Source organism: Ruegeria sp. HKCCD9138 (assembly GCF_057220975.1).
On record NZ_JBWVAZ010000005.1, the window covers coordinates 281254 to 338924 of the forward strand.

The following is a 57671-nucleotide window of genomic DNA, read 5'->3' on the forward strand; positions in this document are numbered from 1 at the left end:
TGACCGCCGGTTCCACGATGCTTTGACCCAACAAAACCCCGAAATCGGCTATAAGGATGACACCCAAATCCTTGCCCTGTTGCATGATTGTGGCCTGGACCTTGTCGAACTCACCGATATGCCTGCCAATAATTTGGCATTCGTCGCAAAAAAACCGGACATCTGATCAAGATCAAAGTCCGGCTACGCCTCATAATACATATGCAGTTTATCATATATTTACTGAGGAAAACACAATGGCCTGGCAGGAAAAACTATCGGACACGCGCAAAGGGCTACGCAATCTCAATGCTGCCATCCCGGATACGGCCCGTGCTTTTGGAGCACTGGGAAAAGCAGTCAAGGAAGGCGGGACACTGGATTACAAGACCAAAGAGTTCATCGCCTTGGGAATGTCGATCGCTGTCCGTTGTGAGCCCTGCATATCGTTGCACACCGAAGCGCTGATCAAGGCTGGTGCGACCCGGGGCGAAGTATCGGACGTTCTGGCCATGGCCATCCAGATGGGTGGCGGACCGTCCATGATGTATGCAGCCAAGGCGCTGGAGTGTTTTGACGAGCTAAGCGGATAAGAAGGCTCTCGTAATATGGATCAATCCATGGCGGCAACAGGTTGCCGCCTTTTTTGCGTCAGCCTACTTAAGAAAGGCCTGGTTTCGGCCCTCTTTCGTGACTTTTTCAGAGAGTTTTGCTAGGGTATCTGAAGGAGTGTAGCCGCAATGAAAGCTATACCAGCTATACTGATATCCTTGCTGCCCACGCAATCTCTGTCTCAGGATGATCCGATCAGGGGTCGATTCCACTGCGACGTACTGGACAACCGATTTGTCCCGTCGGAAACGGACCAATCGAACCCGAAGGTCGAGTTTCCTCGGGGTCATGCGCCCGGCACCACCTTGATTGTTGACTACACGCTTGACCCGGCAAGCGGTCTGACGATCTATCTGGGCGAACCGAACCGAATGAATGTCCTGATCGAGGAACCGTTTCCCGAAAGCAGCTTCAAGGGGATATCCAAGATTACCCATAAGGCGGAATACCGCTCGACCTTCAGCGAGGTTTCTCTTGGCAAGCATTCGGTAAACTACAAAGGCAACGATCAGCTCAACATCAAGAGATCCTGCGGCGCCGCATGGTCCGGCCACTACGTCCAGACCTATGTCAGCGGGCGTTTCACTCAGGTTGTCTCGCTGAATTGTCACCCGTTGGTAAACGCTACCGAAGACTTGCTCGACCGATTGAAACTGTACAACTAGGCCACTCCAATCTCTCGTGACTGGCACTGTTTTCGGCAAACGCAAATTGAAAGGCCCCGGATTTCTCCGGGGCCCTTGCTTGATCAACCGTCCTTGCGGATAGTTTCGTTTTTCGGATCGTAGGGGCTGTCGCAGGTGACGACCGCGTCCCACAGTTTGTCTTGGATTTTGACCTGCAGTTTAGTCCCCTCGACCGCCAACTCGGGCTTTACGTAACCCATGCCGATGGATTTCTCGAACGCCACCGAATAGCCGCCCGAGGTCAGACGACCCACTCGCTCACCTTCCGGTGTGTACAGCGCCTCGCGGCCCCACGGGTCTGCATCGTCCGGGCCGTCGATCAGCAGGGTGCAGCATTTGACGCGCACGCCGGTCTCTTCCAGCTTGGCCTTACCGTAGAAGTCTTTCGACAGGTCGACAAAGCGCGGCAGGTCGGCTTCCAGCGGGGTCGCGTCGCGGCCAAGTTCGGTACCAAACGCGCGATAGGATTTCTCCTGACGCAGCCAGTTCTGGGCGCGCGCACCAACCAGCTTCATTCCATGCTTCTCACCGGCTTTTTCCAGCAGGTCGAACAGGTAATTCTGCATCTCGATCGGGTGGTGCAGTTCCCAGCCCAGCTCACCGGTATAGGCCACACGGATCGCGTTGACCGGGCACATGCCCAGCTCGATCTGACGGGCCGACAGCCAGGGGAAGCGCTTGTTGGACAGCGCGGTTTCCGGATCGGCGTCTTTGATGACTTCTTTCAGAACGTCACGCGATTTGGGTCCGGCGATGGCGAAGACGCCCCACTGAGTGGTTACGTCCTGGATCTCGATGTAACCGAACTCCTCCATCTTGTCCTCGGCCGCCTTGCGCAGGTAGTCGGCGTCATACTCGCTCCAGGCACCGGCGGAGACGATGTAGTAGTTGTTCTCGCCATTGCGGACGATGGTGTATTCGGTGCGGGTGGTGCCGTGCGAGGTTAGCGCGTAGGTCAGGTTGATACGACCGACCTTGGGCAGCTTGTTGCAGGTGAACCAATCCAGGAATTGTGTGGCACCGGGGCCTTTGACGACATGCTTGGTGAAAGCCGATGCGTCGATCAGGCCAACGCCTTCGCGGATCGCTTTGGCTTCTTCGACGGCATATTGCCACCAGCCACCGCGGCGGAACGAGCGGCTTTCCTTGTCAAAGCTATCCGATGCATCCAGCGGGCCGAAGTAGTTCGGGCGTTCCCAACCGTTGACCCAGCCGAACTGTGCGCCACGCGCTTTCTGGCGTTCATAAGCCGGAACGGTCCGCAGCGGCCGGCAGGCTTCACGCTCTTCATCCGGGTGGTGCAGGATGTAGACGTGCTCGTAGCACTCTTCGTTCTTGCGGGCCGCGAACTCGGTAGTCATCCAGTTGCTGCTGTAACGCTTGGGGTCCAGCGAGGCCATGTCGATCTCGGCTTCGCCATCGACCATCATCTGCGCCAGATAATAGCCGGTACCGCCTGCAGCGGTGATGCCGAACGAGAACCCTTCAGCCAGCCACATGTTGCGCAGACCCGGAGCCGGACCAACCAGCGGGTTGCCGTCGGGGGTGTAGCAGATCGGGCCGTTGAAATCGTCTTTCAGGCCGGATTCAGCGCAAGAAGGAACGCGTTCGGCCATCGCCATGTACTGATCCGCGATCCGGTCCAGATCCAGCGGGAACAGATCCGCGCGGAAGCTGTCCGGCACGCCATGTTCGAACTGCGCGGGTGCGCCGTGCTCATAGATACCCAGAATCCAGCCGCCGCGTTCCTCGCGTGCATAGGATTCGTTGTCGGCATCGCGTACGACGGGGTGTTCCGGGTTGCCCGCTTCGCGCCATTTGACCAGCTCGGGGTCCTTGTCCATGACGATGAAGGTGTGCTCGACCGGAATGGCAGGCATCTTGATGCCCAGCATCTTGGCAGTCCGCTGCGCGTGGTTACCGGATGCGGTCACGACATGCTCGGCGGTGATCACCACCTGCTCATCCGATGGGACGAGGTTACCGCCCTTTTCGACCATCTTGGTGCAGGTGACTTCCCAGTGGGTGCCGTTCCAGTGGAAGGCGTCGGCCTGCATCTTGCGGACGATGTCGACGCCGCGCTGACGGGCGCCCTTGGCCATCGCCTGGGTCACATCGGCAGGGTTAATGTAGCCGTCCTCGGTGTGGTAGATTGCGCCCTTCAGGTCGGAGGTCTCGATCAGCGGCCAGCGTTCCTTGATCTGGTCCGGGGTCAACCACTCATAGGCAACATCGCAGGTTTCGGCGGTGGAGGCATAGAGCATGTATTCGTCCATACGCTCTTGCGTCTGCGCCATGCGCAGGTTGCCGACCACTGCGAAACCCGCGTTCAGGCCGGTCTCTTCCTCAAGCGTCTTGTAGAAGTCGACCGAGTATTTGTGGATGTGGGTCGTCGCATAGGACATGTTGAACAGCGGCAGCAAGCCCGCCGCGTGCCAGGTCGAGCCTGATGTCAGCTCGTCCCGTTCGATCAGCATCACATCGTCCCAGCCCGCCTTGGCCAGATGATAGGCAATCGAGGTCCCAACGGCGCCACCGCCAACGACCAATGCTTTGACTTGGGTTTTCATAACCGGGCGTCTCCCCTTGAAATCAGTTGACACCATATGGCGCATTTGAAGCCCCCGGCGCGACATTCATCCGACCAGTGATATAAAAAAAACGACCCGCAGGTCCTGCGGGTCGTCGTTCTGACTGAATGTGAGATCAGTTTCCGCCGACAGAACAGCGTTTGGCACTGCCCACTAGCGAACAAGCCTTGCTGCCGCCGCCTTTGCGCACAGTCACTGCTGCGGATTGTTCGGCATCCGAACCTTGCAGCATGGACGTCAACCCCCCAAGCAAACCACCCGAAGCCTCCTGCCCGCTTTCATCAGAGGAAGCATCGCCGCCTTTGGCTTTCGCAAACAAGCGACCTAAGAAGCCTTTTTCTTCGGTGCTTGCCCGTTCGGTTTCCGCAGCCGTCAGATTGAGCAATCCTTTGCGATACCCAATTTGCATCAGGTCGTTTGACGAGGAAATCTTGTTCGCCGTCAAATCGAATGCGTCGTTTGGCAGGCCGTATTGACCGGCCAGCGTGTTCGCCACCAGAGACAAGCCGTCCACGTTTTGAATTCGCATACGTGCCAATTCGCCTCTCAGCTTGACGAACTCGTTGCGCAAGTTCGCCATTTCAACGGCAAGTTCGGCCTCGGTCGCCTTGTCCACTTGCGTATCATTCCCAACGCCCGGCACAGGCAGGCTGAGCAGCGCGTTCAGGCCGTCATAATCCAGCTCCTCGAGAAAACTGTACACTTCATTGACCGGGGCATCGGAACGCGCAAGAACCCGAATTTCTTCGCCGAAACCGATCGTCCCCACAAAAGTATTGAAGCTGACATTGATGCCGGTCTCAGCCACCTGCTTTTTGACCATGGCCCAATCGCGGCGCGCGGATTTGGGCACGTCGTAGTATTCGTCCTGAATCGCCTGAAAAAACGCGGTGCCACCAATGACGCCCAGCGGGACATAATCCGTGTCCGAGAAATCCATCGCGGCAATCGACTGCGCAATGTTGCCCGCGAGCGTTTTGGTATTTGCCCGATTAACCAACGAAACCTGCACCCAGATGGTGTTGTCTCCGTTTTCATAGACCCAGCCGACGCGATCCAGCTTCCGGGCACGCGTTTTCGCCTCTTGCACGGCTACTTCCACGGCCAACGGACGCGCGGCCTCACTCGCCTTGGCCTGATCCTCGCCGAGACGTGCGTCCACAGTAAAGTCGTGGTCCGAAATCGCGCGACGCACCCATTGTTCGCTGGATTCCGGAAGATAGGGCTTTCCGCCGGCACGCCACCGTTTTTGCCGGTCACGTTCGACCTCTTCAGCGGCCTGTTCCTTCTGATACAGGCTGAAGCGGGCGTTAACGGTGTCGACATAGCCGTTAACAGACAGGGTGCCTTCGTGCTTTTTGTCCTGCTGGTAATAGTCGAGGCCTGCGACAACCATTATTGCAACCAACGCGAATCCAAAGAAACGCAAAAAATCCATTGAAAACCTCGGAATCAAATTGCTGCTCTGAGAGGTTTGATCACATGAAATTGAGGCTTCCTTGTGGCCGGAACACGCAGAACTCTGGAACAGAGTCAGGGCAATATCTTGCCGGGATTCATAATGTCATCAGGGTCCAGCGCCACTTTGATCGCTGACATAAACGCCGTCGCTGCGCCAAGCTCTTTCACCAGATAAGGCCGCTTGCCCTGACCGATTCCATGCTCTCCGGTGCAGGTTCCGTCCATCGAAATTGCCAGATCGTTCAGCCAGCCAACGAATTCCTCGGCTTTTGAGACCTCATCCAAATTCTCCATGTCGATCAGCAACAAGGTGTGAAAGTTGCCATCGCCGACATGCCCCACCACAGGGGCCAACAGGCCAAGTTTTGCCGCTTTTTCCTGCGTCTCTGTCACGCATTCGGCCAAGCGCGAGATCGGAACACATACGTCAGTTGATATACCGCGCGCACCGGGACGTAATTGCAGGCAAGCCCAGTACATATCGTGCCGAGCTTGCCACAGCTTGTTGCGCTCTTCGGTGGTCGACGTCGCGGCGAAATCGGCGCCACCAAACTCCTCGGCGATCTGGCCAAAGGTTTCGGCCTGCTCGGCTGCTCCGCTTTCCGATCCATGAAATTCAAGCAGCAATAATGGCGTTTCCGGCAGGTTTAACCCGGAATAGGCGTTTGCTGCCACTACCGACATCTCGTCCAGAAGCTCGATCCGCGCCACCGGGATGCCGTATTGGATCGTCATCATCACCGCCTGACAGGCCGCATCAACCGTCGGAAAGGAGCAGCGGGCCGAGGTAATCGCCTCGGGGATGCCCTGCAGGCGCAGCGTAAGTTCCGTGATAATACCCAGCGTACCTTCGGCCCCGACCAGAAGTCGGGTCAGATCATAACCGGCCGACGACTTTTTGGCCCGATGCCCGGTCCGAATGATCTGGCCATCCGGCATGACGGCTTCCAGGCTCAGGACATTGTCTTTCATCGTCCCGTAACGCACCGCGTTCGTGCCAGAAGCCCGCGTGGCCGCCATTCCCCCGAGCGAAGCGTTGGCACCAGGGTCAATGGGAAAAAACAGGCCCTGATCACGCAGATGGGTGTTCAGGTCCTCTCGCGTGACACCGGGTTGCACGACGCAATCCAGATCACCCGGATGAACGGCCAGCACCTTGTTCATCTGGCTCAGGTCGACCGAGATGCCGCCCGCGGGGGCATTCACATGCCCCTCGAGCGAAGTGCCGGTTCCAAAGGGTATGACAGGCACCTTGTGGGCGGCGCAGGTTCTGACAATTTCGGAAACTTCGTCCGTCGACTGGGGAAAGATGACCGCGTCGGGGTGTTGATTTTCAATCCATGTCGTGGTGTGGCCATGTTGTTCGCGTATCGCTGAACCGGTTTGCAGTCGGTCGCCAAATCGCTGTTTGAGGATTCCGATGGCCGATTCTATTCCCGCCTCGTTTCTCGGCAAAGTTGTCGCCTGCACCATGGCTTTCCTCCCCCAGCTTGACATCAATTGCGGCCATTCGATCCATGACTAAAAGGCCCGTCGTGTCGCGGCAATACCCACAATCCCTGAGGGCCTAGTCGCCAAGCGCAATCCCCTCGCGCCGGGGATCGGCGCCGCCTTTCAGAACGTCTCCGATCTCGATCGCATGCAGGCCCGAAGTCAGGTCGCGCGGGTTTACTTCAAACCCCATGGCGATCAATGCATCGCCATGTCCTTCTGCGGCGGTGTCGAGTTCCAGATCATATGTGCCGAAACGGTTGACCAGGTGCGGTACCATCAGAGCCTGTTGGACATTCATACCCCAATCCGCCCAGGCGATGATCGACTTGGCCACATAGCCAATAATGCGACTGCCGCCGGGCGATCCGATGGCCAAGACCGGAACGCCATCCTGCAGCACAATCGTCGGGCTCATCGACGAACGCGGGCGCTTGCCGGGCTCAAGCCTGTTCGCGATTGGCACCCCGTTGGAATGTGTTCTGAACGAGAAATCCGTCAGTTCATTGTTCAGCAGAAACCCGTTGGTCATCAGCCGCGAACCAAAGCCGTTTTCGATGGTGGTCGTCATCGACAGCACGTTTCCATAAGCATCCACGATGGAGATATGGGAGGTCGACGGCAGTTCGAGCGATTCATCATCCGCCCAGTTCAAAGCATGATCGAATTCGGGATTGCCAGGAACAACCTCTGTCAGCGCACCGTCTTCCGACAGCAATGCGCCACGCTCGGACAGATAATCCGGATCGACCAGGCCTTTGGTTGGCACCGGAACAAAGTCGCTGTCTGCCATGTACCGACCACGATCTGCAAATGCCAAACGCGAGGCATCGCCGATCAGCCGCCACGCTTCCACGTTGTCCGGTCCCATCGCGGCAAGGTCGTATCCCTGCAACATTCCCAGTATCTGCCCGACTGTCAGAGCCCCGGACGAGGGCGGCCCCATGCCACATACTTCATAATCGCGATAAGCCGCGCAGACCGGTTCCCGCTCGATCACTTGATAAAGCGCCAAATCGGTTCCTGACATAACCCCGGGATTACCGGGCGCATTGCGCACCGTATTGACGATACCGGCTGCGATGTCCCCGCCATAAAACCCCGCTGCACCTTCCATAGCGAGCGTTCTGAGCGTTTCAGCATATTGCGGGTTCGTCAGCCTTTGCCCCTGTGAAAGGGGCTGACCATTCGGCAAGAAGTAAGCGGCGGTCGCCGGAAAGCGCGACAGCCGCTCAGCGTCATTTTCAACAAGCCCGGCAAGGCGCGGTGAAACAAGGAACCCATCATCAGCCAGTCGGATTCCGTCTTCGAACAGCGATGGCCACGGGCTGCGGCCCCAACGTCTGTGCGCCTCTTCCAGCAGTGCCGGAGTCCCCGGCGTGCCCACGGACAGCCCGCCGACCACGGCATCGAAAAATTTCAGTGGCTCACCGTTTTCATCCTGAAACAGCGTCGGCGTTGCGGCCAGTGGCGCAGTTTCACGCCCATCCAAGGTGGTCAGAGTGCCACTTGCCGCGTCAAACCAAACCAGAAACGCTCCGCCGCCCAGGCCCGAGGATTGCGGCTCAACCAGTCCCAGCACGACCTGAACGGCCACCATTGCATCCGCTGCCGTACCGCCTGCCGCCAATATGCGGGCACCGGCTTCGACCGCCAGAGGGTTGGCCGCAGCTACCATCCAGTTCTCGGCCTCTACCGGTTTACCTGCGGCCTTGGCCTCCAACGCGGCGATGACCTGATCCGTCAGCGCCTCAAACTGCCCTTCCGTCGCGCCTTCCGGTGACACGGCATCGGCTGTCTCCTGCGCCAACCCGGGTACGGCAAACATGGCGCTGCTCAGCAAAACTCCTGAAATCCAATTGGCACGCATGTGCTCCTCCTGCTTCTGAAATAACACAATTCTGACATCCACACGTGCGCTTACAAGCGTCTTGTGAAACGCCGGCCATGGTCACGAAATATTGCCATCTGACCGAAAGCCAGAAACCGTCGAGGGCTTTACAGCATCGCCGGCACGACCTGATCGGGTGGGCGATGACCGTCTTCGAAAGTCTTGATGTTGATGATGACTTTCTCACCCATCTCGATCCGGCCTTCCAGCGTGGCCGACCCCATGTGGGGCAGCAAAACAACGTTGGGCATCTGCCGCAACCGCGGATTCACGTCGGTTCCGTGTTCATACACATCCAGACCGGCGCCCGCGATCTCACCAGCGCGGATCATGCGCGTCAGAGCGTTTTCGTCTATGACCTCCCCACGCGAGGTGTTCACGATCACGGCCGAAGGCTTCATCAACTTCAATCGCCGCGCATTCATCAGGTGAAACGTCGATGGGGTTGAAGGGCAATTGACCGAGATGACATCCATACGCGCAACCATCTGGTCCAGGCTTTCCCAATAGGTTGCCTCCAGTTCTTCTTCTACTTCGGGCCGCAGCCTGCGGCGATTGTGATAATGCACTTGCATCCCAAATGCACTGGCGCGTCGCGCAACCGCCTGACCGATCCGGCCCATACCCAGAATTCCAAGTCGGCGACCACCTACGCGCCCGCCCAACAAAGCTGTCGGCGCCCAGCCCGTCCAATCGCCCTTCTGCATGAGGCTCAAGCCTTCGGGGATACGCCGTGAAACCGCCAGGATCAGCGCCATGGTCATGTCCGCCGTGTCATCCGTCAGCACTCCGGGCGTGTTCGAAACCAAAATGCCGCGCTGTCGGGCCGTTTGGACATCGATATTATCAACGCCTGCCCCATAATTGGCGATCAGGCGCAGTTTCTCTCCGGCCTGACCCAATATCCCACCGTCGATCGTGTCGGTTATGGTGGGCACCAGCACATCGGCATCCTTGACGGCAGCCACAAGCTCGTCGCGGGACATTGGCGTATCATCGTCGCGCAGGCGTACATCGAAAAGCTCACTCAACCGGGTTTCAACGGCTTCTGGCAACCGTCGCGTAACGACAACACTCAGACGTTCTCTTGGCACCTCAGCCCTCCTACTGCTTTGCAAACAGTCGCGCGCCATGGCATCGTGGCGCAGGAACAGGCGGGGCACAAGAACCCCATGTGCATTGACGCAACCTTTTTTCGAAACACGATAAACAGGCATAAGAGCAGGCAGGCAGTGAGTGCTACTTTTTCGGTGAAACGCCGCGGTTTGGCGCTGATTTCCGCGTTTCTGGTCGCGTTTGGAGCCTTGACGGCGAATGCGCAGGAAAAGCGCGGGCCGGTAACGAACCTGCCCCTGCCACGATATGTCTCGATGAAAGCTGCCGAAGGCAACGTCCGTCGCGGACCGTCACTGACGCATCGAATCGACTGGGTCTTCAAGCGGCGCGGCATGCCGCTGCAAATCACCGCCGAATACGGCAACTGGCGCCGGGTTCAGGATCGCGACGGCGCCGGAGGATGGGTTCACTATGCGCTGCTTTCGGGTGTGCGCACGGTTCTGGTCGAGCCCGACTTGCTGCCGGTCTACGCAACTCCCGACCCCAGCTCGCAAGTCAACGCGCATTTCGAAACCGGCGTGGTTGCACGATTGGGGAGCTGCACGATGGAATGGTGCCGAATCTCAGCCGGCGGTTACCGTGGCTGGACCCAGAAAACCAATCTTTGGGGTGTCGACCCGTCGGAAATCCGCGAGTAAATATCCGCATCCTCTGATTAATGGTGCGGCGGCGGCGGCTGAAACGTCAAAACCCCACAAAACTTAGTGTTCGCACACCCGACCCGCAGGCCAGGGACATCCGATCTGAATCGCGCAAACCGGTCAAAACAATGTGGTCGAGATAATTTGCAAGTTCCCCTGATTTTTTGTCCAAAAAGCTCTTGAACCCGGAAAGCAACAGTCGTAGACAGCCGCTCACCGTTGGGGTGTAGCCAAGTGGTAAGGCAGCGGTTTTTGGTACCGTGTATCGTAGGTTCGAATCCTACCACCCCAGCCATAAATCCTTATGCCTTAACGTAGATGGATTATTATTGATCCCCTTGAAGCTATTCATGGTGATTTGAAACCTCAGATCCTCAGGCCATCAATTCACGGTTTGATATCCGCAATATTTGAAGACAGTCTTCGGCACTCGTAAGATGGCGGTTTTGCCAGGGGTGACGCTTGTGTTTCAATTTGGGAAAGCGCCATCGCAAAGTGGATAAACGACGGGTTGGCTTGCAGTGCTCGACCGCATAGATATTTGGTATTCCCGGTTCCCTCACCCCACCACAGGGCAAGGTTCGTTGAGAAAACCGGGCCGCGATCTGCAATGATCAGGGCTCGTTCAAATCAATCCTTGGATAAACGGAACTCTGGACAGGACAAGGCCGGTCAAGAAATCGGTCGTCGGAAGCGGTAGAAAGACAGGCCTGCCACAACACCATCCAGACCAGCAGATCGTGCATAGTTGTAGAGGTCACTGGTTGTGTTGATGAACCCTGCGCCTTGAAAGTTCAACGACGTGTTACACAGAACTCCGCAGCCAGATATCGCCTTGAATTCACGCAGCAAATTGTAAAGCATCGCATTTTGACTTTGCGTGACAGTCTGAACTCGCGCGGACCCGTCCAAGTGAGTCACCGCCTTCAATTTCGCGTCGGTCACTTTCGAAAAATGAAGCATGTAGGGCGATGGGCCTGACCAATCGAAGTGTTTGGACACGTCCTCTTCGAGGCATACTGGCGCAATCGGCGCATTCAAAGCGCGGCCCTTGATCCTGTTCAGCCTGTCGCGGGTTTTTGTGTTGAACGGAGCGGCAAGTATCGAGCGATTGCCAAGTGCCCTGGGGCCGAGCTCACAGTTCCCAATGGCCCAACCAATTATCATTCCGTCATTTAACGCGTCCGCTACCTCGCGCAAATTAAGTTCACTGGACGTTACATCCTCCATTTTGCAACGGTCGTCACAAAACGATTGTCCTGAGTACACGGTCCAATCCAGCTTGGCCTTACCGGTGAAATGGCGCATCGCATCGACCGCCGTTCCAATGGCGCTGCCAGAGTCGTTCGTGCAGGGAGGGACAAATACATCGCGAAAAAGCCCGCTTTCGCGCCAGCGTGTATTCCAGTCGCAGTTCAACCCACACCCGCCCGATATTAGCAGCGGGAAGCCTTCCGTCATATGGGCTTCGGCGAAGTCAAAAAACACCGAGAATATTGCCTGAGAGTATTTTGCGGCCAGGTTTCGGAACCTCTGTGTCTCAACGCCAATGTTGTGGAACGGTGACGTTTTGAGATCATCTTTCGATAACTGATCGACTGCCAAAGGTTTACTCAAAAGGTAATCGATCAGTTCCTGGGCTTCTCCGTCAGTTTCCGCGACATTGCCGAGCGCGCTGGCCGCCATCAACCTGCCTGCGTCGCCTTTTCTCGCCGCCCGACTGGAGGAAGAGAAGCTCGGGTCGGCAAGGGCATAGAGAAACGAGAATTTTTGGCCGGGGTTGGTCATCACTCGACCAAGGTGGCGAATCTTCAAATCACTGCCGATTTGATAAAAATCTCCCAAGGAGCCTTCCCAAACCAACACATAGCAGGGTTCGCTTTGTTCATGCGGAGACATCGCATAGGTGGCCCAGATGTGCGACCGCTCGTGCGTTGAAGAGTAGTAATCAATCGATTTTCCGAAGAACCTTTTGACCTCTACGACTTCGGAACCTTTTCCGACCCCAAAGTACCCGGCACCCGAGCGCTTTGTGTGGTCGACGCCCGTGTTTGACCATCCGCTTAACGCCAAGACATCCGGAATTTTGTCAAACCACGATGCTGCATTGATGAGTGTCTCTGGATTTACAGGTGCATTTCGGGGAAAACTGTCTTTCTCAGCTTCATAGGCGAACAGTAAATTCTGCCGGCTTGCATCAACACCGGCGGTAGAGCCGTCATGGCCAGAATTGATTGAAAAGATCCTCATTACTTTAAACCAGAGTTTCGCCCATTTCTTTGCATCGACCGTCCAATTGAGTTTTGCTGACCTTTCATTTCTTTCCACAACACCACTGAGCACCCCGGCATAGTGCTGCACTTTCCCAAATCCGCCCAGTTCAAACTTTCCCAACTCAACAAACAAAGAGTTTCGACGTCAACTTAGGGCACTCATTTCCTGTGTTGAAAATCACCAGCACATTCTAGTCCAACTCATATTTTTCTTCATAGTTTTCAGCCAGATCCGGATTTTGTTCTTCCTTGCGGAGAAAGGCATTACCGACCACCAAAACTTCGATCCCTGTTCCCATGAAACAGCGAAAAGCATCCTCTGGCGAGCAAACGATCGGTTCGCCGCGAACATTGAACGAAGTATTTACGATCACAGGACAACCCGTCAGCTCTCGAAACGCATCAATCAACGCGTGGTATTTGGGGTTCGTTTCTTCATGTACAGTCTGAACGCGAGCCGAATAATCCACATGGGTAATCGCTGGTATGTCAGAGCGTTTCACGTTCAATTTGTCGATCCCAAAAAGGCGGCTCTCTTCATCAGACATTTGCCGGCGGATATTCTCGTTCACGTCGGCCACAATCAACATGTACGGGCTATCGTAATCGAGGGCGAACCAGTCACTCACGTGTTCCCGCAACACAGAAGGCGCAAATGGACGGAAACTCTCGCGGTATTTCACCTTCAGATTCAAGACTTTCTGCATTGTGGGTGAGCGCGCGTCGCCAAGGATCGAACGTCCGCCCAATGCTCGCGGACCGAATTCCATGCGCCCCTGAAACCATCCGACCGCTTTTTCCTCTGCCAGGGCTTCGGCCGTTTTCGCAATCACCTCATCGTCGGTGAGGATTTCGAACCTTGCACCAACCTTTTGAAGCTGCGCAGCGATGTTCTTGTCGTCGAACGACGGCCCTAGATAGGCCCCCTTCATCGCGTCTTTGGGGCGAACGGTTCGCGGCATTTTCATTTCGCTGTGCCAAGCCCCCAGGGCTGCCCCCAATGCACCGCCCGCATCGCCGGCCGCGGGCTGAATCCAGATGTCCTGGAATGCGCCATCGCGCAGGATTTTACCGTTGGCGACACAGTTCAGTGCCACGCCCCCCGCCATGCACAGGTTTGGGCAATCGTATTCCTTGGCCAGCGCTCGGGTCATGCGCAAGACGACATCCTCGGTGGCGGCCTGCACCGACGCTGCAATATCCATGTGAAACTGCGTCAGGTCGTCGGTTTCGGGTTTCCGTACAGGCTGACCGAAGAGGTCCGCGAATGCCTGATTGGTCATCGTCAGACCGTGCGTGTAATTGAAATATGATTGATTGAGCTTGTAGGAACCGTCTTCTTTCACATCAATCAGGTTATCCAGGATCAGGTTTTTGTATTTTGGCTCACCATATGGCGCGAGGCCCATAACCTTGTATTCACCGGAATTTACCTTGAAGCCGGTGTAATAAGTGAAGGCGGAATAGAGAAGCCCAAGCGAGTGCGGGAAATGTATCTCCTTGTCGATTGCAAGGTCGTTTCCATTTCCCATCGCTACGGTGGTCGTCGCCCATTCGCCAACACCGTCAAGAGTCAGCACTACGGCCTGTTCGAAAGGCGATGGGTAAAAGGCACTGGCCGCATGGCTGAAATGGTGTTCGGAAAACATCAACCGATCACCGGAAAAGTCCTTTTCCAACCGACGAAACTCGCGCACCAAGAGATCCTTGAGAAACAATTTTTCGCGCAACCAGACCGGCATTGCCTTGCGAAACGAGTTGAACCCTTTGGGTGCTGTGGCGAGGTAGGTTTCAAGTAATCGTTCAAACTTGAGAAACGGTTTGTCGTAAAATACCACATTGTCAACGTCAGCGAGTGAAATTCCCGCTTCGGAAAGTACATACTGCACCGCGTTTTGCGGGAACCCTGGATCGTGCTTTTTTCTGCTGAAACGCTCTTCCTGCGCTGCGGCAATGATTTCACCGTCGTCAATGAGAGCTGCTGCGCTGTCGTGGTACAGGGCAGATACACCAAGTACGTAAGTCATGTGATTAGAACAATGTGTATATGAAAGGTGCGACTGCAGATCCCTGGCTCAGGACTATCAAAACTCCAAACAGAGCCAACACAAGCATCACCGGAAAAAGCCAGAACTTTTTGCGTATTCTCAAGAAAGCCCAAAGTTCAGATACAAAAGACATTTTTAGATTTCCCTAAAACTAGAACTGGTTGTTCATACTGCCTGGAAGGTCCGTGCGTTTGATCCAGTAGGATTCTGCGTCCGGGTCGAGTTTCTGACCCAGAAGATCTTTGCCAAAAAGCCGCAAGAGACCCCCAATCGTGACGAAAGTCGTTAGAAAAACGAGGGCCATTACAATCGGCGCAATGATCGCACCCAGCAGTAATCCGAACTTGAACCATAACAAATTAAGCCACTTCAATTTCGACGGCGCAACAAACGCCATACATAGGAATACCAAAGAAATTGCGGCAGCCCAAATCCGCACACCCCCGTCGCCCGTCAATGGCCACAGTGCGATAATGGCGAAAACAACGGCAAAAACCAGACCGAAGCTGCGTTCGGAACCTATTTCGACGTCCACTTTGGCTTCGTGATCAGACAAAACAACGATCTCCCGAATTCGACTAGAAATGGACTCTGAAAATTGACGAGCAATAACTCTGGTCAGCCGAGAAAACCCGCTCAGACGAGGCAACTACATGCAACTCCAGGCCATGAACTTGCCCTTTCTACCAGACTTGTTCACGTCGATGTTTTTAGGCCAGGTATTCAAGACCAACCATTGCAGCCAAAAACTCTTTCAGAAATTGGATACTCAAACCATCTTGAACAACTTTAACCCTATTTTTGTTGCCAGATCAAATTACAGAAATAATGGCACCCGAGTTTACGGACAGTTTTGTTTCCGCTTGGTATTTTGTTTCCTGGCGCGACGCTGGTTAGATTGAGCTGCCTGTATAACCGGTCTGCCAGCCCAATTCTGAACTGTCGAACAACTCCTCCTGGTCACGATGCACCTGGATTGCGGGGCACGAACGGCAAGGAAACAAAAGGCCACACGGCGCCCGTGACGATTTGAACTGGGGATCGATGGCGTTTCCATCGCCTTCCCAAGCATTGCATCCGCGCAACTTATGCAGAAACCAATTTGTCGGCAATCGCCCATAGGCTAATGTAGCATTGTCGGTAAATAGCATTCCCGAGCGCCGCATTGACTGCAACGACAGGTCTTACCGCGGTATGCATTCGGGACGTAGGGACAAAACAAATGATGGCAGCGTTGAGAATTTTCTTGATCAATGTGCTTGTTGTGGTGGGGCTCTACGGGATCATTGAAATTGCTGTCTCGACATATGTTTTCCTCTCAAACGGGCAAACGGTCTGGGTAGCAGAGGACGCGGGCAGGACCGTCCAATTTGATCCGGTCATGGGATACAAGCTGACAGAGACACCTTCGCGGTTTATCCGGATCAATGACGGTGTTCTGAACTATGTGGGTACGTTCGAAGGTAACGCTCAGGGGTTTCCTGACCGGGACGATTTCGATGCCCAACGAACAACGCCCGAACAGCGCGTCTATGCGGTTCTCGGCGATTCATTCACGGCTGGAAATTTTCTATCTCACAATTGGCCCGACAGAACCGAAGACCTTCTGAGGGCGCAGGACGAGGATGTCGTCTTACTGAACCTTTCAGGTGATGGTTGGGGGCTTGGAAACTGGGCGAGCATTATCGACGGAATGCTGCAGCATGATCCATATGAGATTGATGGCTTGATCTTTGCGGTTTGGACCTGGGACCTTGCGCGCTCGTTCCGGTATGCGGACTTCAGAAATCAGAAACGCCGCGCTGCATCGCATGTACCAGGATGGAAACTGGACGACCGCCCCAAAGACCTGGCAGCGGCAATGGAGACACTGAATGGCACGGGTCCTGAGCAATCATGGATCGTGTCCTCGGAAGAGTTCGATGAGGTGCTTCGCGGCAAACAATTGTCCGAACCCGGCTGGGGCCTGGTGATTTTCGACCGGGTCAAGTCACTGCTCAGGCCAACCGTTCAGCAGTTTCGCAGGGCACGGGATGGCGAGGGCTGGGCAGAGCGAAAAGGCTGCGTGGGGGAAAACGACCCAGACCGGATTGCAATTTTCGATTCCATCAAGGCCTATGCGCAGGACCGCGATCTGCCCATCCTTGTTGTCTATATCTGGAGCCGTGAGGGGTTGATCGACGGGGCGGTCAATACTGACATGTGCCGGAGAGAGAACGCGCGCGAGTTTGCCGAACTTATTGGCGCTGAATTCGTTGACGGCGGCGATGCTTTTGCCGGCATTCCTAAAGACCAGCTCAAGCAGCTTTGGCTTCCCAATGACGGCCATTGGGGTCAGGGCGGCTCGGATGTTTTTGCGGGTTTCATGGCTGGAATTCTAGCCCACAACTGGCCGTGAAACGCGACAAACAAGTGTAAGTGTCTCAGAATTGGGAGCGCCCCCCGTTCCATTGAGCTCATCAAAGGCAAGTTAACGTGTAACACTGTGCCAGTTGGGCCAGGGCCCATTTGTCGGCTGTTTTCATCGCTGCAGCCGACATCAACTGGCTTTCAAATTGGTTTCTGAGCATACCCAATCAGGTTCCCGCTCGCGCCTGCTTGCTGATCCAATCAGAGAACAACTGCACCGCTTCATTTCTTTGTCCCGCCGGAGAAACGATGTAGTAAGCGCTGTTTGACGTGTTGTTCAATTGACCCACTTCCAAAAGCGCACCAGAAGCAAGTTCCGCCTCGATCAAGTAGGACGGCAGAATTGCGGCACCCAACCCGGTTACCGCACCGGCGATCAACATTGAGAATTGATCGAAGCGCAGACCGGGAAAGACTGCGCGGCTATCAACCCCCAATTGTGCGTGATAGGTCGACCAGAGATCTGGCCGGGACGTCAGATGCAAAAGCGGCAGGTCAAAGATCGACGCAGACGATTGCAACCCATCCCCGCCGAGCAATGTCGGCGAGGCCGTCACGATCAGGTTTTCCGGGAATAATCTGCGCAACTTTGCGCCCGGCCAGTCGTCGAGGCCAAAGTGAATGGCCAGGTCGATGCGGTGCTCTTCAAGGCTGAATGGCGTTGTATAGGATTGCAATTCCAACTCGATTCCGGGGTGCAGCGCTTTGAACTTCGGCAGGCGTGGCACCAGCCATCGTGTCGCGAAGGTGGGAAGCACAGCCGCACTCAGCAGGGATGCACCGTCGCCTGCAGCAATTGCCCGACTGATCGTTACATTGAGGCGTTCAAGATCGCCGGCAAGTTCGTCGCGCAGTGCAAGTCCTGCCTTTGACAGGCGTACAGCGCGGCCCACGCGGCGAAACAATGCCACGCCCAAGGCCGTTTCCAGTTCGCGGACCTGACGGCTGATGGCGCTTTGGGTTACGCCGAGTTCCTCAGCCGCCATGGTATAGCTTTCGAACCGCGCGGCGGCTTCGAAGCTACGCATTAATGCAAGGGACGGCAGGGCGTTGAATTTCGACATGGTCATTTATGAGTTTTTATCACTAATACGATACTCATTCGCACCTTTTTCTCAAGTTACTTTGTCGATAAAACCGGAAACCAGCTACCTGAGGAGTGTTCATGTCGTTCCAACGCGCCGCCCGTCTGGACGGGATCGAATTATCCGAAATCGTGCAGATTTCGGAAGCCGCCTCACGACTGCGCAGCGAAGGGCGCGATATTGTCGCTTTGTCGACCGGTGAACCAGACTTGCCGACCCCGCCATATGTGGTCGAGGCCGCGCATCGCGCCGCGAAAGAGGGCAAGACAAAATACCCGCCGACTGCCGGAGTGCCTGCATTACGGACCGAAATCGCCAAGCAGGCCGGGGCCGACGCGGCACAGGCAATTGTCTCGACCGGTGCAAAACAGGTGATCGCAAACGCCATGCTGGCAAGCCTGAATCCAGGAGACGAAGTCGTCATGCCAGCGCCCTATTGGACCAGTTATTCGGACATCGTGCGCATGGCGGGCGGAGTACCGATCGTCTTGTCCTGCCCGATGGAACAGGGTTTCAAACTGCTCCCTGAACAACTGGACGCCGCAATCACCCCACGGACCCGTTGGCTGATGCTGAACACGCCGTCAAACCCCTCGGGTGCGATCTACACAAAGGCCGAGATTACGGCTTTGGCCGCTGTACTGGCGCGCCATCCACATGTCTGGGTGCTGGCGGATGAAATCTATCGCCATCTCAGCTATGTGCCCTTCATCTCGGTTGCCGAGGCTGCGCCGGAACTGGCTGATCGTATGTTGATTGTCAACGGCGTTGCCAAGGCATGGTCCATGACGGGATGGCGCATCGGCTGGGGCATCGGGCCGGTTGCCCTGATAAAGGCCATGATTGCTGTGCAAGGGCAGGTCACTTCAGGGGCCTGCTCGATCTCGCAATGGGCCTCTCTCGCCGCAATCACCTGTGACCCAAATCTGCTGGATGACCGCCGGGCCCTGTTTGCCGCCCGCCGCAACCTTGTCGTTGCAAGGCTGAATGCCGTTCCCGGTCTGCACTGCGCGGCACCGGATGGAACTTTCTATACTTTCCCTTCCGCCACCGGTTTGCTGACAGCGCAGGGTGGGCCGTTCCGCACCGATGCAGAGTTCTGCAACTGGGTGCTGGAAGAGGCCGGCGTTGCACTGGTTCCCGGCCGTGCCTTTGGTCTGCCCGGGCATTTCCGTCTTTCTTTTGCGTATGCCGAGGATACGATTGCGGCGGGTCTGGATCGATTGAAGACCGCCGTCGAAAGGAAACTTGCATGATGCCAGAACCCTTTCCCGACCTTGGCCCGCTCACATGGGACGACCCGTTCCCGTTTGACGACCAGTTGGACAAAGACAAAAGCATGGTGCGTAAAACCGCTCATGCCCCGTTATTGACCCGAACGCCGGCGAGGCTTCGGACAGATGCATAAAAGAGGCTGACATGGATCGCGCCACCATCGTTCACGACAATTTCCTGCGCCGGGTCGCTGCAGGAGACTTGCCCTCGGGCGCCTCCCCGTCGGGTCCGCTGACCGGGCCGCAGGCTGTCGCACTCTATCGTGCACAATGCCTCAGCCGGGCACTGGACCGACAGAGCCGCGCCATGCAGAAAGCAGGGCAAGGTTTCTACACTATCGGATCCTCCGGGCACGAAGGCATGGCGGCAATCGCAGCCGCACTGCGTCCGACCGACCCGGCGTTCCTTCACTATCGCGATGCCGCGTTTCAGATAGCGCGCGCCGATCAGGTGCCGGGGCAGAGTCCGACCTGGGACATCCTGTTGTCCTTCGCCTCATCCTCCGAAGATCCGATCAGCGGCGGACGTCACAAGGTTCTGGGGTCCAAGACCCTGTGCATTCCGCCGCAGACGTCGACCATCGCCAGCCACCTGCCGAAGGCAGTCGGTGCTGCCTATGCCGTCTGTGCAGCACGTCGACACCGACCTGAACATGCAGACATGCCCGAAGACGCCATCGTCTATTGTTCGTTCGGCGATGCCTCGGCCAACCATTCCACCGCGCAGGGGGCGTTCAACACCGCGCAGTGGACATCTTATCAATCCGTCCCGCTGCCACTGTTGTTTTGCTGCGAGGATAACGGGATCGGAATATCCACCAAGACTCCAAAGGGGTGGATTGCATCGACGTTTTCGAACCGGCCGGGGCTAAAGTACTTCACTTGTGACGGGCTGGACATCTTCGAAACCTTCCGCGTCGCGCAAGAGGCTGCAGCTTATGTGCGCAACCGCAGAAAGCCCGCGTTCCTGCATGTCCGCACGGTACGCCTTTACGGTCATGCCGGGGCGGACATGCCAACGACTTACATGCCCAGGGCCGAGGTGGAAGCGGAAGAAGCAAACGATCCCCTGCTGCACTCCGTTCGCCTGCTTGAACAATCCGGGGCCATGTCGCCGCAAGAAGCATTGACTGTCTACAACGACACCTGCGCCCGGGTGGCGCGCGTGGCGGAACAAGCCGTAACCCGACCGCGTCTTCAAACCGCCAAGGACGTCATGGCCAGCCTGATTCCCCCGGCGCGCGCCTGCAAGCCAACCAACGGCCCCACGCCAGAGCAGCGAGCCGAAGCCTTTGGCAGTGACTTGAAGGCGCAGTCAGAACCCCAGATTATGTCGCGACTGATCAACTGGGCTCTGACAGACCTGATGCTGGAACATGGCGAGATCGTCATGATGGGCGAGGATGTCGGCCGAAAAGGTGGGGTCTATGGCGTAACGCAAAAGCTTCAGGCGCGTTTTGGCCCGGACCGGATGATCGACACGCTCCTTGACGAACAGTCGATCCTGGGGCTGGCCATAGGTATGGCGCAAAACGGTTTTACACCGATACCGGAAATCCAGTTCCTGGCCTATCTCCACAATGCCGAGGACCAATTGAGAGGTGAGGCCGCCACCCTGCCCTTCTTCTCGAACGGGCAATACACCAACCCGATGGTCGTGCGCATCGCAGGCCTGGGTTATCAAAAAGGGTTTGGCGGTCACTTCCACAATGACAACTCGGTCGCCGTTCTGCGAGACATTCCGGGTCTGATCCTGGCGTGCCCGTCAAATGGCGCTGACGCCGCGCGGATGCTGCGCGAATGCGTTCGGCTGGCGCGCGAAGAACAGCGGTTGGTGGTTTTCCTTGAGCCCATCGCGCTTTATCCGATGCGCGATCTTCACGAGGCTGGCGACAACGGCTGGATGATGACTTATCCGGACTCTTCCGAACGGATCGGGTTTGGTGAGGTTGGCGTGGATGGTGATGGCGATGACCTTGCCATCGTCACCTTTGGTAATGGCGTCTATCTCAGCCATCAGGCGCGACGAGCGCTGGAGGCCGACGGGATCAAGACGCGGATAGTAGATATGCGCTGGTTGTCACCTTTGCCCAAGGACACCCTGACTCGGGCCGTGGCCGGAGCCAGGCATATTCTGATCGTGGATGAAACCCGGCACCATGGCGGCGTCGCCGAAGCACTGATGGCGCATTTCCACGAAACAGTCGACGTACCGCTGGCCCGCATCACGGCCGAGGACAGCTTTATCGCAACGGGACCGGCCTATTCCGTGACGATGCCGTCGAAAGACAGCATCGCAGCCGCCGCGCGATCCTTGTTGGAGGCCGACACATGAGTTCCGCCAAACAAACGGCCGTCGTCATCTGCCCGGGCCGGGGCACCTACAATAAACCCGATCTTGGCACCTTGGGGCGGCATTTCACCGACAAGGCCCTTTTGGCCCATTTCGACGAAATGCGTCGCGCGCAGGGGCAGGACAGCCTGAGCGATCTGGATGGCGCGGCGCGCTACTCCATCGCCAGACATACCCGCGGCGACAATGCGTCGGCCCTGATCTACGCTGCCACGCTTGGAGATTTCCGCGCCATCGACCAAAGCCATATCGAAATCGTGGCTGTAACCGGAAACTCGATGGGATGGTATTCGGCCTTGGCTTGTGGTGGGGCTTTGTCGGCCGAAGCCGGGTTCGAAGTGGTCAACACCATGGGCACGCTGATGCAGCAAAGCCTGATCGGCGGGCAGTTGATCTACCCGTTTTCCGATGCCGATTGGCGACCGGACCCGAAGCGTAAGTCCGAACTGCTGGCTCTTGTCGATGACATAAACAACTCGCACGCAACCTTATCTCTGTCGATAGACCTCGGGGGGATGCTGGTGCTGGCCGGGGACGAAGCCGGACTGTCCGCTTTCGAAAAGGCTGTCCCTGTCGTGCAGGAACGGTTCCCGATGCGACTGGCCAATCATGCCGGGTTCCATTCGCACCTTCAGGCCCCTGTTGCGGCCATGGGTCGTGCGCGGCTGGCAGCAGACCTGTTCCGGCAACCGGACCTGCCCATGATCGATGGTCGCGGCCAGATCTGGTGGCCCGGTGCCTGCGATTTGGACGCGCTTTGGGATTACACTCTGGGCCATCAGGTGACCGAAACCTATGACTTTTCGCATGCCATCGCTCAGGCCGCCCGCGAATTTGCCCCGGATCTGTTCATCGTAACTGGCCCTGGCACCACATTGGGCGGAGCCGTGGCACAGAGCCTGATCCTGTGCGACTGGGATGCGCTGAAAGACAAATCGTCGTTTCAGGCGCGCCAGGCCAAAGACCCCATGCTGATTTCCATGGGGATGAAGGAGCAGCGCGTTCAAGTGGTTTAGCCTGCCGTCATCCCCTGTAGGTTTCGATTACGTCATCCAACCATCATGCAACAAAATGGTCTCGGATAGCTTCGGCCAGTACATCAACAGTGTCGGTGACGGGTACGGGCACCTCCAGCGTGGTCGCAATCAGCGAGAACTCGGAACACGCGACAATCAAATGCGCGGCACCAGCCGAAACCAGATCAGAAGCGGCACGGGAAAGAATGCCCACAGCCTTGTCGGTCGGTCCGCTGGCTTTGATGTCCTTGATTGCGGAAAGCAGCTCGTCTGGCCGCTCTGGCCAGATTGCCACCAGGTCATGTCCTTTCAGTGACGGATCAAACACCTCCGCCTTCTGAATTGCTGGCGAGGCCAGAAAGCCCACCCGGCTTCCCGCTGGCAGATTTTGCGATACACGCGCGACGGAAAGCTCCACCATGTCCAGAAACGGTACTGTCAATTGGTCCGTGATCTGAGGCAAATAGTGATGCGCCGTGTTGCAAGGCATCGCCAGCGTCGTGACCCCCGCCTGTTGCAGGCGCCGGGCCATGTCGATGAGAACGGGCGCAGGGGACGGGCCGGTCCCTTCGATCAGATGGGCAATCCGGGACGGAACCTGAGGGTTCATATCGATCAGAAGCGGCAGGTGATCCGAGTCGTCCTGTGCATCGATGATCTGCAAAACTCTTTGCTGTAAAAGAATTGTTGCCTCTGGCCCCATTCCGCCCAAAATTCCAACCACTTTCCGGGTCATGGTCGATCTCGCGTCACTGGCGACACCCCTCAGATTTCGACCCAACGATCAGTGTTATCGAAGGCAAAATCGTATCCGAACAGGCCAACCGAACCGCCGGTGTGCAAAAAGACCACTCGCTCTCCGGCAAACGTGCCCTTGCGCGCCAAATCGATCAACCCGGCTGCGCCTTTGGCGGAATAGACCGGATCCAGCAGGAGGCCTTCAAGCTCGGCAAACAGGCGGATCGCTTCGATACCGCTTTCTGTGGGCAGGCCATACCCCTCTCCGACATAGTTCGTGTTGGCCATCACATCCTCGCGCTTGACGACTCCCGCGCATCCCAGCTTCTCGGCCGATTTGCATGCCAGATCATAGACCATCTGTTCTTGCTTGGGCTGCGGTGCGCGGGTTCCGACGCCCAGCACAGGGATCTGCGCATTCATGGCACTCAACCCGGTGACAAGCCCGGCCTGGGTGCCTGACGAACCTGTCGCGTGAACAATGCGGTCGATGACCAATGCTTCGTCGTTGGCCTGACCCACCAGTTCCATCGCGCAATTCACGTATCCCAAAGCCCCGGTCGGGTTCGAACCGCCGCCCGGAATAACATAAACGTTGCGCCCCTTGGCTCGCATCGCCTCGGCGGCCCGGTCCATCTCGGCCACCATGTCATGACCACCGGGAAACTTCTCGGTCGTGGCTCCGTGGAGGTGATCCAGCAGAACATTACCGTTTCCGTTGTAATTGGCATTGTTATAGCCGGTGCGGTCTTCCAACAGGACGTGACATCCCAGACCCAGCTTGGCGGCAAAGGCCGCCGTCTGGCGCGCGTGGTTCGATTGCGTCGCGCCCTGCGTCATGACCATGTCCGCGCCTTGAGCCAGAGCCTCACCCATCAGGAATTCCAGCTTGCGGGTCTTGTTGCCACCCGTCGACATGCCGGTGCAGTCATCGCGTTTGATCCAAAGCTCGACGCCCAACTCTTCTGACAGGCGTTCCATCGGCTCAAGCGGTGTTGGCAAATGGGCAATATGTACGCGGGGGAAGCGGGAAAGGTGCATGCTGGATCCTGTTGGCCTGTTTCTTTGCGCAGCAGTATCCACTGTCTGCCATTTCAAACAAGGGCTTGCTTCCTGCATTCGCCCGGAAAATACACTGGCGCATCGGGGAACCGGGGAGACTTTGGCGTCTCAACCCTGCCTTCCGACCCGGCGTGCCTCGCTTGCGAGTTTCTACAGGCGTCAATCCGAACTAAGTCCGGACGGATTCAACCAGTGAAGGGACCGAGGAACGGGATCATCCAAACCGTTGTTGACGACCAGGGTCTTTGAACTCAGCACATCGGGCGGTTCACCAAACAGAAGGATTTGGTAATTCCACAGAACAGCGGCCGGGGACAGAAGCGGCCTGATTGCAAATCGGACCGGTTCTATCCCAATCTGCAACCTGTCCGTCAGACCGTTCCGCCCAGACTGCCTTCCAGTTCAACCATTTCCTGCCCACCGGCCATCAGATCCTGAAGCTCTTCGGGCGAGATCTGTCCCCGCTGTGCCGTGCCGAGCGTCTTGCCGCGGTTCAAAACAGTGAATCTGTCGCCAACTGCCAAGGCATGCCTGACGTTATGCGTGATAAACACCACGCCGATGCCTTGCTTGCGCACCTTGTCGATTGTCGCCAGAACATTTGCGGTTTGGCGCACACCCAGGGCCGAGGTCGGTTCGTCCAGAATCAGAACTTTGGCCCCGAAATGCACCGCCCTGGCAATTGCGACGGTTTGACGTTCACCGCCCGACAGGGTGCCTACCGCCTGATCCGGACCGCGCAAATTGATCCCCATTTTGCGCATTTCGTCCATTGTCACTTCGTTGGCATATTCATGGTCGAAAAACTTCAACGGACCAACCTTGCGCAAGGGCTCGTTGCCCATGAAGAAATTGCGGCTGACCGACATCAGGGGAATCATGGCCAGATGCTGGTGCACCGTGGCGATTCCCGCAGCAATCGCATCACGCGGGTCATCGAAATGCATTGGTTTGCCTTCGAACAGGATTTCCCCTTTGGTGGGTTGATGCACACCGGACATGGTCTTGATGAATGTCGATTTACCCGCACCGTTGTCGCCCAACAGGCAGTGGCATTCGCCCGGATTGACATTTACCGACACACCGGCCAGTGCGATGACGGCGCCAAAGTGTTTTTCGATGTCCCGCATCTCGATGATCGGGTCGCTAGCGGCCGGGTCACCATGGTGGAATTTGGTATCTTCGGTCATATCAACGTTCTCCGGTGATCATGCGGCGGATGTAGGTGTTCAGGACAACGGCAAAGAGCAGGATCAATCCCAGGAACACTCGGAACAACGAGCTTTCGACCCCGGCAAAAAACAAACCTTGCTGTACGACGCCAAAAATCAACGCTCCCAAGGCGGCGCCCAGCACCGAGCCGTATCCTCCGGTCAGCAAGGCCCCACCAATCACCACGGCGATGATGGCCTCGAACTCCTTGAGCAAGCCGCGATCCGCACCGGCCGAGCCGAACTCCATCACCTGACAAGTTGCGAAAATGCAGGCGCAAAAGGCGGTGAACATGAACATCTTGATCTTGACGCTGCTGACCGGCACACCCGAGTTGCGGGCAGCCTCGGCATCACCGCCCGAGGCGAAAATCCAGTTACCGAACTTGGTTTTGGTCAGAAGTATGTGACCAAAGATCACCAACCCGATCGCCCAGACGATCAACATCGGGATACCGTCAACAACGGGCTGCCCTTCGCGCGTTCCACGTTCGAATGTGTCGATGACGCCATTATCTCCCAACCACTGGAAAAACCCGGTCAGAATCTTGCCGCCGAAGATTGGGGCGAGCCAATCGCCTTGAGCGGCATCCTTGATACCGCCGATGATGGTTTTGCGCTCAATCGTTTGCGGCAGATAAATGGTAAAACCGCGCAGAATGAACAGAGAGGCCAGCGTCACGATAAAGCTCGGCAATCCGGTTTTGACCACGATGAAGCCATTGACGGCGCCGATTGCGACACACAGGGCAAAGGTAATAATAATCGCTATCCAGACGGGCCATCCCAAGGTGACCGAAAAGATCGCGATCATCATTCCCGCAAAACCGATCATTGACCCGACGGACAGGTCAAATTCGCCTGCGATCATCAGCAGACAGGCCCCTACAGCGATGATCATGAACTGTGCGGAAACCTGGCTCCAGTTCAGGATACCTTGCGCGTTGAACATGCCTGAATCCGATGCAAAGAGCAGGAACATGGCAAAAACAACGATAGTGCCGACGATACCCCCCAATTCGGGGCGGATCATGGCTTCGCGAAACCGGGAACGTTGTTTGATACGTTCATCCACTGCCGCGGTCTGTTGATTAGATCCGGACATGATCAGACCTCGTGATGTCTTGGAGTTGGGAAAAAAGGGCGGCCGGAAATCTACCGGCCGCCTTCGTTTCATTCGATCAGCGGTATTCGCCGGCGAATTGTTCAACCAGAGTCAGGCCATCGGCTGTAACGAAGCCCGGACCCGAGTTGATGTTGTTGCCCGGCAGAACGCCATAGCGGTGGTAGTTGGTCAGGATCACAACCGGCAGGTAGGCCTGCAGGAAGGGTTGCTGGTCGATGCCCCAGTTGATCACCCCACTTTTGATACCTTTGACGATCTCTTCGCCCAGGTCGAAAGTGCCAAAGTAAATGTCACCGGCCATTCCGTTTTCTTCCAGTGCCTGAATAGTGGGATCAGCCGACACCGGACCAAGGGTCAGAACCGCATCGGTATCCGGGTTGGCGGTCAGATATGCCAGCACCTTGTTCTTGACTTCCGCCGGGTCCGCACCGCTGTCCAGCATTGAATCGCCCAGATCGACACCCAATCCGTCCGCGAAGCCCTGGCAGCGATCAGCAAGGGTCGGCTGTTGGATCGAGTGGTTAACACACAGGAACGATCCCACGCCATCGCCCTTGGCACGCAGACCAGCCGCGTATCCGGCATCGTATTCCGGCTGACCGACATACATCAGGGCGCCGACCTCGCGCGCCTGATCACCGGTTCCGGTGTTCATGATGATGACATCGATACCAGAATCGACCGCATCCGAAATCGGTCCCTTCAGCACGTCGAAATCAGCCAAAGTCGTAATGATCCCGTCAGGACCCGAGGCCGCGGCCTGTTCGATGATCCGTGCCATGTCTGCAATGTCACCGGTTGGTGGGTTGCGGTATTCAACCTCAACGCCCATCTGCTCACCGGCCAGCGCGATGCCGTTCTTGATCGTGTTCCACCAGCTGTCGCTATCCGGTGCGTGGCTGACCAGAACGTATTTCTCACCTTCCGCGACAGCTGCGCTTGCAGCAATCAACGGAGCGGCGGCCACGGTCGCTGCCAGCGCCAGTTTCTTCATCAGTGATGTCATGATTTCCTCCCAGTTTCACCGTTTGTGGCGACGAGGCGGTTTCAAAACCGCTCCTCCGACTCAATTTAAAGCACATCTTGCCATTTCTTGCAACCGGTTGCAAAATGGATCAAGCCAATGAACACTGCAAAAGCGCGCGGAACGTTCTAAAAGGAGCCTGCAAGGCGACGAAAGTCGGAAAGGGAACAGAAGCAATGGCCGTCACTTTGAAAGAGGTTGCAGAACGCGCCGGGGTATCCCGGTCTGCTGTTTCGCGGACTTTTACCGATGGTGCCTCGGTTTCGGACAGGATGCGACGGAAGGTGGAAAAGGCCGCGCGCGAACTTGGCTACAGCCCAAACGCGCTTGCTTCTTCGCTGACGACCGGGCGGACGAAACTGATTGGGCTGATCTCGAACAACTTTCACAACCCGATCTTTCTGGAAGTCTTCGATCTGTTCACACGCGGACTTCAGGATCGCGGTTTGCGCCCCCTGCTGGTCAATCTGACGGATGAAGTAGACCCCGCGAATTCAGTGCGGATGTTGCGCCAGTATTCAGTGGACGGAGTTGTTGTGGCCTCATCGACATTGCCACCTGCATTTGCCAAGGCGTTCCGGGACGCGCAAATGCCGGTTGTTCATTCATTCGGTCGATCTTCCTCTGCGCCGCAGGTGCATGTGGTTGGAATTGACAACGTGGAATGCGGACGCATGGCAGCGAGAGAGCTGATACGCAGAGGCTATGAGCGGGTGGCCTTTTTGGGCGGCCCCGAAATGGCGACGTCTACGCAAGACCGCTTCAAGGGCTTTATGGCCGAACTCGAAAACCATCCCGAAATCCAGTCATCCTATTCGTTTGCCGATGCCTATTCATTCGATGCCGGGCGGAAAGAGATGTTGCGGCTGTTAAAGGACACGCCGGCCGAAGCCTATTTCTGCGGTGATGACGTTTTGTCGATCGGGGCGTTGTCCGCGATACAAGACAGCGGTTATTCCTGCCCCGGGGACATCGGGATTATCGGACTGAACGACATGGAAATGGCCGGGTGGGAGTACATCAACCTCACCACCATTCACCAGCCAATCAGGCAGATCGTGAACTCGTCCATCGAATTGACGGTGGCCATGCTGAACGAACCCGATCGCTATCCCGAAGCCCGCATCTTTCCATGCGCCGTCGTGGATCGGGGCACTTTGCGCCCCGTCCGAACTTAGCGGAACATTGGCGGGCGGGCATCCGTCCAAACCCCATTCCCTTTTGCGGATTCCACCGCCGCGTGAACAGCGGCCATAGAACGAACGCCGTCTTCTGCGCCGGGCAGCCCATCCCGATCCTCGCCCCGGATGGCATCCGCAAGATCGCAATAGATGTTTGCCACGGCCAGGGGGAACCCTTCGGGATGCGCAATTGCGACGCGGGACAGCCGCTGCGCTTCTTCGTGCAAACCGCCTTCGCCCTTCTCGATGACCTGAGTGCGGCCGCCCACAGGTGTATAGATCAGCTGGTTTGGTTGCTCGGACATCCACCGCAGGCCGCCGGTTTCCCCGAAGACCTGAATGTCAAACCCGTGCTGGCGACCGATCGCAACCGATGACGTCCACAGACGGCCAACTGTCCCACCCACCATTCGAAAATTGACCATCGCGTCATCCTCCAACTCGCGGCTGGGAATGGTCGACGCAAAATCCGAGGACAGGGATTTGACGTGATCATCACAAACAAAGCTGGCCATGTGCAGGGCGTGAATACCGCAATCGGCGAATTGCCCGGACACACCGGCCATTGCCGGGTCATAACGCCAGCGCACGCGCGGATTGTCCGCGTCCGTTGCATCTCCGTGATGGCCGTGACTGAAATTCGTGACAACCAGCCGAACCTTACCGATCTCACCTTCGCGCACCATCGCGCGGGCAAGACGCACCATCGGATAGGCGGAATAACAATAGTTCACCGCGCAGATCTTGCCCGAGGCTTCGGCGATACGCACGATCTCTTCGCCTTCCTCCACTGTCATGGTCATCGGCTTTTCGCACAGCACATTGAACCCGGCCTCTAGAAACGCCTTGGTGATTTCAAAGTGGGTCGAGTTTGGAGTAGCGACGGTCACCAGATCGATCCTGTCCGGGCGCGCTGCCTCGGCCATCAGCATTTCGCGCCAGTCACCATAGGCGCGGTCAGCGGCAATCCCCAGGCGTTGCGCGTATTCACGCCCCTGCTCCGGTCGGTGATCAAGAGCGGCTGCTGCGAATTCGAACAGGCCATCGGCCTGGGCTCCCAGGCGGTGCGCAGGACCAATCTGGCTGCCTTCACCACCGCCAATCATACCCCATTTCAGTTTTGCCATTGCCTGCTCTCCCTAGTTGAAGCCAATGGATTCAAGATATTCGCGATTGCTGCGTGCATCCCCAATCGGGTCAGGATCAAGTGTCGGGTCGCAATCCTGCTCGACCGTGCACCAGCCATGGAAGCCTGAATCCAGAAGCACCTGCCGGACAGCGGCAAAGTCTACATCGCCGTCCCCCAGATTGCAGAAGATACCCTGACCGCAGGCATCATAGAATCCGGTCCGGTTCTCGATGACATCGGCTTTGACCTTTGGGTCGATGTCCTTGAAATGCATATAGGAAATGCGGCTTGCATTCCGCCGCATGAAAGCCACGGGATCAAATCCGGCGTAAGAATGATGGCCGGTGTCAAAGCAGATCTTCAGGATCTTTTCGTCCACTTCGTCCAACAGACGCTCCAATTCGGGTTCAAAATCCATGAAACCTGCTGCATGCGCGTGAATGCCCACGGTCAGCCCATAATCTTCCGTTCCGATCCGGGCAGTTTCCGCGATGCGGTCACGGTATGCGGCCCACTCTGACTGATCCATCTGCTCGGCCTCAGATGCCCGACCCGCAGTCGGTGCGCGGCGTGGAGAGATCGAGTCAATCAGAACCAGGTGCCCGGCGCCATGCGCCTTCAGGGCCCGCGCTGTGCGATGGGTGGCATCCAACACATCCTCCCACGCGTCAGGATCGTGAAAGGCGCGAAAGACAACGCCGCCAATCAATTCCAGATCATGCTCGGCAAGTGCGTCCGAAAGGATAGCGGGGTCTTCCGGCATGTACCCAACCGGGCCAAGCTCAATCCCCTTATAGCCCGCTGCGGCACATTCCTGCAGCACCGTCTGCCACGCCGGGTTGCGGGGATCATCCGCGAACTCCACCCCCCACGAACAAGGCGCGTTGCCAATTCTCATTGTCATCTTGTTACATCTCCGATGCTCAGAAACTTTCGACATCTTTCCAAGTGCCGTCCTGCGCCGAAGCCAGCGCCGCAGAGACCACACAGTTAACCGCATGCCCGTCGCGGAAGGTCGGCCAGACCGGCCGTCCAGTCTCGATTGCCGTCAGGAAATCGCGGGCTTCGATAATAATCTGGTCCTGGTAGCCGGTCCCATGGCCGGGGCCTTGACAGAACGGCTCATAGTCCGGATGGGCGGGTCCAGTCAGAATCCTGACAAAACCGCGCGTCGCTTCGGGCCCTTCTGCCAGGTACAACCACAGGGCATTCTGGTCTTCCTGATCAAACCGGATCGACCCTTTGGTACCGGTGACCTCGTAGGCGTAGCCCATCTTGCGCCCCGTCGCGATGCGCGAGATGTACAGGTGGCCCATGACACCGTTTTCAAACCGGCACATCATCTGCCCGTGATCATCGTTTGTGACATCTCCGCCAGGGCGGGATTTTTGAACGGTTTCCACCTCGGCCGACACGCGCACGATCGGGCCAATCAAAGCCTTTGCCGCGTTGATTATGTGCGGCGCGAGGTCCCCCATCGCCCCGTTGGAAATACCTTTGGCACGCCATGTCGCAGGCGTTTGCGGGTCGGCATAGAAATCTTCAGTGTGTTCGCCGCGAAACCAGGTTATGTCGCCAATGGCACCATCCGCAATCAATTGGCGGGCATATTGGCTCGCCGGTGTGCGGATATAGTTGAAGCCAACCATGTTGACGGCACCCGATCGCTCGGCAGCGGCAACCATGGCCGCTCCATCTGAAACGGACGCACCCAAGGGTTTTTCGCACAGCACCGGCTTGCCCAGCGCAAACGCCGCCTCGGCAATGGCGCGGTGGGTCTCGGAAGGTGTGGCAATCACGATCGCTTCGACTTTCGGGTCGGCCACAAGCTCCTGCCAATCATCCGTTGAACGGAGAAACCCATAGGCCCCTCGGTACCTCTCAGCACTTTCAGCGCTTGAGGCGCAAACCATCTCGAGCCGCGGACGCAGGGCAGTGTTAAACACCGCGCCGACAGAAGACATGGCGACGGCATGAGCTTTCCCCATGTAGCCACCGCCGATGATGCCGATTCCGATCTGGGTCATCCTGCGGGCCTCCCTGTTTGGAAATTGATTTGCAACCGGTTGCAAAATTTGTATCTTGAGATTCGAAAACTCGCAAGCCGCTTTCGGCACAGCGTCAAAAATTCGCCGACACATCCCGGAGGGTTCGCAAGGACATGACGACATCAAATGATACGGTTCACCTGACCACCGCACAGGCGATAATTCGGTGGCTTTCCAACCAGTTCATTCAGATCGGCGGGCAAGAGATGCGCCTGTGCGGCGGCGGATTCGGTATCTTTGGGCATGGCAACGTGACCTGCCTGGGCGAAGCGCTGAACGGGGTCCGGGACGAACTTCCACTTTATCGTGGGCAAAACGAACAAAGCATGGGATTCGCGGCTGCTGGGTACGCCAAGCAGTGGTTGCGCCAGCGTTTCATGTTCTGCACCGCCAGCGCAGGTCCGGGAACGGCAAACCTGTTGACCGCGGCCGGGCTGGCCCATGCCAACCGTTTGCCGATGCTGATGCTGTGCGGGGACACGTTTATTACCCGCCTGCCCGATCCGGTTTTGCAGCAGATGGAGCATTTCAACGACCCGTCTTTTGGCGTCAACGATGCGTTCAAACCCGTGGTGCGCTACTGGGATCGCATCACCCACCCGGCGCAGGTGATCCAGTCCCTGCCCAACGCCATCGCAACCATGCTTGATCCGGCGGATTGCGGTCCAGCCTTCCTCGGGCTGCCGCAGGACGTTCAGGGCTGGACTTACGATTATCCGGTGAAGTTCTTCGAAAAGAAAGTGCACCGCATTCGCCGTCAGGCCCCGGATGTACGGGAAATCGCCGACGCCGCAGCGGCATTGGCGCAAGCCGAACGCCCGATGATCATTGCCGGGGGCGGTGTTCAGTATTCTCAGGCGGTGGAAGAATTGACGGCTTTTGCCGATGCACATCAGATACCGGTAGTCGAAACCATCGCCGGGCGCGCCAATATGCTGGCAACCCATCCGCTGAACATAGGCCCCATCGGTGTCACCGGTTCCGACTCGGCCAATGCGATCGCCGAAAAGGCTGATGTCATCGTCGCCATCGGCACGCGCCTTCAGGACTTCACGACTGGGTCGTGGACGGCCTTTGCCAAAGACGCGCAATTCATCTCGATCAATGCTGCGCGCCACGACGCAGGCAAGCATATGTCGTTGCCGGTTGTCGGGGACGCCAAGCTGTGCATTTCGGCGTTGGACGACGTGCTCGATTATCGTGCCTCAGACAGTTGGGTATCCACAGCACAAGCCGAGCGCAACAAGTGGGATGCATATGTTGCCGACAATGTCTCGTACGGCAATCGCCCGAATTCTTACGCACAGGCGATTGGCGTCGTAAACGAATTGTGCGACGCGCGTGACCGCGTTGTCGCAGCGGCTGGCGGTTTGCCTGCAGAAGTCACGGCCAATTGGCGCACACTGGATATCGGAACATTGGACGTGGAATTCGGCTTTTCCTGCATGGGATACGAGATCGCCGGAGCCTGGGGCGCCCGGATCGCACAAAAGCAGCGGGAACCGGACCAGGATACGATCACCTTCTGCGGTGACGGCTCCTATATGATGCTGAATTCCGACATTTATTCTTCTGTTCTCAGCCAGAGCAAGCTGATCGTTCTCGTCTTGGACAACGGCGGTTTCGCGGTGATCAACAAGCTGCAAAACAACACCGGAAACGAAAGCTTCAACAACCTGCTCCAAGACTGCCCGACAATCGCGGAACCGTTTGGCGTGGATTTCGTTGGCCACGCCACATCAATGGGAGCGGCAGCGGAAAAGGTCTCGAACCCCGAAGAGCTGGGCGAAGCCTTCAAGCGCGCGAAAGCCAGCGACAAGACCTATGTCATTGTCATGGACGTCGATCCATACGAGGGCTGGACGACCGAAGGCCACGCCTGGTGGGAGGTTGGAACCCCGCACATCACAGATGACGACACCGTTCGTCAGGCCCACATCGATTGGGAAGCCACACGCGAAAAACAACGGCGGGGCGTGTGATGAAACGGTTTACCGCTCAATCCGCGTCTGCTTCGGAAATCGTGGACGAACTGCTGAACGGCGGCGGGGCTGTCGGCATTTCGGGCCTGTTTTCGCCGCAGGACGTCGCCGAGGCCCGCGCCATTGTCATGGCCCATTCCGAAGAAGCCGCCGACAAGGTGACGCATTTCCAGGGCACAGCCGAGGAGGAGGGCAAACTGAACCTGCAAAGGCGGGTTTGGAACCTGTTGGCAAAGGGCGAAGTGTTCTCGCGCATGGCGGCACATCCCGTGCTGATGAACATTTTGCGCTCGTTTCTGGGGACCGAGTTCATCATGGGGTCGATCGCTGTCAACCGCATCCTGCCGGGTGGGCCCGGGCAGGAGCCACATGTCGACTATCCCTATTGGGATTTTCATCGTCCCGAAACGCACCCCGTTGGATTGAACGGATCGTTTCCGATGAACGCACAGGTTTCGGTGCTGTTGGACCCATTTACAGAAGAAAGCGGCGCCACGGCTTATGTTCCGGGATCGCAAAAAGAACTACGCTACCCTGGCCCCGACGACGGATTCTTTGAGCGTTGCGAACGCATGACAGGCGATCCCGGCGATGTGGCTCTGTTCTATGGTGTGACGTGGCATTGTGCGATGCCAAACCGATCAGATCATGATCGCAGCGCCATCCTGATCCAATACCTGCCCAAATGGGTTAAACCGATGGAAGACATGCCCGCTGCTCTGCCGCAAGAGTTCTTGCAGAAAGCCAGCCCCGACATGCGTCAGCTGCTGGGAATGAACTACCCCTACCCCGAGGTTCTGGACGCTGCGAAAGCTGGCAATACGGAGGGCCGTGCATGAATCTGGTGGACGGAATAAAAGGCAATCGCTTTGCCGTTTTTGGCCGCGCGGGCATGGACCTGTTCGCCGATCCGATTGGCGTCAAAAGCGAAGACGCCGGAACCTTTCGCGCCGATTTAGGAGGATCGTCCGCCAATATCTGTGCGGGACTCGTCAAACTGGGCAGCGCGGCGGCATTGGTCACTTCGGTGTCGGATGACGCCGTGGGGCGGTTCTGCCTCAACCGGCTTAAGGACTACGGTGTCGAGACAACCTATGTCCGCTCGGCGGGCGGAGAAGCACGCACCTCGCTTGCGGTCTATGAAAGCTGCCTCGAGGATTTTCAGAATGTTATCTATCGCAACGGGGCTGCTGATTTTCAGGTCACCGACGAAGACATGGATGCGGTGGATTATTCCGCCTACACAGCATTGATCACCGCAGGCACCGTCTTTGCTGCCGAGCCATCGCGATCAGCCACATTCCGGGCGTTCGAAAACGCGCGCAAGGCCGGGCTTCCGACTATTTTCGACATCGACTACCGCCCGTATTCCTGGCCTTCGCCGCAGATTGCCGCCGACGTGCTATCCCGCGCAGGGGCAGAAAGCGACCTGATCGTCGGCAACGACGAGGAGTTCGGTTTTATGGCCGGCGGAATCGAACAAGGTCTGCAAAAGGCGCGCGAACTGGCCGCGCAGGGGCGCATGGTCGTCTACAAGATGGGGCACAAGGGGGCCGTTACACTGGTGGACGGGCAGGAAATCCGGACCGGTATCTACCCGGTGACAGCGGTCAAACCCAACGGGGCCGGTGACAGTTTTCTGGCCGGCCTCTTGGCGTCAATCGCTGCAGGGCACGACCTGCGTGACGCTGTTTTACGCGGATCGGCCTGCGCATCGATCGTTGTATCTAAACCCGGCTGTGCCGGAGCCATGCCAACAACTGCCGAACTCGAGTCCTTTCTGGCCTCGCACCCCGGCCCGACCGAGTGCTGAACAAGGAGACGCACATGCATATCGCGCCCTACGACAACCAGAACAGACCGATCGTCGATGTCGATCACGATCTGGTTCCCCTGAACTACTTCAACATCATCAAGCTTCGCCGGGGCGAAACGTTCGATTATGCAGTGCCGGGTTATGAAACCTGCGTTGTGCCGGCGACGGGTACAGTGACCGTCGATGTCGATGGCTCAGTCTACGAAAGCCTCGGCAATCGCACCGTTGACGTCTGGGATGGCGAACCCGAGGGTGTCTATGCCCCGGTCGGGGCCAAAGTTCGCATAACCTGCCAGTCCGACGAAACCGAAACATTCATTGCCGGTGCGAAATTCGACAAGGTTCTTGAACCCTTCGACGTCCGCGCCGACGATCTGGACGTGGTGCAATACGGCTCTGACGACACGAAAACACACCGCAAGATCAAACACATCCTTGGTGCAAACCACCATGACAAGGTTGGTCGCCTTCTGGTGTCCGAGCTTTACACCGTTGGTGAGGGCGGCTGGTCCGGTTTCCCTAGTCATAAGCACGACACCGACCGCCTGCCCGATGAAACGCGGCATGACGAGACCTACAATTTCCGGTTCAAGCCAAACTACGGTTCCGGGCTGCAGATGTTGCAGCGTGAAGACAATGAACCCGGTGACGCCTATCACGTTGTGGACGGCTCGACCCTGTGCATCGACAAGGGATATCACCCCTGCGCGGTTCTGCCGGGGTACCAGATGTACTACTTCACCATTCTGGGCGGGCTCAGCCAACGCAGCCTGAAGCAGTATTTCCAACCCACCCATGCCGAGCAATTGCATACCATTCCCGGTATCATGGACATGGTGGCCAAGTTCAAATGAGTCTGGCGACGTTATCCGAAGTTCTGCAACCGGCTTTGCGGGGCAATTACGCTGTTGCCGGTTTGGTGACACTGGGATGGGAGGACATGCGCGCCTATGTGGCGGCGGCCGAGGCCGAAGGCGTGTCGGTCATCCTGCAGGCAGGTCCTTCCTGCCGCGAACACACGCCTCTGCCCGTATTGGGTGCTATGTTCCGACATCTGGCCGAACATGCTTCGGTCCCTGTTGTCGCTCACCTGGATCACGGTTACACGGTCGAGGAATGTCGCGAAGCGATCGACAGCGGATTCAGTTCAGTGATGTTTGACGGCTCGCGCAAGCCCTTGTCCCAAAACATCGAAGAAACGGCTGCGATTGCCGAAATGGCGCGCGCCGCCGGTGTTTCTTGCGAAGGTGAAATCGGCTTTGTGGGCTATTCGGGCGGCGAAGGCTCGGCCGGAACCGATCCTGACGAGGCAGCGCAGTTCGCCAGGGAAACCGGCGTGGACGCAATGGCAATCTCGGTCGGCAACGTTCACCTGCAGCAGGACAAGGAAGGCGGGCTCGACGAACCCCGCATTCGCGCCATCGAGGCCATCACCGAGGTTCCCTTGGTGATCCACGGCGGTTCGGGCGTCCCGTCCGCCCAACGGCAGGCGTTGGCGCAGCGGTCCAAAATCTGCAAGTTCAACATCGGGACCGAGCTGCGCATGGCCTTTGGCAATGCACTGCGAGAGGCCGTGAACGCAGATCCTGCGAGGTTCGATCGGGTCCAGATCCTGAAAGAGACACATGACCCGCTGGTCGCTGCAACCCGTCGGGTGTTGCGGGACTTCAAAGCGGCCTAAGCCACTGTATTTTTTGTAAATTTTGGAAACCAAGGACGCCTAGCGCATGTCCTTGGTTTTCTTGCCCACATATTTCGCCGTCAGTTCGGGCGGAAGTTCGTTCTCGTCCCAGACGCCAATCAACACGCCTGTGCCGCCCTTCTCTTCCCGCATGGCCACAAGGTCTTTCTTCGACACGGTCGTGCGCTGCGAGATACGTCGCGACCAGGCCCCCAACCGATCGTACATGTCCCTGACAATGTCCTGATGATCGGCCGAGGCCCCCAGATCGTTCAACTCATCGGGATCATTTTCCAGATCAAAAAGGATGGGCCGGTGATCGGTCTCGAAGTGGATCAACTTCCATTGTCGCGTCGCAACCATGTAGACCATGGCCTGATCCGGCGATGCACCCAGAAGGGCAGCCTCGTTGTTTGTTGTATAGTCCACCTCGCAAAAAGCCGCCTCGCGCGCCGTATCTGTCGAGTTACCGTGCAGGATCGGCAGCAAGGACTCACCTTCGAGGATGTGATCCGCCACGTCGCCCCCAGCGATTTCCAGGAAAGTGGGTGCAAGATCGATGCTTTCGACCAGCGCGTCGCATACCATTCCGCGCGTTGCATCTGCCTCGGGAGAAGGATCGAAGATGATCAACGGCACCCGGATCGACGTCTCGTAGAAGAATGACTTCTCGCCCAGCCAGTGATCACCAAGAAAATCGCCGTGGTCCGAGGTCAGCACGATCATCGTGTCTTCCATACGTCCGGTTTCTTCCAGCCATTTGAACAACACGCCCATCTGATCGTCGACCTGTTTGATCAGGCCCATATAGGCGGGCACCACGGTGTTGCGCACCTCATCCCGCGAAAACGCCTGACTGACGCGGCTTTGCATGAAGGCATCCAGCACGGGGTGGGGGTTTTCACGTTCGGCTTCGGACCGCGCGGCAGGAAGAACATGTTCAGGCCCGTACATATCGTTGTAAGGGGCCGGAACGATGTACGGCCAATGCGGCTTAATATAACTCAGATGGCAGCACCACGGGTCTTTTGCTTGCTGGATGAAATCCATACCCCTTTTTGTCAGGTAAGGCGTTTCGCTGTCGTCTTCGGCAATATTGGCGGCCCGAGAAGCATTCTTCATGAACCACCCCGACAGGACATTCCCTTCATCGTCGATGCCCGAGTTGGCATGGTCGTGCCAGGGATTGTCAGCCTCATAGCCTGAGGCCTTTAAATAGGCATTGTACTTCAGCGCGCCATCGGGGTCGTAGAACCCCTTGGGTCCTTCCGGACGCATCCCATCATCACGTTCGAAAACGTCAAACCCGCATTCGGCGATCCGCGCGCCGATCACAGTGTCTTTGCTGATCCCCAGACGCTCCATCCCCTCGACGTCCGCAGACATATGCGTCTTGCCGACCAGCCAGCATCCCATCCCCGCATTTCTCAGGTGATCGCCAAGTGTTACCTCTCCCACTTTCAAAGGGATGTTATTCCAGGTCGCCCCGTGGCTGTGGGCATAGCGCCCGGTATAAAAGCACATCCGGGAAGAGCCGCAGATCGGGGACTGGATATAGGCCCGGGTGAACCTGACGCCCATGCTGGCCAGACGATCGATATGAGGGGTGTGCAGATGAGGATGCCCGTAACAGCTCAGGTAATCCCAGCGTAGCTGGTCAAACATGATGAACAGTATGTTTTTGGCCTTGGGCATTTGCGTCTCCGTCTTCTGGACCCCACATGAGGGGCTCTCAGGTGGTTCAGGGCGAGCCTTTCCACATTCGCCGCACTTTGCACCGCAATTCGCCCAACATCAAAGCTGTATCCACGTCGCCTTGAGGTTTTCATACTTCTCCAGCGCATGCAGCGACTTGTCGGACCCGTTACCCGATTGCCGGACCCCGCCCAACGGCGACGTGATATCCGAGCCCGAAAAACAATTGACGTGCACCTGCCCCGATTTGATCTGCCGCGACAATCGGTGCGCCCGTGACAGGTTGGACGTCCAGACGGCAGATGAAAGCCCGAATACCGTTTCGTTGGCGATCCTGATTGCCTCTTCCTCGGTGTCAAAGCTCCGGGCAGCCAGCACCGGGCCGAAAACCTCGTTTTGCACGATGCTCATGTCTGGCGTCACGTCCCGCAGAACGGTGGGTTGATGATAGAAGCCTCCGGTTTCGGGGAGCAAAGCATTGCCACCGGCACACAAATCCGCCCCTTCGGAAAGCGCCAATTCCACGGCCTTTTCGGTTTTTTCCAACTGCGCTGCATTGGCTAGCGCGCCGGTCGTGTACTCAAGCTTCAAAGGGTGACCAACTTTCAATGCTTCGGCATGTGCGCAGACCATCCCAAGAAACTCGTCATACACGGATCGTTCCACGGCCAGGCGTGAGGCCGCGACACAAACTTGTCCGTTGTTGCGAAAGATCGAAGCCGCCGTTTGGGCAGCCGCGACTTCCAGATCGGGCGCGTCCGCGAAAACCAGATTGGGTGATTTTCCTCCGAGCTCAAGATAGACCCGCTTGAGGTTGGATCGTCCAGAATACTCCATCAGTTTCCGCCCGACGACACCCGAACCGGTGAAGGCAATAACATCGACGTCCATATGCAGACCCAGCGCCTCACCCACAACCGGGCCGCGACCATTTACAAGGTTCAAAACACCCGGCGGCATCCCGGCCTCATGTGCCAGTTCCACGAATTTCGTCGTCGACAGGCACGCGTCCTCCGAAGGCTTGATCACCACGGAATTCCCCGCAGCCAATGCAGGCGCGACCTTCCACGCGCCGATCATCAACGGGAAGTTCCAAGGAATGATCACACCAACGACGCCGACAGGTTCCTTATGGATCAGTGACAACACATCCGGACCGGTCGGAGTAATCTCGCCCGCTCGCTTGTCGATAGCCTCGGCATAATAGCGGATCGTGGCTGCCGCGGACAAAGGCTCTCCCTTTAGTGCCATGCGGATATCCGTACCGTTATCCCGAACACCAAGTACAGCGATGTCCAGCGCTTTGGCCTCGATCAGATCCGCCCAGTTCAGGAGCACTTTCTTGCGCACCGCCAGAGGCATTGCCGCCCATACGCCCGCCTCAAAGCTCTGACGCGCGGCGGCAACGGCGCTATCGACATCCGTTGCGCTGCTGTCCGCCAGTGCGCTGAAAGGTCTGCCGTCAATCGGGCTGGTGATCTCAAGCTCTTGCCCGTTGGCTGCCGCTCTGGCCTGACCATTTATGATGTTCAATGCCTTCGAGGCCGGTGCTTGCGCAATGGCGTCAATGTACGTCTGATCCAGTTGGGTCATGCCAGATCCTTTGTCTGTATCGGGGCGTCAAAAATCCGCCCAGCCTTCGGTGGCTTTTTCCGCTGATTGCCCAGGGAACAGAACCTGCAGCCTTGCATAGGCTGCGTCGACTTCACCTGCTTCAGCGCGAATTGTGTGAATCGGAATCGTTCGCTCATAGGCAGAGCCCGTCGTCGGGAAAACCTGATCGATTGCAAGCAATTCGGTACGTCGAAACCGGCACAGGTGTTTGAAGACAGCGCGAACCACGTTTTCATCATATTGCGCGTCACGCGCGTCATCGCCTTCCAGCCCGTTCCAGCGGTTATACAGCCTGCGCGATGCAAGCCAGAGGTCGTGAACAATGTAGGGCGGCGCGTCCTTTTCTTCGTGCGCGTTGCGGGGGTTGGAAAACGTTTCGGCCCGAAATCCTTCAATTTTCTGACGTAATGCGTTCGTCGGGACGGGTACCAGGACAACGGTCTGATCTGACGACAACAGGTCCTCGATTGCGTCGTTTTCTTTGTGCAAAAGCTCGATAAAACGCCCACCAATAACGGGAAGCTCGATGACCACAAGGTGTTTCGGGTCCGGATGCGTTTCCTGCCATTTTTGCAAGCCCTGACGCACCCACAAGCCAACAGCCTTTCGCACACCGGGGTGAGTGAGGTTGTCGATTTCAGGATAAAGCGCCAGCCATTTCGATTTTTCGAAGGCCTGCCGGGCGTCGTCCCACTGCATCGTGTGGACAGCACGACCAGCTTCCCCCGCAAGAATTGTAAGCTGCTGGAACAGCAGGCTTTTCCCGGTCCCCGGCAAACCCGCGATGAAAACGACGCGGGATTTGGCCGCCGCGTTCAGCGTCCGGCGCAAATCCGACCCGTCAGGTATTATACAGTTGCTCAATCCGGATCTCCTCAGCGGAATTGATCGACACTTGGCATGTCGTCAAAGGGCACCTCGATCACTGTGGGCACGTCGTCCGTTGCGATGCCCCGCGCAATCGCAGACCGCAGTTCGGCCGCGTTGGTCGCCCGCATGGCCTGCGCGCCAAAGCTCTCGACCATGCGGCAGAAATCAGGATTGACCAGATCAGTTGCGATGACACGGCCGCCATAATTATTTCTTTGCATCTGCTGCACATTGCCGAACTGATTGTTGTTGAACAACACCGTCACCAGCGGAATCTTATGCTGTACCGCGGTTGCCAGCTCTTGCACGCCGAACATGAAACCACCGTCACCTGTGATCGAGATCACGGGCACATCCGGGCGGGCCACTTTGACGCCCAGCGCAGTTGGGAAACCGTAACCCAGCGTGCCCTGATATCCGGTCGAGATATAGGCGCGCGGGTTGTAGACCGGATAGACGATGCGGCTGGCAAAGCCCACCTGTGTCAGCTCGTCGACAAAAACCCCCTCTTCTCCCAACTCTTCCCGAATGACATTCAGATAGGTGATCTGCGGTTCGAGTATGGCGGAGCGTTTCGCCCAATCCGCCTTGGCCTCAAGCAGCTCATCCTGACGAGAGGCGCGCCGGCTATTGTGGTGTTCAAGCCGCTCCAACAGGAATGGCACTGCGGTTTCGGCGCGCGAAGTAACTGCGATTTTTGGGTGCGCAAAAAGCTCGTGAGTATTGGGGTCGGTATCAATCCGGATAATATCCGGTTGATGCCCCTTGACCCATTTGCCCATCGGCACCCGCATGTTGCTGCCGATTGAAAGAACCACATCCGCCTTGTCCCACAGGGGCCGGGCCGCGGGCAGATGCAGGGAATACGGGCTGCGTGCATCCACAATCCCCATCCCGGTCCGGTAGCCCACAACAGGCGCCTGCAATGCTTCGGCGAGCCTACGAACGGCCGGGCTGGCGTCCATTGCTCCGCTGCCGACAAAGATCATCGGTGTTTCCGCCTGTCCTAACAGCGCGGCAGCCCGGTCCAGTGCCTCTTCATCCAGCGGTGGAATATCGGGTTCTGCCGATTTCTGGTTCAGGTCAACGGGCCCTTGCGCGGCCAGAATATCCATCGGTATTTCCAGGCCGACCGGCCGAGGGCGGCCGGATTCGATCTGGCGAAACGCCTCGTTGATCAGAACGGGAATACTTGCGGGATCATTGGCCCTTGCCGCCCATTTTGTCAGGTTGCCAAGGATTTGCAGTTGCCCCTCGATCTCGTGCAACTCACCCATCTTCTTACCGATCTTGTGCGATGAGATTTGTCCGGTCAGGCAGAAAACCTTGGCGTTCAGTGCATATGCGGTGGACAGGGCGGCAGTTGCGTTCAGCAATCCCGGCCCCGGAACAACGTTGAAAACCGATTTGTCCCCCGTCGCCAGCGATGCGCCAAGCGCCATATAGGCCGCGCCCTGTTCGTGCCTTGTATGAATGATCCGGAACTTCGCCCGATGGTCGTAGAAGGCATTATACAACCAGTCGTTCTGCACACCCGGCAGACCAAACACTGTTTTCACTCCGTGATTGTGGAGCGAGAGAACAGCCGCTTCACCGCCTGTCATAACCTGCGTCATATTTCTGTTCCCAAAACTGATTGCAGCGCAGCCAGCAGCCGCTTGTTGTCTTCGGGTTTGCCCACCGTAGCTCGGATATGATTGGGCAGGTTGAACGCGGGCCGGACCATGACTGCCTGCTGGACCAAAGCTTTCGTAAGGCTATCTGCATCATGACCAGCGGGGCATCGGAACATCACGAAATTGGCCTGACTTGGCGTCGTCTGCAACCCAAGCGCCTCGAGAGCCTTTGCCAGTTTTGGACGTTCGGCGTGGTTGTTCTCAACGGTTCGAGTAAGATGCTCCGCATCGCCCAACGCCGCGATTGCCGCTGCCATGCCGGCCGAGTTTATGTGAAACGACCGTTTCAGGCGCTGAATTCTGGCGACCATTTCAGGACGGGCAATCCCATATCCAAGGCGCATTCCAGCCAGCCCGTAGGCCTTGGAAAAACTATGCACAATGACGATATTGCGCCCGTCTTTGACGTGACGACTTGCGTCCGGCAACCCCTGATCAGTGGCGAACTGGTAATAGACCTCGTCATAGATCAGGGTCACGTGGTCGGGCAGCCTGTCGATGACAGCGGTCAAAGTATCCTCCCCAAACCACGTGCCGGTAGGGTTGTTCGGATTACACAGATAAACCAAACGGGTCTCGGGAGTGACTGCGTCCAGAAGGCCTTCAACATCGACTGCATAGTTCTTGCCGACAAGCTCGACCATGCGAACCGTTGCGGCCTTCTTATTCAAGGATGCCGCGTAAGCACCGAAACAAGGGGGGCAAATGATGGCTTCCGCGCCATCCGCAAGGATCGCATCTTCGATCAGGGACAGAACTTCGACACCGCTGTTCGCTGCGAAAAAGTGCTGGGGGGTCAGGCCCCGCCCATGAAACTCCGCCAGCGCCTCGCAAAGCGCGGAGTCATTGCGCTCGGGGTACAGGTTGGCCTCTTCAATCGTGGCAAGCGCCGCTGCGACGGCTTTGGGTGATGGGCCAAACGGGTTCTCGTTTGACGAGAGCTTGGTAACCGGCTTCCCGTCAGTTAGCGTTGCTACCTCTTTGGCCGACAAGCCCGCCTTGTATTCCGTTGATGTTACATCATTCATTCCGTACGGCGTCCTCTGTTCATAACCGGCGCATGTTTCCATTGGCTGCGAAACTAACATGTCGATGCACTCCATTCTGTCCCCCGCAGCAGGGGACATGGCCTGCTTTCGACTGCTCGCTTGCGCCTGTCGCGTTGCCATCGCCCAAGAACTTCCGCATCATGAATTCATGTCACTCGAAACCATCTTCAGCGGAAAAGAATCGCAGGAATTTCTGGAAATTCTCGCGCCCTGCCTGTCGACGGCTGGCACGGCGGAATTCAATGTTCATTTCCTTGATCTGATCGAGCGCGTCGTCAAAGCCGACCAATGCCTTATCTTTTCCTACAAACACGATCGCCCCCACTGTTACCTGTCGTTCAGCAAGAGACAAAAACAATCGGCAACAAACATCGCTCAGAAGTATTTGCGCGGGGAATATGCCGATGATCCGGTGCTGGAAGAAGTTCAGTTGGTCAAGCAGGATAGAAAGATGCGCGTCCTCACTCTGAACGAGGTTCGGGATCGGATGCCGGATTCCTATTTCCAGAACTTTTTCGCAAAAACAGGCATAGCGGACAAAATTTCGGTCCTGTGTTGTGACGGAGACGAAGTGCTGGGGATGAGTTTCTACCGTTTTCAGGAAAACGGACACTTTGGTATCAGCGAAGACAACTTGCGTCGCGATTTCTGGACACTGGTTTCGAAGATCGCCTTGCTGCATTACTCCGCCGGTCAACCAGTGCAGCTAAGGAGCCCCCTCAATTCACTATCAGCCCGCGAGAAGGACATCTGCGAAGGTATTCTAATGGGGAAAACCACCGACGCTATCGCGTGGGAGCTGAACCTGGCCGCAAGCACGATCAATACTTACCGAAAGCGGGCTTACGGAAAACTGGGCGTCAACTCAAAATCAGCACTGTTCGAATTGTGCAACCCGGGAAATTGAGCATTTGACCCGAGAATGCGCACTGCAAGAAAGCTCCTCTGTTTCAAGAGCTTCTCGGACAAAACCAGCTTTTGGCGATCCACGGGCTTAGCAGGATCGCAACCATTCGCCAGCAAGAGTGGCTCAGGCATTATTTCGACCGGGAATGCCTCAACCGGCAGAGCCTTTCAAACCGTCCCGCGCCCTTTGGGCTGACTGTCGGATACTGCGTGCGAGAGCCGTGACGTCGATCTCGGTTGCAACAAAAGTTGCGCCTTGATCGACGTAAGCCCGCTGTTGAGCCGGATCGAGTGTTATTATACCTGCCGCTTTCCCCGCGGCGGCAATCTTGCGAATACTGTCCAGAATTACCTGCTGAACCTCTTCAGCATCAGATTGACCGAGATACCCCATATCGGCGGCCAAATCTGCCGGGCCGATGAACACACCATCTATCACATCAATGGTCAGGATCTCATCCAAAGCCGCCATACCCGCACGGTTTTCGACTTGCACCAGCAGGCAGATTTCATCATCCGCTGTCGTCACGTAGTCGTCAATCTCACCAAATCGCGACGCGCGCGCCAACGAGGCCCCCACCCCACGGGCGCCCTGTGGTGGATAAGTCACGTCGCGCACCAGGGCACGCGCCTGTTCAGCGCTTTCGACCATGGGGATCAGCACTGTTTGAACCCCAACATCCAGAAGCTGCTTTATGATCCGGGTGTCCCCTATGGGCGCTCGCACGGCCGCGTGACTTCCGTAAGCGGCCAGAACCTGCAACTGAGCCGTGATCGACCGCAGGTCATTCGGCGCATGCTCACCATCGATCAAAAGCCAATCGAAACCGGCCGTCGCCGAGATTTCCGCTGCATAAGGATCTGCCAGCCCGAGCCAGCACCCCAATTGCAGTTCGCCCCGCTTCAGAGCAGCCTTCAAAGGATTATGTGGTGCAGGCATGTTGACCTCGTTCAAGATTGATAGCGTCAGCGCCTAAAACAGCATCCAGCAAGTCGGATGAGGCAAACGGACAATACGATATGAACGGCGTAGCTCATTGTCCGCAAGGCACAATTTCTTGCGCAAAATAGTTGTCACTTTCGGCCTAAGCGTACAACCCGCATGCACGAAAATGAGCTTGTCATTCAAACTCGAACCAAAATCCTGACGCCCGGTCAAGCCCGAGGAAACGAGGTTTCATCATCAATGGTGTTGCAACTTTCGGTTTGATTTGGATTATCAAGGGCATGATGGCCGAAAAACTCGGCCACCCGCATTCTCTGCGGTAAACAAAAAACTGGGGAGACCAAGATGACTTTGAAACACCTGATGATCGCGGCAAGCGCGACTGCGCTACTTGCAGCGGGCGCTTCGGCGGAAACGCTACGCTGGGCACGTGCCGGTGACGCGTTGACGCTTGACCCGCACGCGCAGAATGAAGGTCCAACTTCGGCGTTGGCCCACCAGATCATGGAACCGCTGGTCATGCGCGACATGACCGGAGCCATGGTGCCTGCGCTGGCCACAGAATGGGGACCATCCGAAGACAACCCGAATGTCTGGGTATTCAAACTGCGCGAGGGCGTCACCTTCCATGACGGCGCTGAGTTTGACAGTGAAGACGTGGTATTCTCGCTGAACCGCGCGATGACGCCGGATTCCGACTACAAGGAACTGCTTGCTTCAGTGAAAGAGGTCCGCGCACCGGACAAATACACTGTTGAAATCGAAACCGATGGTCCGAACCCCATCATGCCCAACAACCTGACCAACATGTTCATGATGGACAAAGGCTGGGCCGAGGCCAACAACGCGGTCAAGGTTCAGGACTATGAGGGTGGCGAAGACACTTTTGCCGCCAAGAACGCAAATGGCACCGGTCCTTACAAGCTGGTCAGCCGCGAACCCGATGTGAAAACGGTTCTGTCCGTGAACGAAAACTATTGGGGCAAAGACGAGTTCCCAATGCAGGTGACCGAGATCGTCTACACCCCGATCCAGAACGCGGCGACCCGCGTTGCAGCGTTGCTGTCGGGTGAGGTGGACTTTATCCAGGACGTACCGGTTCAGGACCTGGAGCGCGTTGCAAGTACGGACGGGCTGGATGTACGCACTGCACCGCAGAACCGCGTGATCTTTTTCGGGATGAACATGGGGGACGCCGATTTGTCGTCGGACAGTGTCGATGGCAAGAACCCGCTGTCGGATGTGCGGGTGCGTCAGGCCATGTCCAAGGCCATCAATCGCGATGCGATCAAACAGGTCGTGATGCGCGGACAGTCGGCACCAGCAGGTATGATCTCACCGCCGTTTGTGAACGGATGGGATGCGGATATGGATGCTTCGTCGTCGACGGATATCGAAGGTGCCAAGGCACTGATGGCCGAAGCTGGTTATCCCGATGGGTTCTCGATCACATTGAACTGCCCGAATGATCGCTACATCAATGACGAGGCGATCTGCCAGGCGGCAGTCGGTATGTTGGCCCAGATTGGGATCGCGGTGAATCTGGATGCCAAACCGAAAGCTCAGCATTTCCCGCTGATCAACAATCTGGAAACCGACTTCTACATGCTGGGCTGGGGCGTTCCGACCTATGATTCAGAGTACATTTTTAACTTCCTGGTTCATACCAAGGGTGAAAAATACGGCTCGTGGAACGGTACGCGTTACAGCAACCCGGATCTGGATTCCAAGATTGTCGCTCTGGCGTCCGAGACCGATCTTCCGGCGCGTGACAAGCAGATCGCAGATATCTGGCAAGTTGTTCAGGATGAACAGCTTTACATCCCAATCCACCATCAGGTTCTGAATTGGGGCATGAAGTCGAATGTCGGCACAGGCGTCGCTCCGGATGACACTGCCAAGTTCAAGTACTTCACACTAAACTGACAAGTACCGAGTTGATGAAACAGGGCGCGAATTCGCGCCCTGTTTTTTTTGATCCCGGTCACGCCCCCGTGATCTCAGGGTGAGAATTCCTTTACGCGGCGCTGAAAAAGCCAGAAGGTTCGGGGACAAACAGGGAGTTTTCGCCATGATCCTCAGGAACAGCGTCGTTGGTCTTGCCATGCTGGTGGCAGGGGCTGCGCAGGCCGCCGAGTTCAAATGGGCATCAACCACCGATCCACAAACAATGGACCCGCACGCGGTCAACTCCGCTGCGGTTCTGGGATTTCTCAACAATGTCTACGAAGGATTGGTTCGCCGCGGCAAGGATATGACCGTCGAGCCTGCACTGGCCGTCAGTTGGGAGCCCATCGGTGACGGCGAAGGCTGGCGGTTCAGGCTGCGCGAGGGAATTACTTTTCACGATGGAAGCAGCTTTGACGCTCAGGACGTCCTGTTCAGCTATCAGCGCGCGTCCAGCGAAGCGGCGGACACCCGCAGTTGGTTTGCCCCGATCAGCGAGGTGAAGGTTGTCGACGACTATACCGTCGATTTCATGACAACTGCGCCCAATCCCCTTTTCCCGTCTTCGATCGCCAATTGGATGATCATGGATCAGGGCTGGACCGAAGCGAATGATGCCGTGGTCCCTGACAAGGAAACCGGCAATTACGCGACCATCAACGCAAACGGCACCGGAGCCTTCAAAGTCACCGCGCGCGAACCCGGGCTCAAAACCGTGCTCGAACCCTTTGAGGGTTGGTGGGGAGAACCCGAGCACAACATCACCCGAGCCGAATTCAATCCGATCCAGAACCCGGCAACGGCGGTGGCAGCCCTGTTGTCCGGTGACGTGGACATGATTAATCCGGTTCCCATTCAGGACGTTGCCCGACTGAAAGGTAATGCCGATGTCAAAGTCATTCAGGGCATCGAAGCACGCGTAATCATGCTTGGTTTTGACCACGATGCCGAGGCGTTGAAATATACTGCTGACGCCGGCAAACCGAACCCGTTCCGTGACCCGCGCGTTCGGCAGGCAGTGGCGCAGGCCATCAATGTCGATGCCATACTGGCCACCATCATGCGTGGGAATGCCGCGCCTGCGTCGCAACTCGTCAGCCCGGCAATGAGCGGGTATTCATCGGCCAATGCCGCACGTCCCGCATTTGACCCCGAAGCGGCGAAATCTTTGCTGGCAGAGGCGGGCTATGCCGACGGGTTTTCGTTCGGATTGAAATGCCCGAACGACCGGTATCTGAATGATGAGGCCGTCTGTCAGGCCGTGGTTGGTATGCTGGCTCAGATCGGGATAACCGCAGAACTGGAGGCAATGCCGGTCCGGAATTACTGGCCCGAGCTGCGCGAGGACAACTACGACATGTACCTGCTGGGCTGGAGTCCGGGGACCTTTGACGCCGAACATCCTGTGCGCTTTCTGGTTGCGACCCCCAATGAAGAGAAGAAACTCGGCAGCTGGAATTTCGGTGGCTTCTCGAACGAGCGGATCGACGAGCTGTTGCCGATGATCCAGTCCGAACTGGATGCAGATAAGCGACAGGCCATGCTGGACGAAGCGGCCCGGATCATTCAGGACGAGCAGGCTTATGTCCCCATGTACGTTCAGCCTCTGGTCTGGGGGACACGCGGCAATATCGAACTGACGCAACGCCCGGACAACTTTTTGATCCTGCGCTGGGTCACGGTGAACTGATCCGATGGGACTGATGATCGCGGGCGTTTATCACATCGAAGACCCCGCCCCTGACACGCAGCTTGACGGCGAATACCGCCGTCAGGCTTCGACCATCCGCCACCCGCTGCCCGAAGGCCCGTATGAAACGGGCCGCTTCCATCTTTATGCGGCATGGAACTGCCCGTGGGCTCACCGGGTTCTTCTGACGCGCGCCGTTAAGGGCTTGGAGGACCTGATTACCGTGGCCTATGCCAACCCTCGTCGCACAGCGGATGGTTGGGTGTTCTCGGAAGGTGCCGACGGGCTGTTCGACGCAACAGCCCTGCATCAAGTCTATACCCGCGTTGATCCAGCCTATACAGGACGGATCACCGTGCCGTTGCTTTGGGACCGGATTGAAAACAAAGCCGTTTCAAATGAATCTTCAGATCTGGTCCGTGCGCTGGGAACGCTACCCAATTTCGGGCCGAACCTGGCTCCTGTTGACATGTTGCCAATGATCGAAAGCTGGAATGCCAAAATCTACCCGCGCCTCAACAACGGGGTTTACAGGGCCGGTTTCGCACGAACCCAAACCGCCTATGAGGCCGGCGTTCGGGACGTGTTCGAAATGTTGGATGAGTTGGAAACGCATCTTGCCGAACACCGATTTCTGTGCGGAGACATCCTGACTGAAGCAGACTTGCGTTTGTTCCCGACCCTCGCACGGTTCGATGTCGCCTATCATTATGCGTTCAAATGCAACCTGCGCCGGTTGACCGACTATCCAAACCTATGGGGATATGCGCGTGATCTGTATGCCCGGCCGGAGATTGCCCGAACCGTCAAGTTCGACATCTATAAAGCGGGTTACTTTTCTCAGTCGGAACTACGCAATCCGCTGGGCATCGTACCGCTGGGGCCCGACGTCAACTGGGACACGCCACATAATCGTGGATCATGAGTTATGCTGATGTCTTGACCGCCCGGTCGGTGAAAGCATAGACAGACGGACCAACGAGGAAGAAGAATGTTCGCATATATCATCCGCAGAATGTTCCAGTCCGTGATCGTGCTGTTGGTCGTGGGCTTGGTGGCATTTTCGATGTTTCGCTTTGTCGGCGATCCGATTGACAACATGCTTGGGCAGGAACGTACGCAGGCCGACATAGACCGGCTGCGAACCGAACTTGGCCTGGATCAACCCTTTCCGGTCCAGTACTTCAAGTTTCTGCAAGGCGCGGTTCAGGGGAATTTCGGCGTCTCTTACCGGCAAGGCCGCCCGGTTTCCACGATTATCGCCGAACGCGCCCCTGCAACGCTGGAGCTGGCATTTGTGTCGGGATTTCTGGCCATCACGATGGGCATTGCTCTGGGCGTCTTCACCGCCATACGACGACAAGGTGTTGCAGCAAATATCATCATGACGGTCAGTCTGATCGGGGTCTCGCTACCCACGTTCCTGATCGGTATCTTGTTGATCTACATCTTCTCGGTCGAGCTTGACCTGTTGCCAAGTTTCGGTAGGGGTGAGACCGTGATGATCGGCAATTGGTCTACCGGGTTCCTGACCGCATCCGGCCTTAAGGCGCTGATTCTGCCGGCAATTACACTCGGCCTGTATCAAATGACGCTGATCATGCGGTTGGTGAGATCCGAAATGCTCGAAGTATTGCGCGCCGATTATGTCCGCTTTGCCCGCGCGCGCGGACTGTCGGACCGGGTGATCAACTTCCGCCACGCGCTGAAGAACACTCTGGTGCCCGTGATCACCATTACGGGCCTTCAACTTGGCTCGATCATCGCCTTTGCCATCATCACCGAGACAGTATTCCAGTGGCCCGGTGTCGGGTTGCTGTTCATCAACGCAATTCAGTTCGTCGATATCCCTGTGATGGCCGCATATCTGATGCTGATCTCGGTGATGTTCGTAACGATCAATCTGATCGTCGATCTTCTGTACTATGCCATTGACCCGCGCCTGCGTGTCGACGCGAGGGCCACATGACCGATATCACAGAAACCCAAAAGGCTGCGCCCAAATCGCGCTTTGCCAAGTTCTGGGACAGCGATTTCGCGTGGTCCTACCGCCACTCGCCTGTGGCAATCGTCGCCTCGCTGGTGGTGGTGATCCTTGTTCTTGCTGCGATTTTCGCGCCGCTGATTGCGCCCTATAACCCGTTCGACCCGGCGACCCTGAACCTGATGAACGGCTTTACCCCACCTGGTACGCCGAATGCCTTCACGCAGGATACGTTCCTGCTGGGCACCGATGATCAGGGGCGCGATGTGTTCTCGACCATACTTTATGGAATGCGGATATCGCTTTTCGTAGGTGCGTCCGCAGTGCTGCTCGCCATGATCATCGGAGTGGTACTCGGGCTTGTGGCCGCCTATTTCGGCGGCTGGATCGAGACGCTGATCATGCGCATCGCGGATGTGCAGCTGACCTTCCCGGCCATACTGGTGGCGATGCTCATCTTCGGGATCGCCAAGGGCGTGACCCCGCCGGAATACCGTGACGAGATGGCCATATACGTGCTGATAATCGCGATCGCCCTGTCCGACTGGGTGCAATTCGCGCGCGTCGTACGCGGTGCAGCGCTGGTCGAAAAGAACAAGGAATACGTGCAAGCCGCGCGCCTGATCGGGCGCGGGTCAGTCCCTATCATGTTCCGGCACATCCTGCCCAACGTCCTGAGTCCGGTGCTGGTGATCGCCACGATCTCACTGGCGCTGGCAATTATTGCCGAGGCGACGCTCAGCTTCCTTGGCGTGGGGGCTCCTCCGACCCAGCCGTCACTGGGCACGCTCATCCGCATCGGTCAGGGTTTCCTGTTCTCGGGTGAGTGGTGGATCCTGTTCTTCCCGGCCTGCACGCTGCTGGCCCTTGCCCTGTCGGTCAACCTGCTGGGTGACTGGCTGCGCGATGCGCTGAATCCCAAACTACGGTGACGTTGATGAGCCTTCTTACAATCCAGAACCTCACCGTTGAGTTTCCGACCCGCCGCAAGCTTTTTACGGCAGTGGATCACGCGGATCTTTCCGTAGAACCCGGTGAAATCCACGGGCTGGTCGGTGAATCCGGTGCCGGTAAATCCACCATTGGGGCGGCGGTCATGGGCCTGCTGGATCGCCCCGGTCGTATCGCCAGCGGCGAGATCAAACTGGGCGGAGAGCAGATCAGCGGGCTTGATGCCGAGGCAATGCGGGGTTTGCGCGGCAAGAAAATCTCGATGATCTTTCAGGACCCTCTGACTTCGCTGAACCCGCTTTTCACTGTGCGCGAGCAACTGACCGAAACGATCCAGGCTCATCTGGGTGGTTCCGAAGCAGAGGCCAATGATCGGGCCCGGGCGCTGATCGATCGGGTTGGCATCCCCGACCCGGACACGCGGCTGGACCAGTACCCGCACCAGTTCTCGGGCGGGATGCGACAGAGGGTGGTCATCGCGCTGGCGCTTTGCACCGAACCCGATGTGATTATCGCGGACGAACCGACAACAGCGCTGGACGTATCCGTGCAGGCGCAAATCCTGGACCTGATCAAGGAGTTGGCACGCGAGCGTCAGGTGGGCGTCATTCTGATCACCCATGACATGGGCGTGATCGCGGACACAACGGATCGGGTTACCGTAATGTATGACGGCAAGGTGGTAGAAAGCGGCCCTACCTCACGGGTCATGGGCCGCCCCGATCATCCCTACACCAAGTCGTTGATCGCTGCGGTACCGCGTCCGACGCTGAAACTGCATCGCTTCCCGCAGATCAGCTATGGCGGTCGCGAAACCCGTTTCGCCATCGAGGATATGGCGCGTCATTGGCCCAAGGTGAAAAACGATACAACCAAGCCGGTATTCGAAATCCGCAACATCTCGAAACACTTCTTGCAACGCCGTGGCCTGCTGCCGTGGGATCGCACTTATTTCACCGCCGTGGACAATGTCAGTTTTGACATTCAGGCCGGCGAAGTCTTCGGCGTTGTCGGGGAATCGGGGTCCGGAAAATCAACGGTCGCGCGCATGATTGCCGGGCTTTATCCGGTCGACGGGGGTACCATTACCTTTGACGGTAAAGTGGTCAGCGACCTGAGCGACAAAGCCGGTCTGGACGCCTATCGCAAGAACATCCAGATGATCTTTCAGGATCCGTATTCCTCGCTGAACCCGCGCATGCGAGTCGACGATATCGTGGCTGAGCCAATCCGCCATCATCGCCTGATGCAGGGCAGCGATGTGAAACGCCGCGTGGATGAGTTGCTGGATCAGGTCGGGCTGGGCTCCGAGGCCGGTTTGAAATATCCGCACGAATTTTCGGGCGGCCAACGGCAACGGATTTCGATTGCCCGTGCGCTGGCGACACAGCCGCGGTTTCTGATCTGCGATGAGCCGACCAGTGCGCTGGACGTCTCCATTCAAGCGCAAATTCTGAACATCCTGAAAGACCTGCAGGAACATCTGGGACTGACCATGCTGTTCATCAGCCATGACCTGCCGGTCGTGCGCCAGATGTGCGATCGGGTTGCGGTTATGAAGCAAGGCCAGATGGTCGAAATTCAGAAAACAGATGACCTGTTTGCCAAACCGCAAACGGAATACGCCCAAGAGCTGCTGACCCTGATGCCAAAACTCGATGACCTTTCGGTAGAAGGCCTGGGAGTTGAGGCGTAGCTGTAAGGTTCAAAGGGCGCTGCCGGGAGTTTGCCCCACTATTGGGCAGGCTGGGGAACCTAAAAAGTTGGTTTTGTGCAGGCGAACAGAATTGAAAAAGCTTCAATCCATCGCCACAACGGCCGTCAGCTTTTCCCATTGGCTGCGACCAATGGCGTCTTTGGATGCAAGCAGCCAGTAGGTTTCGTGATGGTCCAGCACGTCATCGCTTAATGGTTCCAGAGTTCCGGCTTCAATCTCGCGGGAACACAAGGGCAGTGACGCCAACGCAACTCCCAGCCCTTCCCTGGCCGCTCCGAGCGCGCTCAAAAACGTGTCGAACCGAAGCCGCGACGCGGGTTCGGCGGGGATGCCAAATCGGCTTGTGTAGTCGCTCCAGCCCGGTCGCGGTCCGGTGCAGGAAATGCGCGGCCAACTTTTCCAGTCCCCACCCAACTCTTTCAGCCGCGGCGACGCTACGGGAACCAGTGCCTCTCGATACAAGGGTTGCTTGTAGTCGTGCGGCCAGTTTCCCGCTCCATAGCGGATCTGGATGACATCATCCAGCGAGGCTGACTGGCTGCCAAGAACCAGCGACTGGATGGACAATTTCGCACCCGTTGCCTTTTGAATTTGCGACAGGCGCGGCGTGAGCCAGAAGTCGATGATCGACTGACTGGCCGATATGGTCAGGCTGTCTCGCCCGCTCGAAAACAACGCCTCAGAACTTTCCCGCAATTCGGTCAGGGCGGCCTGCACCGGTGGCAACCAGGCTTCGCCTTCAACAGTCAGGGAAATGTTGCGTGCATTTCGAACGAACAGCTTGGACCCCAGATGTTGTTCCAGATTGCTGATGCGCTGGCTAATGGCCGGCTGCGTCAATCCGGTCTCCCTGCCTGCGGCTGTAAAGCTGCCACATCGGGCGGCGGCTTCGAAGGCGCGTATCCACTCCAGAGGCGGTAGCTGGAACTTTCGATCACTCATTAGCAAAACCGATACATACTGCGGTTATTTCTGATTTGAGTTTATCCGTTCAATGTACAATTTGTAAGACGAACGACGACACGCCACTTCCATAGCTGAGAGAATGATCATGGAAACAGCCGTTGACCCCACAGGCCGCATCCTGACCTTGAAAGAAGGCAATGAACTGATGCGTTTTCACGCGATTTGGTTGCGCGACAATGCTCAGGATCCGGACACGCGGTCGCCGTCCAACGGCCAGCGACTGATCGCGCTGCGCGACATTCCCTGTGACACGCGGATCGCGTCCGCATCCTGCAGTGAAACCGGTGTTGAAATTCGGTTTGAGCCCGAAGGCAAAACAGTCCTGTTTTCCCCCGATTGGTTGCGCGCCCATACATATGACCGCTCCACAGCGAAGAACCGCGGGTGGTGCGCTGAAGATGTCGAACTTTGGGATTGCGGCATCTCGGGCAACGTTCCGACCGGCAAGCTCAGCGCTTTGGAGCAGCGCGCTGGTGGACTTGCGGAGTGGCTTGAGGGCGCAACCCGATACGGCTTTGCCAAAATCGAGGGCGGTCCAGTAGAAGAAGGCGCCTTGTTTCGCGTGGTCGATCTGTTCGGTTATGTACGTGAAACCAACTATGGCCGCCTGTTCGAAGTTCGGACAGAAGTGAACCCGACGAACCTGGCCTTTACTGGCCTGGGTCTTCAGGCCCACACGGACAACCCCTATCGCGACCCCGCCCCCACGGTGCAGGTTCTGTATTGCCTCGAAAGCACGGCCGAGGGCGGAGAAAACATGGTCGTCGACGGATTTGCCTGCGCCCGTCGCCTGCAAGAGGAAAAACCGGACTATTTCGACGTACTCGCAAATCATTGCGCGCGTTTCGAATATTCCGGCGAAGACGGTGTCTGCCTGACGTCCCGCCGCCCTTTGATCGAACTTTCGCCGGATGGTGAATTGATCGCCGTGCGGTTCAACAACCGGTCCTTGGCGACGGTGACAGACGTCCCGTTTGACAAGATGGATCTTTGGTACACAGCTTATCGACGCTTGGGTGAAATCATCGACGACCCCAGGATGGAGGTTACCTTCCGGCTTGAGCCGGGCGAAGGCTTTATCGTCGACAACACGCGTGTACTTCATGCGCGCAAGGCGTATTCCGGCACAGGAAAACGTTGGTTGCAGGGCTGTTACGCCGACAAGGACGGATTGCGCTCTACCCGCGATGCCATGCGACGCAACCGGCTGGAGGCGGCACAATGAGCACGCAAGACAAAGACCTGACACCTGAAACCATCGTTGAATTTCTGGGTTCCATTTTTGATCGCCGCGGCGCCGAAGAGTATCTGGGCGAACCCGTCACGATGGGTGAGCACATGCTGCAAGGCGCCACTCTGGCGGAAAAGGCCGGGCACTCAGAGGAAATCGTGGCCGCCGCTCTGTTGCACGACATCGGGCATTTCACCAGTGAATTCGGGACATTCACGATGGAAGACACCGAAGATCGCCATCACGAGGATGCGGGCGCCGAGGTACTGGAACGTTTCTTCCCCTCGGTAATCACGGATTGCGTTCGTTACCACGTGGCGGCAAAGCGCTATTTGTGCGCCACACGCCCGGAATACCTGCGCCGTTTGTCCGATGCCTCGATCCACTCTCTGAACCTTCAGGGTGGACCAATGAGCGACGACGAAGTCGCGGAGTTCCAGCGCCATCCAAATCTGGAGGCAATCATCGCCGTCCGCTATCTGGATGATGCCGGCAAGCAGGATGG

The 57671-nt window shown here is 57.1% G+C and carries 49 protein-coding genes and 1 tRNA gene (2 of these 50 only partly in view); 25 read left to right on the forward strand and 25 right to left on the reverse strand.

The window, feature by feature from the left end; translation table 11 throughout:
* From AC2TEL_RS11635 to AC2TEL_RS11645, 3 genes are all read left to right on the forward strand, one after another.
* Positions 1–166, forward strand: the 3' end of a protein-coding gene (locus AC2TEL_RS11635; RefSeq protein WP_480843943.1) for a DUF938 domain-containing protein. The gene continues 485 nt to the left of window position 1, outside the view; only the last 166 of its 651 coding nucleotides appear in the window; its start codon lies beyond the left edge, outside the window; its stop codon occupies positions 164–166.
* 70 nt (positions 167–236) lie between these two features.
* Entirely contained in the window at positions 237–572 is a 336-nt protein-coding gene (locus tag AC2TEL_RS11640; RefSeq protein ID WP_480843944.1) for a carboxymuconolactone decarboxylase family protein, read from the forward strand.
* A 147-nt stretch (positions 573–719) separates the two neighbouring features.
* A complete protein-coding gene (locus AC2TEL_RS11645; RefSeq protein WP_480843945.1) occupies positions 720–1256 on the forward strand; it encodes a hypothetical protein in 537 nt (178 codons plus the stop codon).
* A gap of 83 nt (positions 1257–1339) precedes the next feature.
* Here AC2TEL_RS11645 and AC2TEL_RS11650 read toward each other — a convergent pair whose 3' ends face one another.
* The 5 genes from AC2TEL_RS11650 to AC2TEL_RS11670 form a co-directional block, all read right to left on the reverse strand.
* On the reverse strand, positions 1340–3847 hold the full coding sequence (locus AC2TEL_RS11650) for a GcvT family protein (protein WP_480904063.1): 2508 nt from the start codon (positions 3845–3847) through the stop codon (positions 1340–1342).
* A gap of 136 nt (positions 3848–3983) precedes the next feature.
* Positions 3984–5306, reverse strand: a complete 1323-nt coding sequence (locus AC2TEL_RS11655) for a hypothetical protein (RefSeq protein ID WP_480904066.1) — start codon at positions 5304–5306, stop codon at positions 3984–3986.
* Between the two features lie 95 nt (positions 5307–5401).
* Complete coding sequence (locus AC2TEL_RS11660) at positions 5402–6802, reverse strand: FAD-binding oxidoreductase (protein WP_480843948.1); 1401 nt, start codon at positions 6800–6802, stop codon at positions 5402–5404.
* 94 nt (positions 6803–6896) lie between these two features.
* Positions 6897–8690, reverse strand: a complete 1794-nt coding sequence (gene ggt, locus AC2TEL_RS11665) for a gamma-glutamyltransferase (protein ID WP_480843949.1) — start codon at positions 8688–8690, stop codon at positions 6897–6899.
* 128 nt (positions 8691–8818) lie between these two features.
* The gene (locus tag AC2TEL_RS11670; protein WP_480843950.1) at positions 8819–9805 is read right to left on the reverse strand and encodes a 2-hydroxyacid dehydrogenase; all 987 of its coding nucleotides are present in this window, start codon (positions 9803–9805) and stop codon (positions 8819–8821) included.
* A gap of 138 nt (positions 9806–9943) precedes the next feature.
* On the opposite strand from AC2TEL_RS11670, the gene AC2TEL_RS11675 reads away from it, so the two are divergent.
* Together AC2TEL_RS11675 and AC2TEL_RS11680 are read left to right on the forward strand one after the other, a co-directional pair.
* A complete protein-coding gene (locus AC2TEL_RS11675; protein WP_480904070.1) occupies positions 9944–10465 on the forward strand; it encodes an SH3 domain-containing protein in 522 nt (173 codons plus the stop codon).
* 223 nt (positions 10466–10688) lie between these two features.
* Positions 10689–10763 (forward strand) — tRNA-Gln (locus tag AC2TEL_RS11680).
* Positions 10764–11140: 377 nt separating this feature from the next.
* Here AC2TEL_RS11680 and AC2TEL_RS11685 read toward each other — a convergent pair.
* From AC2TEL_RS11685 to AC2TEL_RS11700, 4 genes are all read right to left on the reverse strand, one after another.
* Positions 11141–12862 carry a carbamoyltransferase C-terminal domain-containing protein gene (locus AC2TEL_RS11685; protein ID WP_480904072.1) on the reverse strand — a complete coding sequence of 574 codons (1722 nt, stop codon included), beginning with the start codon at positions 12860–12862 and terminating at the stop codon, positions 11141–11143.
* Positions 12863–12932: 70 nt separating this feature from the next.
* The gene (locus AC2TEL_RS11690; RefSeq protein WP_480904074.1) at positions 12933–14768 is read right to left on the reverse strand and encodes a carbamoyltransferase family protein; all 1836 of its coding nucleotides are present in this window, start codon (positions 14766–14768) and stop codon (positions 12933–12935) included.
* Between the two features lie 4 nt (positions 14769–14772).
* The gene (locus tag AC2TEL_RS11695; RefSeq protein WP_480843954.1) at positions 14773–14922 is read right to left on the reverse strand and encodes a DUF5989 family protein; all 150 of its coding nucleotides are present in this window, start codon (positions 14920–14922) and stop codon (positions 14773–14775) included.
* 18 nt (positions 14923–14940) lie between these two features.
* Positions 14941–15438 carry an SxtJ family membrane protein gene (locus tag AC2TEL_RS11700; RefSeq protein WP_480904077.1) on the reverse strand — a complete coding sequence of 166 codons (498 nt, stop codon included), beginning with the start codon at positions 15436–15438 and terminating at the stop codon, positions 14941–14943.
* 576 nt (positions 15439–16014) lie between these two features.
* Between AC2TEL_RS11700 and AC2TEL_RS11705 the strand changes: the two genes are divergently transcribed.
* On the forward strand, positions 16015–17187 hold the full coding sequence (locus AC2TEL_RS11705; RefSeq protein ID WP_480904080.1) for an SGNH/GDSL hydrolase family protein: 1173 nt from the start codon (positions 16015–16017) through the stop codon (positions 17185–17187).
* A 178-nt stretch (positions 17188–17365) separates the two neighbouring features.
* Here the strand turns inward: AC2TEL_RS11705 and AC2TEL_RS11710 are convergent, their stop codons facing one another.
* Complete coding sequence (locus tag AC2TEL_RS11710; RefSeq protein ID WP_480904083.1) at positions 17366–18268, reverse strand: LysR substrate-binding domain-containing protein; 903 nt, start codon at positions 18266–18268, stop codon at positions 17366–17368.
* 95 nt (positions 18269–18363) lie between these two features.
* On the opposite strand from AC2TEL_RS11710, the gene AC2TEL_RS11715 reads away from it, so the two are divergent.
* The 4 genes from AC2TEL_RS11715 to AC2TEL_RS11730 are packed head-to-tail and all read left to right on the forward strand — an operon-like array spanning position 18364 to position 22926.
* Positions 18364–19539 carry a pyridoxal phosphate-dependent aminotransferase gene (locus AC2TEL_RS11715; protein WP_480904086.1) on the forward strand — a complete coding sequence of 392 codons (1176 nt, stop codon included), beginning with the start codon at positions 18364–18366 and terminating at the stop codon, positions 19537–19539.
* Entirely contained in the window at positions 19536–19691 is a 156-nt protein-coding gene (locus AC2TEL_RS11720; RefSeq protein WP_480843959.1) for a hypothetical protein, read from the forward strand. Before AC2TEL_RS11715 ends, AC2TEL_RS11720 begins: the two co-directional genes overlap by 4 nt.
* An 11-nt stretch (positions 19692–19702) precedes the next feature.
* Entirely contained in the window at positions 19703–21892 is a 2190-nt protein-coding gene (locus AC2TEL_RS11725) for a dehydrogenase E1 component subunit alpha/beta (protein WP_480904088.1), read from the forward strand.
* Entirely contained in the window at positions 21889–22926 is a 1038-nt protein-coding gene (locus tag AC2TEL_RS11730; RefSeq protein ID WP_480904091.1) for an ACP S-malonyltransferase, read from the forward strand. The genes AC2TEL_RS11725 and AC2TEL_RS11730 overlap by 4 nt, the downstream gene beginning before the upstream one ends.
* A 43-nt stretch (positions 22927–22969) precedes the next feature.
* Here the strand turns inward: AC2TEL_RS11730 and cuyB are convergent, their stop codons facing one another.
* The 5 genes from cuyB to AC2TEL_RS11755 form a co-directional block, all read right to left on the reverse strand.
* Entirely contained in the window at positions 22970–23662 is a 693-nt protein-coding gene (gene cuyB / locus AC2TEL_RS11735; RefSeq protein ID WP_480904093.1) for a cysteate racemase, read from the reverse strand.
* A 29-nt stretch (positions 23663–23691) separates the two neighbouring features.
* Complete coding sequence (cuyA, locus tag AC2TEL_RS11740) at positions 23692–24705, reverse strand: D-cysteate sulfo-lyase (RefSeq protein WP_480904096.1); 1014 nt, start codon at positions 24703–24705, stop codon at positions 23692–23694.
* 392 nt (positions 24706–25097) lie between these two features.
* Positions 25098–25916 carry an ATP-binding cassette domain-containing protein gene (locus tag AC2TEL_RS11745; RefSeq protein WP_480904098.1) on the reverse strand — a complete coding sequence of 273 codons (819 nt, stop codon included), beginning with the start codon at positions 25914–25916 and terminating at the stop codon, positions 25098–25100.
* A gap of 1 nt (position 25917) precedes the next feature.
* Positions 25918–27042 carry an ABC transporter permease gene (locus tag AC2TEL_RS11750; RefSeq protein WP_480843965.1) on the reverse strand — a complete coding sequence of 375 codons (1125 nt, stop codon included), beginning with the start codon at positions 27040–27042 and terminating at the stop codon, positions 25918–25920.
* 76 nt (positions 27043–27118) lie between these two features.
* A complete protein-coding gene (locus AC2TEL_RS11755) occupies positions 27119–28069 on the reverse strand; it encodes a sugar ABC transporter substrate-binding protein (RefSeq protein ID WP_480843966.1) in 951 nt (316 codons plus the stop codon).
* Between the two features lie 194 nt (positions 28070–28263).
* On the opposite strand from AC2TEL_RS11755, the gene AC2TEL_RS11760 reads away from it, so the two are divergent.
* Positions 28264–29265, forward strand: coding sequence for a LacI family DNA-binding transcriptional regulator (locus tag AC2TEL_RS11760; protein ID WP_480904101.1), 1002 nt, complete (start codon positions 28264–28266; stop codon positions 29263–29265).
* Here AC2TEL_RS11760 and AC2TEL_RS11765 read toward each other — a convergent pair.
* From AC2TEL_RS11765 to AC2TEL_RS11775, 3 genes are read right to left on the reverse strand one after another with little or no spacing between them, the layout of a single operon-like run.
* Positions 29262–30395, reverse strand: a complete 1134-nt coding sequence (locus AC2TEL_RS11765) for a Gfo/Idh/MocA family protein (protein WP_480904103.1) — start codon at positions 30393–30395, stop codon at positions 29262–29264. The two genes, AC2TEL_RS11760 and AC2TEL_RS11765, sit on opposite strands and share 4 nt — an antisense overlap.
* Positions 30396–30407: 12 nt before the next feature.
* On the reverse strand, positions 30408–31301 hold the full coding sequence (locus AC2TEL_RS11770; RefSeq protein ID WP_480904106.1) for a TIM barrel protein: 894 nt from the start codon (positions 31299–31301) through the stop codon (positions 30408–30410).
* Positions 31302–31320: 19 nt separating this feature from the next.
* Positions 31321–32424: a Gfo/Idh/MocA family protein gene (locus AC2TEL_RS11775; RefSeq protein ID WP_480904109.1), complete on the reverse strand. Its 1104-nt coding sequence runs from the start codon at positions 32422–32424 to the stop codon at positions 31321–31323.
* A gap of 134 nt (positions 32425–32558) precedes the next feature.
* Here AC2TEL_RS11775 and iolD point away from each other — a divergent pair, with 134 nt between their 5' ends.
* Genes iolD through AC2TEL_RS11800 form a run of 5 tightly spaced genes read left to right on the forward strand, consistent with a single transcriptional unit; the run spans position 32559 to position 37924 of the window.
* Positions 32559–34427 carry a 3D-(3,5/4)-trihydroxycyclohexane-1,2-dione acylhydrolase (decyclizing) gene (gene iolD / locus AC2TEL_RS11780; protein ID WP_480904112.1) on the forward strand — a complete coding sequence of 623 codons (1869 nt, stop codon included), beginning with the start codon at positions 32559–32561 and terminating at the stop codon, positions 34425–34427.
* Complete coding sequence (locus AC2TEL_RS11785) at positions 34427–35266, forward strand: phytanoyl-CoA dioxygenase family protein (protein WP_480862199.1); 840 nt, start codon at positions 34427–34429, stop codon at positions 35264–35266. Before iolD ends, AC2TEL_RS11785 begins: the two co-directional genes overlap by 1 nt.
* Positions 35263–36240 carry a 5-dehydro-2-deoxygluconokinase gene (gene iolC / locus AC2TEL_RS11790; protein WP_480862201.1) on the forward strand — a complete coding sequence of 326 codons (978 nt, stop codon included), beginning with the start codon at positions 35263–35265 and terminating at the stop codon, positions 36238–36240. Before AC2TEL_RS11785 ends, iolC begins: the two co-directional genes overlap by 4 nt.
* Before the next feature lie 14 nt (positions 36241–36254).
* The gene (locus tag AC2TEL_RS11795) at positions 36255–37097 is read left to right on the forward strand and encodes a 5-deoxy-glucuronate isomerase (RefSeq protein ID WP_480904115.1); all 843 of its coding nucleotides are present in this window, start codon (positions 36255–36257) and stop codon (positions 37095–37097) included.
* The gene (locus AC2TEL_RS11800) at positions 37094–37924 is read left to right on the forward strand and encodes a class II fructose-bisphosphate aldolase (protein ID WP_480904118.1); all 831 of its coding nucleotides are present in this window, start codon (positions 37094–37096) and stop codon (positions 37922–37924) included. The genes AC2TEL_RS11795 and AC2TEL_RS11800 overlap by 4 nt, the downstream gene beginning before the upstream one ends.
* A 39-nt stretch (positions 37925–37963) precedes the next feature.
* Here the strand turns inward: AC2TEL_RS11800 and AC2TEL_RS11805 are convergent, their stop codons facing one another.
* From AC2TEL_RS11805 to AC2TEL_RS11825, 5 genes are all read right to left on the reverse strand, one after another.
* On the reverse strand, positions 37964–39619 hold the full coding sequence (locus AC2TEL_RS11805) for a sulfatase-like hydrolase/transferase (RefSeq protein ID WP_480904121.1): 1656 nt from the start codon (positions 39617–39619) through the stop codon (positions 37964–37966).
* Between the two features lie 99 nt (positions 39620–39718).
* The gene (locus AC2TEL_RS11810) at positions 39719–41212 is read right to left on the reverse strand and encodes an aldehyde dehydrogenase family protein (protein ID WP_480904124.1); all 1494 of its coding nucleotides are present in this window, start codon (positions 41210–41212) and stop codon (positions 39719–39721) included.
* 27 nt (positions 41213–41239) lie between these two features.
* Positions 41240–42097, reverse strand: coding sequence for a DEAD/DEAH box helicase family protein (locus AC2TEL_RS11815; protein WP_480904127.1), 858 nt, complete (start codon positions 42095–42097; stop codon positions 41240–41242).
* Positions 42098–42108: 11 nt separating this feature from the next.
* Positions 42109–43719: a thiamine pyrophosphate-dependent enzyme gene (locus tag AC2TEL_RS11820; protein ID WP_480904130.1), complete on the reverse strand. Its 1611-nt coding sequence runs from the start codon at positions 43717–43719 to the stop codon at positions 42109–42111.
* Complete coding sequence (locus tag AC2TEL_RS11825; protein ID WP_480904133.1) at positions 43716–44807, reverse strand: pyridoxal phosphate-dependent aminotransferase; 1092 nt, start codon at positions 44805–44807, stop codon at positions 43716–43718. The genes AC2TEL_RS11820 and AC2TEL_RS11825 overlap by 4 nt, the downstream gene beginning before the upstream one ends.
* Positions 44808–44976: 169 nt before the next feature.
* Here AC2TEL_RS11825 and AC2TEL_RS11830 point away from each other — a divergent pair, with 169 nt between their 5' ends.
* Positions 44977–45735: a helix-turn-helix transcriptional regulator gene (locus tag AC2TEL_RS11830; protein WP_480904135.1), complete on the forward strand. Its 759-nt coding sequence runs from the start codon at positions 44977–44979 to the stop codon at positions 45733–45735.
* A 150-nt stretch (positions 45736–45885) separates the two neighbouring features.
* On the opposite strand, the gene AC2TEL_RS11835 is transcribed toward AC2TEL_RS11830, so the two are convergent.
* Positions 45886–46674 (reverse strand): aldolase/citrate lyase family protein, encoded by a 789-nt coding sequence (locus AC2TEL_RS11835; RefSeq protein ID WP_480904137.1) that lies wholly within the window; start codon positions 46672–46674, stop codon positions 45886–45888.
* A gap of 351 nt (positions 46675–47025) precedes the next feature.
* Between AC2TEL_RS11835 and AC2TEL_RS11840 the strand changes: the two genes are divergently transcribed.
* The 6 genes from AC2TEL_RS11840 to AC2TEL_RS11865 all read left to right on the forward strand — a co-directional run bounded on the left by AC2TEL_RS11840 (position 47026) and on the right by AC2TEL_RS11865 (position 54948).
* Complete coding sequence (locus AC2TEL_RS11840) at positions 47026–48606, forward strand: ABC transporter substrate-binding protein (RefSeq protein WP_480904139.1); 1581 nt, start codon at positions 47026–47028, stop codon at positions 48604–48606.
* Positions 48607–48751: 145 nt separating this feature from the next.
* Complete coding sequence (locus tag AC2TEL_RS11845; RefSeq protein ID WP_480904141.1) at positions 48752–50317, forward strand: ABC transporter substrate-binding protein; 1566 nt, start codon at positions 48752–48754, stop codon at positions 50315–50317.
* A gap of 4 nt (positions 50318–50321) precedes the next feature.
* Positions 50322–51242: a glutathione S-transferase family protein gene (locus AC2TEL_RS11850; RefSeq protein WP_480843984.1), complete on the forward strand. Its 921-nt coding sequence runs from the start codon at positions 50322–50324 to the stop codon at positions 51240–51242.
* A gap of 66 nt (positions 51243–51308) precedes the next feature.
* Positions 51309–52286 (forward strand): ABC transporter permease, encoded by a 978-nt coding sequence (locus AC2TEL_RS11855; protein ID WP_480843985.1) that lies wholly within the window; start codon positions 51309–51311, stop codon positions 52284–52286.
* Complete coding sequence (locus AC2TEL_RS11860) at positions 52283–53233, forward strand: ABC transporter permease (protein WP_480843986.1); 951 nt, start codon at positions 52283–52285, stop codon at positions 53231–53233. Before AC2TEL_RS11855 ends, AC2TEL_RS11860 begins: the two co-directional genes overlap by 4 nt.
* 5 nt (positions 53234–53238) lie before the next feature.
* Positions 53239–54948 carry an ABC transporter ATP-binding protein gene (locus AC2TEL_RS11865; protein WP_480843987.1) on the forward strand — a complete coding sequence of 570 codons (1710 nt, stop codon included), beginning with the start codon at positions 53239–53241 and terminating at the stop codon, positions 54946–54948.
* A gap of 102 nt (positions 54949–55050) precedes the next feature.
* On the opposite strand, the gene AC2TEL_RS11870 is transcribed toward AC2TEL_RS11865, so the two are convergent.
* Positions 55051–55911: a LysR family transcriptional regulator gene (locus AC2TEL_RS11870; protein ID WP_480904143.1), complete on the reverse strand. Its 861-nt coding sequence runs from the start codon at positions 55909–55911 to the stop codon at positions 55051–55053.
* 103 nt (positions 55912–56014) lie between these two features.
* Between AC2TEL_RS11870 and tmpA the strand changes: the two genes are divergently transcribed.
* Together tmpA and tmpB are read left to right on the forward strand one after the other, a co-directional pair.
* Positions 56015–57160, forward strand: coding sequence for a 2-trimethylaminoethylphosphonate dioxygenase (gene tmpA / locus AC2TEL_RS11875; RefSeq protein ID WP_480904145.1), 1146 nt, complete (start codon positions 56015–56017; stop codon positions 57158–57160).
* Positions 57157–57671, forward strand: the 5' portion of a protein-coding gene (gene tmpB / locus AC2TEL_RS11880; RefSeq protein ID WP_480904147.1) for a (R)-1-hydroxy-2-trimethylaminoethylphosphonate oxygenase. It continues 82 nt past the right edge of the window; the window shows 515 of its 597 coding nt (coding positions 1–515); its start codon is at positions 57157–57159; its stop codon lies beyond the right edge, outside the window. The genes tmpA and tmpB overlap by 4 nt, the downstream gene beginning before the upstream one ends.

What these genes read in the sequence shown, in the direction of transcription:
- AC2TEL_RS11745 (WP_480904098.1), bottom strand. Translation starts at nt 25,916, where the DNA reads ATGACCGAAGATACCAAATTCCACCATGGTGACCCGGCCGCTAGCGAC.
- AC2TEL_RS11795 (WP_480904115.1), top strand. Translation starts at nt 36,255, where the DNA reads ATGCATATCGCGCCCTACGACAACCAGAACAGACCGATCGTCGATGTC.
- AC2TEL_RS11830 (WP_480904135.1), top strand. Translation starts at nt 44,977, where the DNA reads ATGTCACTCGAAACCATCTTCAGCGGAAAAGAATCGCAGGAATTTCTG.
- AC2TEL_RS11770 (WP_480904106.1), bottom strand. Translation starts at nt 31,301, where the DNA reads ATGACAATGAGAATTGGCAACGCGCCTTGTTCGTGGGGGGTGGAGTTC.
- AC2TEL_RS11850 (WP_480843984.1), top strand. Translation starts at nt 50,322, where the DNA reads ATGGGACTGATGATCGCGGGCGTTTATCACATCGAAGACCCCGCCCCT.
- iolC (WP_480862201.1), top strand. Translation starts at nt 35,263, where the DNA reads ATGAATCTGGTGGACGGAATAAAAGGCAATCGCTTTGCCGTTTTTGGC.
- AC2TEL_RS11805 (WP_480904121.1), bottom strand. Translation starts at nt 39,619, where the DNA reads ATGCCCAAGGCCAAAAACATACTGTTCATCATGTTTGACCAGCTACGC.
- AC2TEL_RS11710 (WP_480904083.1), bottom strand. Translation starts at nt 18,268, where the DNA reads ATGACCATGTCGAAATTCAACGCCCTGCCGTCCCTTGCATTAATGCGT.
- AC2TEL_RS11655 (WP_480904066.1), bottom strand. Translation starts at nt 5,306, where the DNA reads ATGGATTTTTTGCGTTTCTTTGGATTCGCGTTGGTTGCAATAATGGTT.
- AC2TEL_RS11785 (WP_480862199.1), top strand. Translation starts at nt 34,427, where the DNA reads ATGAAACGGTTTACCGCTCAATCCGCGTCTGCTTCGGAAATCGTGGAC.
- iolD (WP_480904112.1), top strand. Translation starts at nt 32,559, where the DNA reads ATGACGACATCAAATGATACGGTTCACCTGACCACCGCACAGGCGATA.
- AC2TEL_RS11820 (WP_480904130.1), bottom strand. Translation starts at nt 43,719, where the DNA reads ATGACGCAGGTTATGACAGGCGGTGAAGCGGCTGTTCTCTCGCTCCAC.
- AC2TEL_RS11645 (WP_480843945.1), top strand. Translation starts at nt 720, where the DNA reads ATGAAAGCTATACCAGCTATACTGATATCCTTGCTGCCCACGCAATCT.
- AC2TEL_RS11690 (WP_480904074.1), bottom strand. Translation starts at nt 14,768, where the DNA reads ATGACTTACGTACTTGGTGTATCTGCCCTGTACCACGACAGCGCAGCA.
- cuyB (WP_480904093.1), bottom strand. Translation starts at nt 23,662, where the DNA reads ATGACCCGGAAAGTGGTTGGAATTTTGGGCGGAATGGGGCCAGAGGCA.
- AC2TEL_RS11855 (WP_480843985.1), top strand. Translation starts at nt 51,309, where the DNA reads ATGTTCGCATATATCATCCGCAGAATGTTCCAGTCCGTGATCGTGCTG.
- AC2TEL_RS11755 (WP_480843966.1), bottom strand. Translation starts at nt 28,069, where the DNA reads ATGACATCACTGATGAAGAAACTGGCGCTGGCAGCGACCGTGGCCGCC.
- AC2TEL_RS11750 (WP_480843965.1), bottom strand. Translation starts at nt 27,042, where the DNA reads ATGTCCGGATCTAATCAACAGACCGCGGCAGTGGATGAACGTATCAAA.
- AC2TEL_RS11800 (WP_480904118.1), top strand. Translation starts at nt 37,094, where the DNA reads ATGAGTCTGGCGACGTTATCCGAAGTTCTGCAACCGGCTTTGCGGGGC.
- AC2TEL_RS11775 (WP_480904109.1), bottom strand. Translation starts at nt 32,424, where the DNA reads ATGACCCAGATCGGAATCGGCATCATCGGCGGTGGCTACATGGGGAAA.
- AC2TEL_RS11725 (WP_480904088.1), top strand. Translation starts at nt 19,703, where the DNA reads ATGGATCGCGCCACCATCGTTCACGACAATTTCCTGCGCCGGGTCGCT.
- AC2TEL_RS11730 (WP_480904091.1), top strand. Translation starts at nt 21,889, where the DNA reads ATGAGTTCCGCCAAACAAACGGCCGTCGTCATCTGCCCGGGCCGGGGC.
- ggt (WP_480843949.1), bottom strand. Translation starts at nt 8,690, where the DNA reads ATGCGTGCCAATTGGATTTCAGGAGTTTTGCTGAGCAGCGCCATGTTT.
- AC2TEL_RS11705 (WP_480904080.1), top strand. Translation starts at nt 16,015, where the DNA reads ATGGCAGCGTTGAGAATTTTCTTGATCAATGTGCTTGTTGTGGTGGGG.
- AC2TEL_RS11865 (WP_480843987.1), top strand. Translation starts at nt 53,239, where the DNA reads ATGAGCCTTCTTACAATCCAGAACCTCACCGTTGAGTTTCCGACCCGC.
- AC2TEL_RS11720 (WP_480843959.1), top strand. Translation starts at nt 19,536, where the DNA reads ATGATGCCAGAACCCTTTCCCGACCTTGGCCCGCTCACATGGGACGAC.
- AC2TEL_RS11650 (WP_480904063.1), bottom strand. Translation starts at nt 3,847, where the DNA reads ATGAAAACCCAAGTCAAAGCATTGGTCGTTGGCGGTGGCGCCGTTGGG.
- cuyA (WP_480904096.1), bottom strand. Translation starts at nt 24,705, where the DNA reads ATGCACCTTTCCCGCTTCCCCCGCGTACATATTGCCCATTTGCCAACA.
- AC2TEL_RS11825 (WP_480904133.1), bottom strand. Translation starts at nt 44,807, where the DNA reads ATGAATGATGTAACATCAACGGAATACAAGGCGGGCTTGTCGGCCAAA.
- AC2TEL_RS11860 (WP_480843986.1), top strand. Translation starts at nt 52,283, where the DNA reads ATGACCGATATCACAGAAACCCAAAAGGCTGCGCCCAAATCGCGCTTT.
- AC2TEL_RS11695 (WP_480843954.1), bottom strand. Translation starts at nt 14,922, where the DNA reads ATGTCTTTTGTATCTGAACTTTGGGCTTTCTTGAGAATACGCAAAAAG.
- AC2TEL_RS11810 (WP_480904124.1), bottom strand. Translation starts at nt 41,212, where the DNA reads ATGACCCAACTGGATCAGACGTACATTGACGCCATTGCGCAAGCACCG.
- AC2TEL_RS11870 (WP_480904143.1), bottom strand. Translation starts at nt 55,911, where the DNA reads ATGAGTGATCGAAAGTTCCAGCTACCGCCTCTGGAGTGGATACGCGCC.
- AC2TEL_RS11760 (WP_480904101.1), top strand. Translation starts at nt 28,264, where the DNA reads ATGGCCGTCACTTTGAAAGAGGTTGCAGAACGCGCCGGGGTATCCCGG.
- AC2TEL_RS11835 (WP_480904137.1), bottom strand. Translation starts at nt 46,674, where the DNA reads ATGCCTGCACCACATAATCCTTTGAAGGCTGCTCTGAAGCGGGGCGAA.
- AC2TEL_RS11845 (WP_480904141.1), top strand. Translation starts at nt 48,752, where the DNA reads ATGATCCTCAGGAACAGCGTCGTTGGTCTTGCCATGCTGGTGGCAGGG.
- tmpA (WP_480904145.1), top strand. Translation starts at nt 56,015, where the DNA reads ATGATCATGGAAACAGCCGTTGACCCCACAGGCCGCATCCTGACCTTG.
- AC2TEL_RS11765 (WP_480904103.1), bottom strand. Translation starts at nt 30,395, where the DNA reads ATGGCAAAACTGAAATGGGGTATGATTGGCGGTGGTGAAGGCAGCCAG.
- AC2TEL_RS11660 (WP_480843948.1), bottom strand. Translation starts at nt 6,802, where the DNA reads ATGGTGCAGGCGACAACTTTGCCGAGAAACGAGGCGGGAATAGAATCG.
- AC2TEL_RS11715 (WP_480904086.1), top strand. Translation starts at nt 18,364, where the DNA reads ATGTCGTTCCAACGCGCCGCCCGTCTGGACGGGATCGAATTATCCGAA.
- AC2TEL_RS11840 (WP_480904139.1), top strand. Translation starts at nt 47,026, where the DNA reads ATGACTTTGAAACACCTGATGATCGCGGCAAGCGCGACTGCGCTACTT.
- AC2TEL_RS11640 (WP_480843944.1), top strand. Translation starts at nt 237, where the DNA reads ATGGCCTGGCAGGAAAAACTATCGGACACGCGCAAAGGGCTACGCAAT.